Annotated in this window: 52 protein-coding genes and 1 pseudogene (1 of these 53 running past the window's edge); 25 read left to right on the plus strand and 28 right to left on the minus strand. The window is 55.0% G+C overall.

All coding sequences use genetic code 11. The features are described from left to right. The 4 genes and pseudogenes from NIG5292_RS09870 to NIG5292_RS09890 all read right to left on the minus strand — a co-directional run. A partial coding sequence (locus NIG5292_RS09870; RefSeq protein ID WP_144412755.1) for an IS3 family transposase occupies positions 1–320 on the minus strand: 320 nt, incomplete at its 3' end. A gap of 11 nt (positions 321–331) precedes the next feature. Continuing rightward, the gene (locus tag NIG5292_RS09875; RefSeq protein ID WP_048599378.1) at positions 332–619 is read right to left on the minus strand and encodes a transposase; all 288 of its coding nucleotides are present in this window, start codon (positions 617–619) and stop codon (positions 332–334) included. Between the two features lie 58 nt (positions 620–677). After that, positions 678–1,773: pseudogene (locus NIG5292_RS09880) on the minus strand (IS3 family transposase). Between the two features lie 447 nt (positions 1,774–2,220). Beyond that, complete coding sequence (locus tag NIG5292_RS09890; RefSeq protein ID WP_048599380.1) at positions 2,221–2,505, minus strand: hypothetical protein; 285 nt, start codon at positions 2,503–2,505, stop codon at positions 2,221–2,223. Positions 2,506–2,760: 255 nt separating this feature from the next. Between NIG5292_RS09890 and NIG5292_RS09895 the strand changes: the two genes are divergently transcribed. Next, positions 2,761–3,315: a recombinase family protein gene (locus tag NIG5292_RS09895; protein WP_048599381.1), complete on the plus strand. Its 555-nt coding sequence runs from the start codon at positions 2,761–2,763 to the stop codon at positions 3,313–3,315. A gap of 324 nt (positions 3,316–3,639) precedes the next feature. Here NIG5292_RS09895 and NIG5292_RS09900 read toward each other — a convergent pair whose 3' ends face one another. The 3 genes from NIG5292_RS09900 to cobU all read right to left on the minus strand — a co-directional run bounded on the left by NIG5292_RS09900 (position 3,640) and on the right by cobU (position 5,684). Continuing rightward, the gene (locus NIG5292_RS09900; protein WP_048599382.1) at positions 3,640–4,524 is read right to left on the minus strand and encodes a glutathione S-transferase; all 885 of its coding nucleotides are present in this window, start codon (positions 4,522–4,524) and stop codon (positions 3,640–3,642) included. A 78-nt stretch (positions 4,525–4,602) separates the two neighbouring features. Next, positions 4,603–5,148: a histidine phosphatase family protein gene (locus NIG5292_RS09905; protein WP_048599383.1), complete on the minus strand. Its 546-nt coding sequence runs from the start codon at positions 5,146–5,148 to the stop codon at positions 4,603–4,605. Further along, on the minus strand, positions 5,145–5,684 hold the full coding sequence (gene cobU, locus NIG5292_RS09910; protein WP_048599384.1) for a bifunctional adenosylcobinamide kinase/adenosylcobinamide-phosphate guanylyltransferase: 540 nt from the start codon (positions 5,682–5,684) through the stop codon (positions 5,145–5,147). Before cobU ends, NIG5292_RS09905 begins: the two co-directional genes overlap by 4 nt. A gap of 87 nt (positions 5,685–5,771) precedes the next feature. Here cobU and NIG5292_RS09915 point away from each other — a divergent pair, with 87 nt between their 5' ends. Next, positions 5,772–6,650, plus strand: a complete 879-nt coding sequence (locus tag NIG5292_RS09915) for an RNA polymerase factor sigma-32 (protein ID WP_048599385.1) — start codon at positions 5,772–5,774, stop codon at positions 6,648–6,650. 127 nt (positions 6,651–6,777) lie between these two features. Beyond that, entirely contained in the window at positions 6,778–7,971 is a 1,194-nt protein-coding gene (coaBC, locus tag NIG5292_RS09920; protein WP_048599386.1) for a bifunctional phosphopantothenoylcysteine decarboxylase/phosphopantothenate--cysteine ligase CoaBC, read from the plus strand. A 46-nt stretch (positions 7,972–8,017) separates the two neighbouring features. Here coaBC and NIG5292_RS09925 read toward each other — a convergent pair whose 3' ends face one another. The 7 genes from NIG5292_RS09925 to NIG5292_RS09955 form a co-directional block, all read right to left on the minus strand. Beyond that, entirely contained in the window at positions 8,018–8,944 is a 927-nt protein-coding gene (locus NIG5292_RS09925; protein ID WP_048599387.1) for a 2-hydroxyacid dehydrogenase, read from the minus strand. Continuing rightward, entirely contained in the window at positions 8,945–10,084 is a 1,140-nt protein-coding gene (gene rodA / locus NIG5292_RS09930) for a rod shape-determining protein RodA (RefSeq protein WP_048599388.1), read from the minus strand. After that, the gene (mrdA, locus tag NIG5292_RS09935) at positions 10,081–12,030 is read right to left on the minus strand and encodes a penicillin-binding protein 2 (protein ID WP_048599389.1); all 1,950 of its coding nucleotides are present in this window, start codon (positions 12,028–12,030) and stop codon (positions 10,081–10,083) included. The genes rodA and mrdA overlap by 4 nt, the downstream gene beginning before the upstream one ends. Beyond that, the gene (locus NIG5292_RS09940; protein ID WP_048599390.1) at positions 12,027–12,566 is read right to left on the minus strand and encodes a hypothetical protein; all 540 of its coding nucleotides are present in this window, start codon (positions 12,564–12,566) and stop codon (positions 12,027–12,029) included. The genes mrdA and NIG5292_RS09940 overlap by 4 nt, the downstream gene beginning before the upstream one ends. Continuing rightward, on the minus strand, positions 12,559–13,473 hold the full coding sequence (gene mreC, locus NIG5292_RS09945; RefSeq protein ID WP_048599391.1) for a rod shape-determining protein MreC: 915 nt from the start codon (positions 13,471–13,473) through the stop codon (positions 12,559–12,561). Before mreC ends, NIG5292_RS09940 begins: the two co-directional genes overlap by 8 nt. A gap of 25 nt (positions 13,474–13,498) precedes the next feature. Further along, positions 13,499–14,533 carry a rod shape-determining protein gene (locus NIG5292_RS09950; RefSeq protein ID WP_048599392.1) on the minus strand — a complete coding sequence of 345 codons (1,035 nt, stop codon included), beginning with the start codon at positions 14,531–14,533 and terminating at the stop codon, positions 13,499–13,501. Positions 14,534–14,723: 190 nt separating this feature from the next. Continuing rightward, positions 14,724–16,286: a 2-isopropylmalate synthase gene (locus tag NIG5292_RS09955; protein WP_048599393.1), complete on the minus strand. Its 1,563-nt coding sequence runs from the start codon at positions 16,284–16,286 to the stop codon at positions 14,724–14,726. Between the two features lie 238 nt (positions 16,287–16,524). Here NIG5292_RS09955 and NIG5292_RS09960 point away from each other — a divergent pair, with 238 nt between their 5' ends. Together NIG5292_RS09960 and NIG5292_RS09965 are read left to right on the plus strand one after the other, a co-directional pair. Beyond that, entirely contained in the window at positions 16,525–17,190 is a 666-nt protein-coding gene (locus NIG5292_RS09960) for an SDR family NAD(P)-dependent oxidoreductase (protein WP_048599394.1), read from the plus strand. Continuing rightward, the gene (locus tag NIG5292_RS09965; protein WP_048599395.1) at positions 17,184–18,710 is read left to right on the plus strand and encodes a cryptochrome/photolyase family protein; all 1,527 of its coding nucleotides are present in this window, start codon (positions 17,184–17,186) and stop codon (positions 18,708–18,710) included. Before NIG5292_RS09960 ends, NIG5292_RS09965 begins: the two co-directional genes overlap by 7 nt. A gap of 10 nt (positions 18,711–18,720) precedes the next feature. Here NIG5292_RS09965 and NIG5292_RS09970 read toward each other — a convergent pair whose 3' ends face one another. Next, complete coding sequence (locus NIG5292_RS09970; RefSeq protein WP_048599396.1) at positions 18,721–19,218, minus strand: SH3 domain-containing protein; 498 nt, start codon at positions 19,216–19,218, stop codon at positions 18,721–18,723. A gap of 141 nt (positions 19,219–19,359) precedes the next feature. Here NIG5292_RS09970 and NIG5292_RS09975 point away from each other — a divergent pair, with 141 nt between their 5' ends. Both NIG5292_RS09975 and NIG5292_RS09980 read left to right on the plus strand, forming a co-directional pair. Then, a complete protein-coding gene (locus NIG5292_RS09975) occupies positions 19,360–20,346 on the plus strand; it encodes a 2-hydroxyacid dehydrogenase (RefSeq protein WP_048599397.1) in 987 nt (328 codons plus the stop codon). A 139-nt stretch (positions 20,347–20,485) separates the two neighbouring features. Continuing rightward, the gene (locus NIG5292_RS09980; RefSeq protein ID WP_048599398.1) at positions 20,486–22,984 is read left to right on the plus strand and encodes a GcvT family protein; all 2,499 of its coding nucleotides are present in this window, start codon (positions 20,486–20,488) and stop codon (positions 22,982–22,984) included. A 1-nt stretch (position 22,985) separates the two neighbouring features. Here the strand turns inward: NIG5292_RS09980 and NIG5292_RS09985 are convergent, their stop codons facing one another. The 7 genes from NIG5292_RS09985 to NIG5292_RS10015 form a co-directional block, all read right to left on the minus strand. Next, positions 22,986–24,164: an MFS transporter gene (locus NIG5292_RS09985; protein WP_082136686.1), complete on the minus strand. Its 1,179-nt coding sequence runs from the start codon at positions 24,162–24,164 to the stop codon at positions 22,986–22,988. Continuing rightward, entirely contained in the window at positions 24,112–24,906 is a 795-nt protein-coding gene (locus tag NIG5292_RS09990; RefSeq protein ID WP_048599400.1) for a DUF6065 family protein, read from the minus strand. The genes NIG5292_RS09985 and NIG5292_RS09990 overlap by 53 nt, the downstream gene beginning before the upstream one ends. A gap of 8 nt (positions 24,907–24,914) precedes the next feature. Next, on the minus strand, positions 24,915–25,181 hold the full coding sequence (locus NIG5292_RS09995) for a hypothetical protein (protein ID WP_048599401.1): 267 nt from the start codon (positions 25,179–25,181) through the stop codon (positions 24,915–24,917). A 334-nt stretch (positions 25,182–25,515) separates the two neighbouring features. Continuing rightward, the gene (locus NIG5292_RS10000; RefSeq protein ID WP_048599402.1) at positions 25,516–26,598 is read right to left on the minus strand and encodes a BMP family ABC transporter substrate-binding protein; all 1,083 of its coding nucleotides are present in this window, start codon (positions 26,596–26,598) and stop codon (positions 25,516–25,518) included. A 64-nt stretch (positions 26,599–26,662) separates the two neighbouring features. Next, entirely contained in the window at positions 26,663–27,595 is a 933-nt protein-coding gene (locus NIG5292_RS10005) for an ABC transporter permease (protein WP_048599403.1), read from the minus strand. Continuing rightward, positions 27,595–28,692, minus strand: a complete 1,098-nt coding sequence (locus NIG5292_RS10010; RefSeq protein ID WP_048599404.1) for an ABC transporter permease — start codon at positions 28,690–28,692, stop codon at positions 27,595–27,597. The genes NIG5292_RS10005 and NIG5292_RS10010 overlap by 1 nt, the downstream gene beginning before the upstream one ends. Continuing rightward, complete coding sequence (locus NIG5292_RS10015) at positions 28,685–30,202, minus strand: ABC transporter ATP-binding protein (protein ID WP_048599405.1); 1,518 nt, start codon at positions 30,200–30,202, stop codon at positions 28,685–28,687. Before NIG5292_RS10015 ends, NIG5292_RS10010 begins: the two co-directional genes overlap by 8 nt. Positions 30,203–30,354: 152 nt before the next feature. Between NIG5292_RS10015 and dnaE the strand changes: the two genes are divergently transcribed. After that, on the plus strand, positions 30,355–33,861 hold the full coding sequence (gene dnaE, locus NIG5292_RS10020) for a DNA polymerase III subunit alpha (protein WP_048599406.1): 3,507 nt from the start codon (positions 30,355–30,357) through the stop codon (positions 33,859–33,861). A 32-nt stretch (positions 33,862–33,893) separates the two neighbouring features. On the opposite strand, the gene NIG5292_RS10025 is transcribed toward dnaE, so the two are convergent. Continuing rightward, positions 33,894–34,103: a SlyX family protein gene (locus NIG5292_RS10025; RefSeq protein ID WP_048599407.1), complete on the minus strand. Its 210-nt coding sequence runs from the start codon at positions 34,101–34,103 to the stop codon at positions 33,894–33,896. 107 nt (positions 34,104–34,210) lie between these two features. Here NIG5292_RS10025 and hisS point away from each other — a divergent pair, with 107 nt between their 5' ends. From hisS to hisG, 3 genes are read left to right on the plus strand one after another with little or no spacing between them, the layout of a single operon-like run. Next, positions 34,211–35,695 carry a histidine--tRNA ligase gene (gene hisS / locus NIG5292_RS10030; RefSeq protein ID WP_048599408.1) on the plus strand — a complete coding sequence of 495 codons (1,485 nt, stop codon included), beginning with the start codon at positions 34,211–34,213 and terminating at the stop codon, positions 35,693–35,695. Further along, positions 35,695–36,771 (plus strand): ATP phosphoribosyltransferase regulatory subunit, encoded by a 1,077-nt coding sequence (locus tag NIG5292_RS10035; RefSeq protein ID WP_048599409.1) that lies wholly within the window; start codon positions 35,695–35,697, stop codon positions 36,769–36,771. Before hisS ends, NIG5292_RS10035 begins: the two co-directional genes overlap by 1 nt. Then, a complete protein-coding gene (hisG, locus tag NIG5292_RS10040; RefSeq protein ID WP_048599410.1) occupies positions 36,768–37,469 on the plus strand; it encodes an ATP phosphoribosyltransferase in 702 nt (233 codons plus the stop codon). The genes NIG5292_RS10035 and hisG overlap by 4 nt, the downstream gene beginning before the upstream one ends. 20 nt (positions 37,470–37,489) lie before the next feature. Here the strand turns inward: hisG and NIG5292_RS10045 are convergent, their stop codons facing one another. Then, positions 37,490–37,921 (minus strand): DUF1489 family protein, encoded by a 432-nt coding sequence (locus NIG5292_RS10045; RefSeq protein ID WP_048599411.1) that lies wholly within the window; start codon positions 37,919–37,921, stop codon positions 37,490–37,492. 100 nt (positions 37,922–38,021) lie between these two features. Between NIG5292_RS10045 and NIG5292_RS10050 the strand changes: the two genes are divergently transcribed. The 11 genes from NIG5292_RS10050 (at position 38,022) to NIG5292_RS10100 (ending at position 49,147) form a co-directional block, all read left to right on the plus strand. Beyond that, a complete protein-coding gene (locus NIG5292_RS10050; RefSeq protein WP_048599412.1) occupies positions 38,022–40,283 on the plus strand; it encodes an adenosylcobalamin-dependent ribonucleoside-diphosphate reductase in 2,262 nt (753 codons plus the stop codon). Positions 40,284–40,434: 151 nt separating this feature from the next. Beyond that, positions 40,435–41,352: a DMT family transporter gene (locus NIG5292_RS10055; RefSeq protein ID WP_048599484.1), complete on the plus strand. Its 918-nt coding sequence runs from the start codon at positions 40,435–40,437 to the stop codon at positions 41,350–41,352. Between the two features lie 56 nt (positions 41,353–41,408). Then, positions 41,409–42,005 (plus strand): DUF2796 domain-containing protein, encoded by a 597-nt coding sequence (locus NIG5292_RS10060; protein WP_048599413.1) that lies wholly within the window; start codon positions 41,409–41,411, stop codon positions 42,003–42,005. Positions 42,006–42,019: 14 nt separating this feature from the next. Continuing rightward, the gene (locus NIG5292_RS10065; protein ID WP_370726548.1) at positions 42,020–42,757 is read left to right on the plus strand and encodes an ABC transporter ATP-binding protein; all 738 of its coding nucleotides are present in this window, start codon (positions 42,020–42,022) and stop codon (positions 42,755–42,757) included. After that, positions 42,754–44,004, plus strand: coding sequence for an ABC transporter permease (locus NIG5292_RS10070; protein ID WP_048599414.1), 1,251 nt, complete (start codon positions 42,754–42,756; stop codon positions 44,002–44,004). Before NIG5292_RS10065 ends, NIG5292_RS10070 begins: the two co-directional genes overlap by 4 nt. A 12-nt stretch (positions 44,005–44,016) precedes the next feature. Further along, positions 44,017–44,523: a DUF3299 domain-containing protein gene (locus NIG5292_RS10075; protein ID WP_048599415.1), complete on the plus strand. Its 507-nt coding sequence runs from the start codon at positions 44,017–44,019 to the stop codon at positions 44,521–44,523. Further along, a complete protein-coding gene (locus NIG5292_RS10080; RefSeq protein WP_048599416.1) occupies positions 44,517–45,026 on the plus strand; it encodes a DUF3299 domain-containing protein in 510 nt (169 codons plus the stop codon). The genes NIG5292_RS10075 and NIG5292_RS10080 overlap by 7 nt, the downstream gene beginning before the upstream one ends. Before the next feature lie 111 nt (positions 45,027–45,137). Further along, positions 45,138–46,241, plus strand: a complete 1,104-nt coding sequence (locus NIG5292_RS10085; protein ID WP_048599417.1) for a Hint domain-containing protein — start codon at positions 45,138–45,140, stop codon at positions 46,239–46,241. A gap of 168 nt (positions 46,242–46,409) precedes the next feature. After that, positions 46,410–47,030: a 30S ribosomal protein S4 gene (rpsD, locus tag NIG5292_RS10090; RefSeq protein ID WP_048599418.1), complete on the plus strand. Its 621-nt coding sequence runs from the start codon at positions 46,410–46,412 to the stop codon at positions 47,028–47,030. A 108-nt stretch (positions 47,031–47,138) separates the two neighbouring features. Beyond that, a complete protein-coding gene (gene hisC / locus NIG5292_RS10095) occupies positions 47,139–48,224 on the plus strand; it encodes a histidinol-phosphate transaminase (protein ID WP_048599419.1) in 1,086 nt (361 codons plus the stop codon). Next, positions 48,221–49,147, plus strand: a complete 927-nt coding sequence (locus tag NIG5292_RS10100) for a prephenate/arogenate dehydrogenase family protein (RefSeq protein WP_048599420.1) — start codon at positions 48,221–48,223, stop codon at positions 49,145–49,147. Before hisC ends, NIG5292_RS10100 begins: the two co-directional genes overlap by 4 nt. Positions 49,148–49,186: 39 nt before the next feature. Here NIG5292_RS10100 and NIG5292_RS10105 read toward each other — a convergent pair whose 3' ends face one another. Next, positions 49,187–50,188 carry a DUF2125 domain-containing protein gene (locus tag NIG5292_RS10105; RefSeq protein ID WP_048599421.1) on the minus strand — a complete coding sequence of 334 codons (1,002 nt, stop codon included), beginning with the start codon at positions 50,186–50,188 and terminating at the stop codon, positions 49,187–49,189. 68 nt (positions 50,189–50,256) lie between these two features. Here NIG5292_RS10105 and NIG5292_RS10110 point away from each other — a divergent pair, with 68 nt between their 5' ends. The 3 genes from NIG5292_RS10110 (at position 50,257) to NIG5292_RS10120 (ending at position 53,759) form a co-directional block, all read left to right on the plus strand. After that, a complete protein-coding gene (locus tag NIG5292_RS10110; protein WP_233488211.1) occupies positions 50,257–50,796 on the plus strand; it encodes a gamma-glutamylcyclotransferase in 540 nt (179 codons plus the stop codon). Positions 50,797–50,865: 69 nt separating this feature from the next. Further along, positions 50,866–52,041, plus strand: a complete 1,176-nt coding sequence (locus NIG5292_RS10115) for a hypothetical protein (protein ID WP_048599422.1) — start codon at positions 50,866–50,868, stop codon at positions 52,039–52,041. Positions 52,042–52,043: 2 nt separating this feature from the next. Next, positions 52,044–53,759, plus strand: a complete 1,716-nt coding sequence (locus tag NIG5292_RS10120) for a peptidoglycan -binding protein (protein WP_048599423.1) — start codon at positions 52,044–52,046, stop codon at positions 53,757–53,759. Positions 53,760–53,763: 4 nt separating this feature from the next. On the opposite strand, the gene NIG5292_RS10125 is transcribed toward NIG5292_RS10120, so the two are convergent. From NIG5292_RS10125 to gloB, 3 genes are all read right to left on the minus strand, one after another. Further along, positions 53,764–54,768 carry a M23 family metallopeptidase gene (locus NIG5292_RS10125; RefSeq protein ID WP_048599487.1) on the minus strand — a complete coding sequence of 335 codons (1,005 nt, stop codon included), beginning with the start codon at positions 54,766–54,768 and terminating at the stop codon, positions 53,764–53,766. 51 nt (positions 54,769–54,819) lie between these two features. Continuing rightward, the gene (clpA, locus tag NIG5292_RS10130; RefSeq protein ID WP_048599424.1) at positions 54,820–57,141 is read right to left on the minus strand and encodes an ATP-dependent Clp protease ATP-binding subunit ClpA; all 2,322 of its coding nucleotides are present in this window, start codon (positions 57,139–57,141) and stop codon (positions 54,820–54,822) included. A 247-nt stretch (positions 57,142–57,388) separates the two neighbouring features. Further along, a protein-coding gene (gene gloB / locus NIG5292_RS10135) for a hydroxyacylglutathione hydrolase (protein ID WP_048599488.1) crosses the window boundary here: on the minus strand, positions 57,389–57,671 show its final stretch. Its footprint extends 491 nt past the window's final position; the window shows 283 of its 774 coding nt (coding positions 492–774); its start codon lies beyond the right edge, outside the window; it ends in the stop codon at positions 57,389–57,391.

The raw sequence follows: 57,671 nt of genomic DNA on the forward strand, positions 1-57,671 counted from the left end.
CGGATGACCGAACTGTCTTTGTGATACAGCCGCCTTCGTTTCTTATGCCGCTCTGGCAGCTTCAGCCCTTCTTCGCGCCATAAACGCTCAACTTTCTTGTGATTGACGTGCCAACCTTCGATCCGCAGCAACTCAGCGATCTTTCGATATCCGTACCGACCATACTGCTTGGCAAGGCGGATCATGGCCAAGCGCAATGCGTCATCACCTTGAACCTTCGTTTTGTAATGCAAGCCAGAACGCGAGACGCCGAGAACCGCACATGTGCGCCGTTCTGACGTATCAAGTCTTTGGCGGGTATGGATTACGGCCTKACGCAACCCATCAACCGTCAGGCCTTCGGCTTTAAATAATCGAGGCTCTCTTTCAAGATCAGCTTGTCCAGTTGGAGGTCCGCAACGATTTTCTTCAGCCGCTCGTTTTCCTTCTTCAGTGCTTTCATTTCTGAGAGCTGCGGTCGCCCTAGACCACCGAACTTCTTGCGCCAATAGTAATAGGTCTTGTCCGAAATACCCGCCTTGCGACACGCGCCCACAACATCCAACCCATCATGCAAATGAACATCAATCTCGCGCAATAACTTCAGTGCATCCTCATGTGAATACCGTTTCCGTGCCATTCTCTGTCACTCCCTTAGTCAACAAATAGTGGCACAGTTTTAGGGGGCCAAGACACCGTCATGCGGCCAGTTTGTCCATCTTAATTTTCTCCACAAATTCTGATGGTGTTAAGTTTCCTATTGATGAGTGTGGCCTACAATTGTTGTAATCGTCCTGCCACTTGGTCAGTTCTTCGCGTGCGTCATGCAGGGAAGCAAACAACGTTTCGTTCAAGAATTCATCACGCAATTTGCCATTGAAGCTTTCGATAAATGCGTTTTGTGTAGGTTTACCTGGCTGGATGTAATGCCAATCTATGCCATTATTCTGCACCCATTTTAGGATCGCCATACTGGTGAATTCAGTGCCGTTGTCCGAAACAATCGTCTCTGGCATTTTGCGTTCTGCAAAAGCTTGATCCAGTTCCCGTGTTACGCGCAAACCTGATATTGATGTGTCAGGAACTAGCAAGACATTCTCTTTGGTAAAATCATCAACAACTGTCAAAATACGAAATCTGCGTCCGTCTGTGAATGCATCTGACACGAAATCCAAGCTCCAACGCTGGTTTGGCCTATCTGGTACTTCCATAGGTCGGCGTGTCCCCAAGGCACGCTTACGGCCGCCACGGCGGCGCACTTGCAGCTTCTCTTCCGCATAAATACGCCTTAGCTTCTTGTGGTTCTGTGAATGCCTTCGCGTTGCAACATGACGTTAATGCGGCGATATCCGAAACGCCTACGTTCTTTGGAAATACGCTTGATAGCTTCACGCTGTTCTGCATCATCAATCCGCTTGGAATTGTATCGAACACTTGAACGGTCAGCCTGTAACACACAGCACGCCCGACGTTGGGACACTCCGTGCGCCTCACAAAGATGCGCCACGGCTTGTCTTCTTCCATCAGGCGTCACCACTTTTTTGAGTTAACATCCCGAAGCATAGCGTTATCTAGCATCTGCTCCGCCAACAACTTCTTCAGCTTTGCATTCTCGCTCTCCAACGCCTTCAGTTTACGAACATCTGATGGTTCCATACCACCGTACTTTGCCTTGTATTTGTAGAAGGTCGCTTGGCTGATCCCATGCCGCCTGCAAACATCTGAAGTCCGTTCACCAGCCTCCTGTTCCTTCAAGATGGATATTATCTGTTCGTCTGTGAATCGCTTCTTCATTGGTCTGTCCTTTTGTTGGGCAGACTCTACATCATTTTGGAGGAGTTTTTGGGGCGCAGGTCAGTTCGACAATGCATCTCTCAACAGAAACCTCTTCTAAGTCCATCTTACCTCCTAAAGGTTACATTTGGGCAGGGTCTTTGGTGAAAACTCAATCCCACATGTATCTCTACCAATTACTGACCAGATTACTGACCAATATGCGCCTTATTATAGTGAACTGAGGTATGCTATATCCAATGATTACAGGGTATTAACTGATTGTCGTTCTATCGAAGGGATAGAGCCTGTGGTGTGACCTACTGGGTTACGAAGCATTATCAGGGGTTTAGCCATGTGCGTTGCCGTGGGTTTTAATTTCCACTGAGGGGCCTGTTTCCATTGAAGGGGGAAGTCTCTTCGCTCAATTAACTCCCCCACTTTCTAGTTTCTTTTGATTTAACCCAGTCAGGCGCTACCGATGACTTCTCCTGCATGTGCGCTTTGCATTGTCATAGGAAATTCTTGTGCAACCTGTTCTCTGATCTCTGCAATTTTTGCTTGGGCAGCTTGAGCCGTTGCTGCATCAGAATACTGTGTAACGACACACACAGTTAGTTCGCCAGTACGAACCATTTGTACTCCGCTAGCTCCCACGCTCATAATTAAGGGTATGAACTTCGTAGTAGCAGTTGAGATCATTTCATCGCTCATTTCGTCCGATGTCCAATGCGAGATGGTGGTAAATGCCATAATATTCTCCTTTCACAATTCTTAGGTGGTTAAACCTGACATTATTTATTCGTGAAGACTACTATAAATATTAGGCTAGGTTTTAATCATTAGTGAAGAAGTAGATGGCTCATGCTCCAGTGACCGTAACATCTTAGTGCACTTAAAGATGACTGATGAATGTTACTATATGATAGTAACATTATAGTTTTATTTGATTTACTTGTTACTAGAATCAGGATATACTAGATTCAAATGTTACCAAAGAGGTATGTGATGTCTTTAATCGGGTATAAGCGCGTCAGTTCTGAAGCTCAGTCAACAGATCGTCAGGATTTGGGTGAGCTTGATAAGGTCTTTGAGGAAAAGCTATCAGGTAAAAGTGCATCTGATCGGCCAGCACTATTGGCCATGATTGATTATGCTCGTGATGGTGACACGATTAAGGTTCACTCTATTGATCGACTAGCAAGAGACCTGCGTGATCTACAGTCCATCATTAGTCAGCTTAACGACAAAGGTGTTGCGATCTCGTTCTTGAGTGAGAGGCTGACATTTAACGCAGGTGCTGATGATGCCTTCGCTAAACTACAACTACAAATGATGGGTGCGTTTGCTGAGTTTGAGCGCAACATTATTCGCAAGCGTCAGGCGGAAGGCATAGCCAAAGCTAAAGCCCGTGGCGTTTATAAAGATCGAAAGCGTTCAACAGTTATTGATCGTGAAGAAGTACGCAAGCTCAAGGCTGAGGGTCTTTCCACATACAAGATAGCTGATAAGATGGGCATCTCACGGATGTCAGTCCATCGTATCCTTAATAAGGCGGCTTGATGATTTAAAAGGAAGTGCCGCCAGAGGGCTGTAGCGCTCCACTGAGGGGCAGTAAACTCTGGGTCGTGAAGACATCTTTAGTGCTTGAAGCCTAAATCATCCAAGATATAGTTCTCGAGAAAAAGGTTTACAATTATACCCTGCAATTGAGAACGACGGCATACCGGCCGTCACAGCGCATTGCACCTCAACGAGCCGCCCTTCGACACCTTCAAATGCAACCGTGTAGGTGCGCGCAACCATTTCTTTACCGTTATACTTGTTAACCAAATGCGCACCACGTACCGGCAGCGCGCTTATGTTTAGGTATGTGCGGTTAATGGTTTACGATTGGTAAATTCCCATGAACTCTGGCCACGCTTCGGGATCATACATGGTTTTGTCGCGGCACATTGCATTGCAAAATCCGTATGTATGATCACCAAGCCGCATAAAGTGTTCAACGGGCCTGCCAGAATAGGGGCAGTGCGTATTCACAGTTTGCGAACCGTCCTGTGTCGCGGTTCCGATCTGTGCGGGCACGAAAGACCAAGGCGCACGTTCAAAGTCCCTTTCACAGTCCTGAACCACTGCACCTTTTGCAAGACCCGCCGCCCGTAACCGGCGCAGGGCAGGGTCGCTCAAATGTGCACTGACATAAGCCTGTGATGTTGGGCCAAGCTCAAAACCATACGTGGTGAGCCGGGTCGCCATCGGCGCATAGATTGCATCTGCGATACTATATTCACCACACAGCCACGGGGTCTGGCTGCCCGTTGTTTGACGCGCGTGTGTCCAGATCAGGTCAAGCCGGTCCAGCTCGGCTTGGACATCCTCAGGTGCGGTTAACCCTTTGTAACTATGCCGCAGGTTCACGGGCCAGCTGCTGCGCAATGCCCCAAAGCTGGAATGCATCTCGTTTGCCAAGTAGCGCGCAATCGCGCGGGCCTTGGGGTCCTGGGGCCACATGTTGCGGTCTGGATGACGGCTGGCCAGCTCTTCTGCCATGGCCATCGAGTCCCCAAGCTGCGTTCCGCAGGGAAGTGTTAAGGTCGGCAAAGTGCGCGCAGGTGCCAGATGTGGGATGCGTGGTCTTACGTCTGCTTCATGATCGGGGTAGACAGTGATGATGTCGACCAACTCCATCAATCCCGCGTGTTCGATCATCATTACGGCCGCGATGGACCAACTAAAATACAGACGATTGCCAATGGTGAGCTGATATTTCATCCCATAAGTCTACGGGGTTTATATGGTTATGCCAGTGGCAATCGTTCCGCTCATAGACGTAATTTCAGCTGGGATAACTTAGGGACAGAAATTGATAACGGGTGCAGCTTCATCGTCGATGTGGGTCACAGACAGATTGTCTATCCTGTGCCCAAACGCCTCGTAGGCGGAGATTCCAAGGGCCCGCTGAACTTGGGTCAGGATCACCCCAAAGTGGCACACGACAATCAAATCGCCGTGCGGGCGAAGTGCGTCAATTGATGCCGTAACACGGCGGTAAACCGCGTTCCAGCTTTCACCGTTTGGTGGCGCGATGCTGCCGGGGTTTTCCCAATACTGACGGATGTGATCCTGGTCTTCTATCTCGTCAAAACGCTTCAAATCCCAATCGCCGAAGTCAATCTCGCGTAATCCTTGGTCATGGGGAAGACGTGTGCGGTTAGCTTGAATGGCATCCGCTGTTGCACTTGCGCGCACTAGGTCCGATGAAATGACGGGCACGTCTGGTAAATACTCGGACAACCGCTTGAGGGCGGCGGTATCGCTCAGATCAGCGGGAATATCCGCGTGGCCAACCATGTTTTTTGCGTGGGTGGGACCGTGCCGCACCATATAAAGGGTCATAGGGCGCCTTTCAGAATTTGCGGCAAACCTGCGATCACGTTCACCACTGTGTCTGCGCGTGCTGCGACCGCTTGGTTGAGCTTGCCTTGCGCGTTGCGAAACCGGCGGGACAGCGCGTTTTCGGGGACAATGCCTTGGCCGACTTCATTACTGACAAACACAATATGTGCAGCACAGTCAGCCAGCACCGTTTCAACTTGGGCCCAGGGTGCGCGCCAACTGTCAGGACTATCGTCGTCCATCATGATGTTGTTGAGCCACATGGTCAGGCAATCAACCAACACAACACTGCCCGCAGGTGCTGCCAGCAGCGCCTTTGCAATATCGCGCGGCTCTTCGATGGTTTGCCAATCAAGACCACGCTGAATTTTGTGTGCTTCCATTTTTGCGCGCATTTCATCATCCCAAATTAGGGATGTCGCCAGATAAATCTGGGTTAACCCACTGTTAACACATAGGGTTTCTGCAAAGATAGATTTCCCTGAAGCTGCTCCGCCTAGGACAAAAGTTATTTTTGACAAGTTTTTCTGCACCATTAGTGATCCAACCCTGAATGCCCCGCGTAATCAGTACAATAGCAGCGGATCAAGCCGCCGCACAGACTGCAAAACAGGGGTTAAGACATGGCATTTGATGGCTACGCGGATCAATCCTTTTCTCGCCGGGCGATGAAAGCAGAACTACTCGATGCTGAGACGGAATTGCGTCTGGCATATGCGTGGCGCGATCAGCGCTGCGAAAAGTCTCTTCACCGCTTGATCACTGCTTATATGCGGCTGGCCATCTCGATGGCGTCAAAGTTCAAGCGCTACGGCGCGCCGATGAATGATTTGATTCAAGAGGCGTCTCTTGGTTTGATGAAGGCTGCTGATAAATTCGATCCTGACCGCGGCGTGCGCTTTTCAACCTATGCGGTTTGGTGGATCAAAGCGTCCATTCAAGACCATGTGATGCGGAACTGGTCCATGGTGCGGACAGGTTCGACAAGCAGCCAAAAGTCACTGTTTTTCAACATGCGCCGTGTGCAAGCCCGCCTTGAGCGTGAAGCTGCTGCGGTTGGTGAAAAGCTTGAAGGGCATACATTGCGCGCCATGATCGCGACCGAAGTCGGTGTGCCGCTCCACGACGTAGAGATGATGCAGGGACGTTTGTCCGGTTCTGATTTCTCGCTCAACGCGACGCAGTCCACCGAGGATGAGGGACGCGAGTGGATTGATGCGCTTGAAGACGACAGTCCCCAGGCGGCTGAGCGGGTGGAATATGAGCACGATATGAGCTGCATGCGGACGTGGCTTATGGAAGCCATGAGCGCGCTGAACGAGCGCGAGCAGTTCATCGTGCGTGAACGCAAGTTGCGTGATGATCCGCGCACGTTGGAAAGCCTCGGCACCGAGCTGAGCCTTTCAAAAGAACGCGTACGGCAGCTTGAAGCGGCGGCATTTGGCAAGATGCGCAAGTCGCTTGAAGCAAAAAGCGGAGAGGTTGCTGCCTTTTTGATGTGATGTCAGGGTCCCGTCTTTAAGGCTAAAGCAAGAGCGCTCAGTCACGCGGTGACTGGGCGCTTTTGCTGTTTTGGGTTTGTCACTTTGCGGCGCTATGGCTACATCTGTTGCCAAAGGGAGGCCGCCTATGCTGTCTGGACGTCATATTCTGTTGATCATCGGTGGTGGGATTGCCGCTTATAAATCGCTTGAGTTGATCCGGCGTTACCAAGATGCGGGTGCGCAGGTCACGCCTATTTTGACACGCGCAGGCAGCGAATTTGTGACGCCTCTAAGCGTGTCAGCGCTTGCAGGGCGCAAAGTGCACCAAGACTTGTTTGATCTGACGGCGGAAGCCGAGATGGGTCACATTGAGTTGTCACGAGCGGCGGATTTGGTGGTGGTTGCACCGGCGACAGCTGATTTGATGGGCAAGATGGCGGCGGGATTGGCCAATGATTTGGCCTCGACTTTGTTGATGGCTACGGACAAGCCTGTGCTCCTTGCCCCTGCAATGAACGTAAAAATGTGGGATCATCCCGCGACGCAGCGCAATTTGGCGACGTTGAAAACTGACGGTATTTTGTTTGTAGGGCCCGAAGAGGGTGGCATGGCATGTGGCGAATTTGGCGCGGGCCGCATGGCAGAGGTGCCGCAGATCATTGAGGCTACGGCCAGCGCGCTTGCATCTGGACCAATGTCGGGAAAACACGTCATTGTCACGTCGGGTCCGACCCACGAGCCGATTGATCCTGTCCGCTATATTGCCAACCGTTCAAGCGGTGCACAGGGCACAGCGATTGCGCGCGCCTTGGCTGCCCTTGGCGCGGATGTGACATTTATCACGGGGCCCGCCGATGTACCGGCACCTGAAGGTGTCCGTGTGGTTGCGGTCACAACTGCACGCGAAATGGCCGATGCGGTGGATGCAGCGTTGCCAGCACAGGCAGCGGTGTTTGCCGCAGCCGTCGCGGATTGGCGGGTCACTTCCGCGAGCGACAGGAAAATTAAGAAAACTGCTGGTGGTCTTCCCGTATTGGAGTTTGCAGAGAACACAGACATTCTGGCACGTGTTTCACAGATGACTGAGGGGCGGCCAGCTCTTGTTGTGGGGTTCGCGGCGGAAACAGATGATGTGATTGCCAATGCAACGGCAAAACGGGCGCGCAAAATGTGCGACTGGATCGTCGCCAATGATGTGTCACCTGAAACGGGCATCATGGGGGGCGGTGAAAACGCTGTGACCATAATTTCTGAGAATGGTGCAGATAGCTGGCCGCGGATGGATAAGACGCAAGTCGCACAGCGTCTCGCCCAGCTAATGAGTGATGCTTTGGCTTAACACCGTGCCGTTTGGATACTTTTGAACAAGAGAAAAGCGGGCTTCGTTAGTACCCTGCTGTTCTGTCCACAAGGCCGATAGGCGTTTCGCCATTTTCGATACGAACAATATTGCGTGCGATCGCATCCGCAGCCGTGGCCGCGCGTGTGACGCTGGCAATATGGGGCGTGACAGTCACTTGGCGGTGCGCCCAATATGGGTGATCCGTTGGCAATGGTTCTGTGTTGAACACATCAAGGGTCGCATGCGCGATATTTTTGTCCAGTGCAGCAAGCAGCGCTTCGTCATCGATCAAGGGCCCGCGGCCGGGGTTCAGCAGGAAAGCACCGTCCGGCAGCAGAGCTAGTTTTTCTGCGTCCAGCAGATTGTTCGTTTCATCTGTGAGCGGCAGGAGCAGGACAAGAATATCAGCGGTGCGAAGTGCTTGATCCAGGCCCGCGTCACCTGAAAGACAATTTATACCATCGATGGTTTTTTGTGTACGGCTCCAACCGGTGACGGGAAACCCAATTGATCGTAAAGCTTGGGCACAGGCCGTTCCCAAGGCCCCCATGCCAAGGACCGTGACGCGGCGTGTCTCAGCCAAGGTCGGCCAACTTGTGTTGCGCCATGTCCCGTCTTGGCCGTGAATATGAGCATCCATTCCTACGTGATAACGCAGGCTATGGGCGCTGACCCATTCGACCATGCCTTGGGTTAGACCGTGGTCAATCATCCGCACCAGCGGTTGGGTCAGAGTTGCATTGCCAACAATCGTTTCGACACCGGCCCAAAGGTTCAGGACGGCCTTAGTTTTGGTGTAGGGCGTGAAGTCACTTAATGGTCCATTGGGTGCGAAAACGATGTAGTCTGCGTCATGGGTGTCAAGATCACGGGTGATTGACGCATTAATTTCGGCGCGTTTGAAGGCCGCAGGTAGGGTGGTTTGATAGTGGCTCCAATGGTCGTCAGTACCTGCAAAGATGATCTTCATTTATCGTGCCCTGTGTACGTGTGCGGATTGCACAATTCCGAATGCGACGAGCAGCACTAACATGGCTGATCCGCCGTAGCTTACCAACGGTAACGGGACACCGACCACTGGTGCAAGCCCCATCACCATCGCCATGTTGACGGCGAAAAACAAAAAGAACGTACCGGCAATTCCAAGGCTGACCAATTGTGCAAAACGGTCTTTTGTTTTGGCCGCTGAGATCACACAAAAAATAACAATCAGCCCGTAGAGCAATAGCAATGAAAACGCGCCTACAAAGCCGAATTCTTCGGCCAGCGTGGTGAAAATAAAGTCTGTGTGTTTCTCGGGCAAAAAGTTAAGCCGCGATTGGGTACCTTGCATAAAGCCCCGTCCGGTCCAGCCGCCAGACCCGAGAGCAATCTTGGACTGGGTGATGTGGTATCCGGTGCCAAGTGGGTTGGATGAAGGGTCAAGAAAGGTATCGATGCGGTCATATTGGTAGTTTTTCAAAAGCTGCCAATCGGTGCCGCGTGATTGGAAAACAGCAAATACGACCCCAACTGCGCTGCTGATCACAGCTGCAAAATATCCCCAGTGCACACCGGCGAACCACATCATCATACCGCCGCCCATGATCAACAAAAGCGATGTTCCGAGGTCTGGTTGTCGCAACACCAAAAAGACCGGTAGCATGATGAAAAAGAGGGGTACGACAATCCAAAATGGCCGCGAGGTTTTCTCGCGGGGTAGCCAGTCATAGTAGGCGGCAAGCAACATCACGAGGGTGATTTTGGCCAGTTCCGAGGGTTGCAGCCGCATAAAGCCAAGGTCGATCCAGCGTTGTGACCCACCACCGACGTCGCCCAAAAACTCAACGATCAAGAGCAACACTAGCGTTCCCACAAATGCCAATCCTGCGGTATTGCGCCAAAACCAAATGGGAACCATGGCGACAATGAACATCAAGGTCATGCCCAAGGCGAAGCGCTGAACTTGGGCCATTGCCCAAGGTGTCCACGACCCACCAGCCACCGAATAAAGCATCAAGAAGCCGATGCTCGCGACGGCTGTGATCATCAGAACCAAAGGCCAGTTCAGATACAGCAATTTGCGCGGACCTGTGGGGATTTGGCGCACAGAGTATTCAAGATAGCTCATGCTTTTGTCCCCTGATTGCGGTCACTATCAAGGCTGCGCAAAAGCGCCTCCATCTGACGGAACGTGTTGCGCACATCAGCGCGGGCGGCATTGGGGTAGGCGCTGAGCGGCGGTGTGTCTCCGTAAAGCGCACGCAGAGTTATATCGCGGCCAATTGGTGCGGCTGCAGTTGACCCACCACCGCCGTGTTCCACGATCACGCTGACAGCGATCCGAGGGTTATCAAAAGGCGCATAATTGACCCAAAGCGCGTGGTCACGCCGCTCCCATGGCAAGTCTTGGTTGCGCGTGACGCCCCGTGCACGTTCCGCCGCAGTGATCCGCCGGACCTGACTGGTACCGGTTTTTCCAGCCATTTTGAACGCAGCATTTACGGTTCTTGAGCGGTATCCGGTCCCACGGCGCTCGTTTGAAACAGCATACATGGACCGGCGAATTGTATCGAGGGTACTGCCCGTGATGCCAAGGTCCTGACCGCCCGAGATATCTGTCTCAACGCCGTCACGGGATTTGATCAAGCGTGGCTCAACGCTTTTTCCTGTTGCGAGGCGCGCTGTCATAACCGCCAGTTGCAGCGGGGAAGACAAGACATACCCTTGCCCGATTGAGGCGTTGACCGTGTCGCCGATGCGCCAATCTTGATCGCGCACTTCACGCTTCCACGCTTTGTCAGGCGCCAGTCCGCTGGCCACCGCAGACATCGGGATATCATGACGGACACCAACCCCAAGTTTGCGCGCCATCTCGGCGATATTGTCGATGCCCACCCGAAGAGCCAAATCGTAGTAGTAGACGTCACAGCTTTCGGTGATTGATTTGAACAAATCCACATTGCCGTGGCCCGCGCGCTTCCAGCAATGAAACCGTGTATCCGCGACTTCTTTATGCCCGACGCAGCGCACAGTTTCATTGGCATCCACAAGCCCCGCTTCAAAAGCGGCAAGCGCAGTGATCATTTTGAACGTGGACCCTGGTGGGTAAATGTCTTGCACTGCTTTCGATCTGAACGGGCGGTAGGGATCATTCAGCAGGGCATTGTAGTCGGTGGTGGAAATCCCGCGAACAAACAAGTTGGGGTCAAACGTGGGCGCAGAGCCAATTGCTAACAAATCGCCGGTCTGCACATCCATAATGACTGCGGATGCGGCCTCCCCGGCGAGGCGCGCTTGCACCCAGTTTTGAAGCTCTGTGTCGATGGTCAGCTGTATGTCTTGTCCCGCAAGCGCTTCTTCGCGGTCCAGCTCACGGATCACACGGCCCACGGCGTTAACTTCGATGCGTTTGGTGCCGGCTTTACCGCGCAGCTCACGCTCTTCTTTTAACTCAACACCCGTTTTGCCAATCTGAAAACGTGGGATCTGCAACAGCGGATCAGGGTCCTCAATGCGGTTAAGATCAAAGTCCGACACAGGACCAACGTAGCCAATCACATGGGCAAAATCGGCCCCCATAGGGTATGCGCGCGAAAGGCCCAAATCAGCGGTAACACCAGGCAAAGCAGGCGCGTTTGCGGACACCTCGGCCACATCATCCCAGCTTAGCCGGTCCAGAATTGTCACCGGCACAAACGGAGAGCGGCGCTTTAGCTCGGCTTTGGTCTCATCAATTTTCTCGGGGCTGAGCGATACGATCCGCGAAAGCCGATAGAGCACTTCGTCGATGTCGCCCGCATCTTCACGCACGATCGTGATGCGGTAGTTCGGCTCATTCACCGCGATCGGAAAGCCCGTGCGGTCGAATATCTGGCCGCGTGCGGGGGGCAGCAACCGAATATTGATGCGGTTTTCTTCGGCCAAAAGACGATATTGATCCGCCTGTTTGACCTGCAACTCGCGCATTCTCAGTCCCAAAACGCCCATAACGGCCAGTTGCGCGCCACCCATGATGACGGCCCGCCGCGTGGTGAGACCGGTATTCTCGGAGGGATCTTTACGGGGTTTCTTCATTGAGTCGCCCCCTCCATCCGCACATCGGAGGGTGATTGAAACCGCAGCTTCAGGGCAAAGTGGCAAAAAGCAGCAACGGCGGGGTAGGCCAGCAAAGTGATCACAAGTTGGGTCAGCGTAAGGCGGAGCGGATTGGTGTCGACCAAAGTGATGTTGAGCAGCACGCGCTCAAAAAGCACAGCGGCGGTTAGTGCCAGCGCAACATAAGCCCATTCAACGGTAAATGTGCCGGTGCTGATGTCTGCGGCACGACTGCGCAAAAACTCATTGGCGACCAGAAAAGCTGCCGCAAAAAGACCCGGTGGGCGTTGCAGGATCATGTCCGCGCTGAATGCGATCAAAGCGACCAAGATCGTTGGGGCATAACTTGGACGGCGCAGGGTCCACGCAAATATCAGACACGCGATTAAATCAGGCGCACCCCATGCCCGTGGCGCTGTGTTGATTGGCAAAAGGTTTAAAAACAGAATGACTGCGCACAACAGTAAAAGCAAAAACCGATAGCCCCATTTAGGATTGAGCGAGACATCAGCCATCTGTGGCCCCCGTTTGTGCATCTGCCTTTTCATCGCTCTGCTGCATTTTGGGGCCAGCCAACAGGGTACCTTGGTCCTCGATCAGTTCCCCGTCGTGGCTGCGCAAAACGCGTAGAAACTTCAGCCGTTCGTAATCTGCTGCAAGCCGCGCGCGTAAACGGCGATCGGGGCTTTGAGCAACTTGACCTACCAACAAACCGGCAGGGAAAACTTTGCCGTCGCCGCTTGTTACAACGCGATCACCAGGGCGCACCAGATCGCGATTTTCGATCAACTCAAGAGTTGGCGCCGCCTCATTATCGCCCATCAGAATGGCGCGCTGACCGGATGGCTGGATTGTCACGGGAATGCGGCTGTTGGTATCTGTCAACAAAATCACCCGCGACGTGTTTTGGCCCACGCCGCTGATCCGCCCAACAAGGCCAATGCCGTCCATCGTGGCCCAGCCGTCCATAATGCCATCGCGTGCCCCAACGTTCAGCAGCACTGATTGGCGAAACGGCGAGCCGCTATCGGCGGTGACAACACCCGTCACATGGGTCAGCTTCGCATCAATACGGACTTTGTTCAGATCAAGGAGGCGCGCGTTTTCTTGCTCAAGCTGCAACGCGGCCTCACGCCACGCTTTCATCTGCTGCAATTCACGGCGCAGGTCTTGGTTTTGCTCATAGATACGGGTGTAGCTTTGAAAATCCCGCGCAATATTGATAAGCCCCGTCACCGGTGCCATGGCCCAATCCATTGACGGTACAAAACGGTCGATCATCGCGATGCGCAGCCGTTCAACACGCGGGCTATCGATGCGCCAGAGCAAGTACATCCCAAGCAACAACACCACCAAAATCCCCACAAGCATACGCCGGAGGGGGCGGGAATAATCGTCAGCCGTGGTGCGGTCTCGTGCCAAGGGTCACCCCTTTGGTGATGAAGAATTAGCTATCGTAATCAATGACGTGGCGTAGCTTGTGCTCATATTCAAGCGCCTTACCAGTGCCAAGCGCCACGCAGTTCAGACTTTCATCGGCGACAGAAATAGCCAGTCCTGTTTGCTCGCGCAGGGCAAGATCCAGCTCACCTAAAAGGGCACCACCACCAGTCAGCATCACGCCGCGGTCGACAATGTCTGCGGCCAGATCGGGGGGTGTTGCTTCAAGGGCGGTCATGACGCTGTCGCAGATTTGTTGCACAGGTTCAGCAAGCGCTTCGGCAACTTGTGCCTGAGAAATCTCGATTTCTTTGGGCACACCGTTCAGCAAGTCGCGTCCGCGAATTGGAATCGACTGGCCGCGCCCGTCATCAGGCATCCGTGCGGTACCAATGGTTGTTTTGATGCGCTCAGCGGTTGCTTCACCGATCAGAAGGTTTTGCTGTCGGCGCAGGTAGTTGATGATTGCCTCGTCCATACGGTCACCGCCAACGCGCACAGAGCGGGCGTAAACGATGTCACCCAGCGACAGAACTGCAACCTCGGTCGTCCCACCGCCGATGTCGACAACCATGTTGCCTGTCGGGTCCGTAATGGGCATGCCTGCACCGATAGCGGCGGCGATAGGCTCGGCAATCAGACCTGCGCGGCGTGCGCCTGCAGACAAAACTGATTGGCGAATTGCGCGTTTCTCAACAGGTGTTGCGCCATGCGGAACGCAGACAATAATCTTTGGTTTGGAGAGGGTCGAGCGTTTGTGCACTTTGCGAATGAAGTGCTTAATCATTTCCTCGGCCACATCAAAATCGGCAATTACACCGTCCCGCATGGGGCGGATGGCCTCAATCGAGCCTGGCGTACGACCCAGCATCAGTTTGGCGTCTTCGCCAACCGCCAACACTTTCTTAACACCGTCTTTGACTTGGTAGGCCACAACAGAAGGCTCAGACAAGATAACACCCTTGCCTTTGACATAGACCAGCGTGTTAGCAGTGCCCAAATCGATCGCCATATCCGACGAAAACACACTTAATCCAAACATATATCGACTTCCCTTATGTCGCGGCTCGCTGCACGCGGTGCGACTCGGCCTCATAATCCACTTTTGACAGTTATATGCGCGTCCCCTCGCAGGATAAAGAGGGGAAGGCCTGCGCCGTCCCCTCTGTGTGTGCCCTGTCGTGGGTCCACTCTCAAGCGTGTGATGATGTGCCTAAGCAGGAAGCCGCCGCTTAGGATTGGTCTTTGTAGCTGACGCCCTTGGTGTCATAGCCCGGCTCGTCTTGGCCGCGTCGTGCAATCAAGCGGTTCAGTGCCATGATATAGGCTTTTGCAGAGGCTACGACGGTGTCCGTGTCTGCGGATTGGCCCGTAGCGATCCGGCCTTCTTCTTCCATCCGGACCGAGACTGTCGCCTGTGCATCAGTGCCTTCGGTCACCGCTTGGACTTGGTAAAGCTGCAAGCGCGCGCCGTGCGGGGACAGTTCTTTGACCGCGTTGAATGTTGCGTCAACTGGGCCGTCACCGGTGGCTGTTATTTCTTTGTCGGTGCCTTCAACATTCAGGACCATCGTGGCCTCTTGCGGGCCGTCTGTGCCGCAAACAACCTTGAGCGAGACCAATTCAAGCGCGTTATTTCCTGCAGTGGCGCTGGTTTGCATCAGCGCAATCAGGTCTTCATCGTAGATTTCTTTCTTGCGATCAGCGAGCGCCTTGAACCGTACGAATACGTCCTTCAGCTCGTTATCGGCCAACTCAAATCCCAAATCAGCAAGTTTGGAGCGCAGAGCAGCGCGGCCAGAGTGTTTGCCCATGACTATGTTTGTCTCGGCCAAACCCACATCAGCGGGGCGCATGATTTCGAAAGTCTCGGCGTTTTTCAGCATGCCATCTTGGTGGATGCCAGACTCATGCGCAAACGCGTTTTTGCCAACGATTGCTTTGTTAGGCTGGACCATAAAGCCCGATACCGCGGAGACGCGGCGCGACAAGTTCATGATCTTGGTGCTGTCGATCCCTGTGGTGTAGGGCATGATATCGTTGCGGACTTTCATGGCCATCACAACTTCTTCGAGGGCCGTGTTGCCCGCGCGCTCGCCCAGACCGTTGATTGTACATTCGATCTGACGCGCACCGCCTTCAACGGCTGCTAACGCGTTCGCGGTCGCCATGCCCAAATCATTATGGCAGTGGGTCGCAAAGATAACCTCGTCGGCGCCGGGCACTGTGGCGATCAAGCGCGTAATCAAATCAGCACTTTCGCGTGGCGCGGTGTAGCCGACGGTATCGGGGATGTTGATTGTTGTGGCACCCGCCTTGATTGCGATCTCAACAACGCGGCACAGGTAATCCCACTCGGTACGTGTGGCATCCATCGGCGACCATTGTACGTTATCGGTGAGATTGCGCGCGTGTGTCACGGTATCGTGGATACGCTCGGCCATTTCGTCTTTGGTCAGGTTTGGAATTGCCCTGTGCAAAGGTGAGGTGCCAATGAACGTGTGGATGCGCGGCTGTGCGGCGTGTTTCACGGCCTCATGGCAGCGGTCGATATCTTTGAAGTTGGCGCGTGCCAATCCGCAAATCACAGAGTTTTTGGAATTCTTGGCAATCTCGCTCACAGCGGCGAAATCACCCTCAGAAGCGATTGGAAAACCCGCCTCAATGATGTCGACGCCCATATCATCGAGCAAGCCTGCAATCTCGAGCTTTTCTTCATGGGTCATGGTCGCGCCAGGAGACTGTTCTCCGTCGCGCAAAGTTGTGTCAAAAATTACTACGCGGTCTTGTGCCATCGTCTTGGTCCTATTTGGTGTTTTGGAAAAGTGTCGGTGACGAACCCTGCTGAGCGGGCGCACCGACAGGCACGCTCAGAGCAGGCTAAGACGTAGTAGGTCTAGAAGGATGTTCGATCGTGTCATCATGAACTTCGTTATAAACGGGGATGCGCGATTGTGAAGTGTGTTTTGGAAAATCATCAAAATTGTCAAAAAGGCGATGGGCAGATTTTGGATTGGCCCTAGGTGATGGCTCATGAAAAAAGCATTGATCATTGGGGCGTCTGGCGGCATTGGCCGCGCGCTGACGAAACATTTTGAAGCGCAAGGCGTGCAGGTTACGGGACTGTCGCGCAGTGCTGATGGTTTGGATTTGCGTGATGAGCCAAGTGTGGCCCGCGTTTTGGGTGCTCTTGAGGGGACGTTTGATACAATCATTGTGGCAACAGGCGCGCTGAACATAGACGGCGCTGAGCCGGAAAAGCAGTTAGCGGCGATTGAGGCCTCGGCCATGGCAGATCAATTTGCGGTTAACGCCATCGGGCCCGCGCTGTGCTTGAAATACGCCAGTCACCTTCTGCCCAAAACCGGCCGGTCGGTCTTTGCGGTTCTTACCGCGCGGGTGGGCTCAATCGGTGATAACCGGATGGGCGGCTGGTACAGCTACCGCGCGGCCAAAGCGGCGGCCAACCAGATTGTGCATACGGCGGCCATCGAAATTGCACGCAAACGCAAAGACGCAATCGTCGTGGCTTTGCATCCGGGCACCGTGGCCACGCCGTTTACTGCCAAATACGCGGGCCGGCACGCAACAGTACCACCAGCCGAGGCCGCATCAAACATAGCCGCTGTCCTGAATGCGCTTAGCCCGGCACAGACAGGCGAATTTTTCGATTGGGCCGGAGAAATAGTGCCATGGTAAATCTCGTTCTTGTTCTGGCAGATCAGTTGACGCACACGCTTTCCGCCCTTGAACACGCGGACAAAGCAGATGATGTCATCGTGATGGCCGAGGTGGCTGATGAGGCGAGCTATGTGCGCCACCACCCCAAGAAAATCGCATTTCTGTTCAGTGCGATGCGCCATTTCGCCCATGAGTTGCGCGAGGCGGGTTGGACTGTTCGTTACACTGCGCTTGATGATGCTGAAAACACCGGTTCGATCGTAGGGGAGCTGCTACGTGCGGCCTCTGATACCGGAGCAAGCCGCGTTCTTAGCACTGAGTGTGGCGAGTGGCGATTGATCAGCGCTCTTGAGGACGCGCCGCTTGAAGTGACGGTTTTACCTGACACGCGGTTCATCGCATCGCACAAGCGCTTCGAGGATTGGGCCGAGGGACGCAAGCAGCTGCGAATGGAGTATTTCTACCGCGAAATGCGCCGTGAAACGGGGCTGTTGATGGAAGGTGACAAACCTGTCGGCGGCAAGTGGAATTTCGATCACGATAACCGCAAGCCAGCCCCTGATGAGGTGACGTTTGATGGGCCGTTACGGTTTGAGCCCGATGAAATCACGGCAGATGTCTTGGCGTTGGTGAAGTCGCGCTTTGATAATCATTTCGGTGACCTTGAGCCATTTTGGTTTGCGGTCACCCGTGATCAGGCATTACAGCAGCTTCATCACTTCATAGCGCTCGGTTTGCCAAAGTTCGGTGATTTTCAAGACGCGATGATGAGCGATGAGCCGTTTTTGTATCACGGGCTGATCTCTTTTTATCTAAACGCGGGCTTGCTGACCCCGCTTGAAATCTGTCGCGCGGCTGAGCAGTCATTTACCGATGGTGATGCGCCAATCAACGCGGTGGAAGGGTTCATCCGCCAGATTTTGGGGTGGCGCGAATATGTGCGCGGCATCTATTTTTTGGAAGGTCCTTCGTACACCTCGCGCAATTATCTTGAGCACTCGCGCGCTCTGCCTGAGTTTTACTGGGGCGGTGAAACCCGCATGCGGTGCGTGTCAAAAGCGGTCGAGCAAACGGGGCGGGACGCCTATGCGCACCATATTCAACGCCTTATGGTCACGGGGAATTTCGCCTTGCTCGCGGGCATCGATCCCCATCAGGTCCATGAATGGTATCTGGCCGTTTACGCCGATGCTTACGAATGGGTGGAGGCGCCCAATGTGATCGGGATGTCGCAATTTGCGGACGGCGGGATCATCGCAAGTAAGCCCTATGTTTCAAGCGGTTCCTACATCAACAAAATGAGCGATTACTGCAAAGGCTGTCATTATAAAGTCACCGCCAAAACCGGTGAGACAGCCTGTCCGTTTAACGTGCTTTACTGGGACTTTTTGATCCGTCACGAAGAACGGTTTCGCGGCAATCCGCGTATGGGCCAAATGTACCGTGTGTGGGAGCGGATGGACGAAGAGCGGCGTGACACTGTGCTATCAGATGCCGCAGAGGTATTGGCAAAGCTGGACCGCGGTGAGGTGATTTAAGCGGGATGCGTTAGTCTATGATCTCGGCGCGCTCGACACCCCAGAACGATGATTTCGGCGCCCAACCACGGTAGCCATCTGCCCGCATCGAGCACCAGTCCGCAATGCATTCATTAAGGCGTGCCACGACGCCGCGCTCAAGCATCGCGGCAACGGGGGCATCGGTCATTGGCTTGCGACGCAGTTCAACAGCGTCTTCGTCAATGATGACGGTTCTTACACCGGAAATAAGTGAGTAGTGCAGCCAACCGCCAACGCCGTCGCGGTCTTCTACACGACGCCAATGGCCATGTTCCGCGATGACACGGAGCGGCATATCGCGGCGTTTGAAAATCCAATCAATGCGATGTGTTTTGGACGGACCACGGCGCACATTTGCTTCACTCGCCTTCAGTGACACAAAGCGCGGCATTGGAAGGCCCGTGACAGGGCCCACGTCTGCACGCGCAGTTTGACCTGCCAGTTGAATGGACAAAAGAAGTGCTGTGATCAGCAAAACTGACTTCATTATCTACGGCCTGCATGGTTATCCGTTTCAGCGCGGTGATCGCCGAAAATGGATTGGTGAAATTCAAGGTCTTGTGCCTTGCTTGCTCTGACTGCACTCTAGGGTGAAAGCGGTGTCTGGGCAAAGTGGGAGATTTGGTCGATGTCACGAAAACGGTTGAGTGTTGTCGTTACGCGACGGTTGCCCGCAGCCGTGGAACATCGCATGGCAGAGTTGTTCGACGTAACAGTGCGCGACAGCGATGCACCTATGAGCCGCGATGAACTGATTGCAGCGATGCAAGAAGTTGATGTTTTGGTTCCCACGGTGAACGACCGTCTTGATGCTGCTGTTTTTGAACAGGCCGGCGAGCGTTTGAAGCTGGTGGCAAATTACGGCGCAGGGACTGATCACATTGACGTAAACGCGGCCCACGCAAACGGGATTATGGTCAGCAATACCCCTGGCGTGGGGGCGGAAGATACTGCGGATATGACGCTGGCGCTGATGTTATCTGTGACGCGCCGCATCCCCGAGGGTTTGTCAGTCATGCAAACGGGTGATTGGGATGGTTGGTCGCCGACGGCACTGTTAGGCGGCAAAATTGGCGGGCGTTCTCTTGGTATTTTGGGCATGGGCCGTATTGGGCAGGCCGTTGCGCGACGCGCCCGCGCGTTTGGGATGCAGGTGCACTATCACAACCGTAATCGCCTGCGCCCCGAGACTGAAGCCGATCTTGGCGCAAAGTATTGGAGCAGTCTCAACCAGATGTTGGCGCAGGTCGATATTTTGACCATTCACTGTCCGCACACCCCAAGCACCTACCACATTATGAATGCGCGGCGTTTGGCGTTGATGAAACCCAGTGCGGTTATTGTGAACACCTCACGCGGTGATGTGATCGACGAGAACGCCCTTACGCGGATGCTTCGGTCGGGTGAGATTGCGGGTGCGGGCCTTGATGTCTACGAGGGTGGCGCAGAGCCGAACCCACGCCTTCGCGCGCTTAAAAACGTTGTTTTGCTGCCCCATATGGCCTCTGCCACAGTGGAAGGTCGCGAGGAAATGGGCGCACGTGTCATGCTCAATATTTCCACCCATGCGGATGGGTTCCGTCCCCCGGATATGGTGATTCCGTCCAGCTTGTAGCGGTCGTTTTACGGCGTCTGATGTATCTTGCTGATGTTGGGCAGGTCGGTTTTGGCGCGTGTTCGGTCGGCTGGATTGCGCCGCGTTCGCATCAGATGGGCGAAGGTAATCCCAAGACACGTCCAAGGAGGTCGGACATATGAAAACCCACGTCAAAGCACTTGTTGTTGGAGGCGGCGCCGTTGGCACGTCTATCGCTTATCATTTGGGTAAGGCGGGGTGGGACACGCTTCTGCTTGAGCGGGACGAGCTGACATCCGGTTCAACTTGGCACGCAGCGGGCTTGTTGCCGTATTTTAATATGTCATATGCCACCACGCATATTCACGACTATTCCATCAAGTTTTACAAAACCCTCGAGGAAGAGACCGGCCTGAATGCGGGTTTCTCGGTGTGCGGTAACTTGCGGATGGCGCAATCCAAAGAGCGTATGGACGAGTATATGCTGTACGCCAGCACCGCAGAGACCTGCGGTGTGCCTTACGAATGGATGAGCCCCGATCAGATCAAAGAGCGTTTCCCTCTGGTGCGTACGGAGGACCTTGTTGGCGCGATTTATCACCCGACAGATGGTTACATTAACCCCGCGGACGTCACCATGGCGATGGCCAAAGGCGCGCGGCAACACGGCGTGACGATTGAACGGAAATGGCAGGTCGACAGCTACCACTGGAACGGTCACGAGTGGGAAGTGACCTGCACGCGCACGGCTGACAAAGGTGGCAATTTGATCTCAACCGATGAGACAATGGTCATCCACGCCGAGCACGTTGTAACGGCCACTGGCAATCATGCGCAACGCACCGCAAAGCTGTTGGGTATCAAAATTCCGGCGATCCCTGTCGAGCACCAGTTTATTGTAACCGAGCCCGATCCGATGTTGGTTGAGTGGCGCAAAAACAATCCAGAACACCCTGTTCTGCGCGACGCAGACGCCAAATGGTATGTGCGCGAAGAGCGTGGCGGCTGGATTTTGGGGCCATATGAGCGCAACGCACCCGCACGTTTCGAGTTTGGCGTACCTGATAGCTTCCGCGCCGATCTGTTCCCGCTTGATCTTGAGCGGATTGAAGAAGAATACATGAGCTTCATCCACCGTATTCCGTCCAGCGAAGAAGTCGGCCTAAAGGATGATTTCAACGGCCCGATTTGCTATACACCAGATGGCAACCCGCTGGTTGGTCCTGCTCCGGGGCTGCGTAATATGTGGCTGGCTGAAGGGTTCAGCTTTGGCATTACTGCTGCTGGTGGCACGGGTCATTACATGGCGCAGATGATGGTTGAGGGTGAGGCCGAGATCGACATGGCCTCACTTGATCCCAAGCGCTACGGCAGCTGGATGACCACAGAATATGCGGCGCGCAAGAATGAAGAAAGCTACGAGCACGTCTACATTCTGCACCACCCGGACGAAGAACGCGAAGTGGCCCGCCCGCTACGTACCGCTCCGTGTTATGACCGGATGGCGGCGCGCGGCGCACAGTTTGGCGTTGTGAATGGTTTTGAGCGTCCGAACTACTTTGGCCCCACACCTGATGAAGGCGGCTTTGACGATCACGCATCGCGCAGCTTCCGTCGTGGCGGTTGGTGGAAATACGCCGTTGAAGAAGCGAATGCCGTGCGCAATGGCGTAGGCCTTTTGGATGCGTCGGCGTTTACCAAGCACGAAGTTAAGGGCCCTGGTGCGACTGCTTTCCTTGATTGGTTCACTTGTAACAAGCTGCCGCGTGTTGGTCGGATCAATCTGACCTATGCTTTGACAAGTCATGGAACGACGCGGACTGAATACACCATCGTTCGTATGGCCGAGGATCACTACTATTTGGTTAGTGCGGGTGCCTGGACAGATTACGACAGCGATTATTTGCGCAAAGCCGCCGAGGATAAAATCCCAGAGGTTGGTTATGTGGCGATTAATGATGTCACCACGAAATACGGTGTTTTCGCTTTGGCAGGCCCGAAGTCCCGTGATCTTTTGAAAGAGATCATCAAGGATGCTGACCCTGAAACAGCACTGTGCAACAAGCGCTTTCCGTGGCTTAGCATGAAGCATATTGAGCTTGGCATGGTGCCGGTGATGGCAATCCGTGTGGCCTATACAGGTGAGTTGGGTTGGGAATTGCACCACCCGATTGAAATGCAAAACCACCTGTTTGATCTGCTTGAGAAAGCCGGCGAAAAGCACGGCCTCAAGATGGTTGGTGGACGCGCCCAAAACTGGCTTCGTCAGGAGAAATCATACCGCGCTTTTGGTAACGAACTGGGCCGCGATGCGACCCCGCTTGAGGCTGACTTGCCGCGTTTCATTGACCTTGAGAAAGATTTCTTTGGCAAAGAGGCTTTGGTCAAAACCGGTGTGCGCAGCAAGTGTGTTACCTTCCTTATCGATGGGCCGGACGACGCTGACCCGTGGGGCCGCGAGGCGCTTTATGCCGGTGATCTGCGGGTCGGGCGTTTGACCTCGGGCGGATATTCCGTTCACTTTGGCAAGTCGATCGGCATGGGCTACGTCAAGCCAGAGCACGCTGAGGTTGGTACTGTTCTGAAGGTGAAAATGTTCGATCAGCTATGGGACGCAACCATCGTTGAAGACAGTCCCTATGATCCGAAAAACGCAACTATTCGGGTGGACGGTTAAGTCACCAGGCTGCGGTGGGCGCTGAAGAAACAGCGGCCGTCGCATACGCAACCGTAACAAACGAGACAAGGGCGGCTGCCAACACAAAAGGTGCTGCCTGCCACAGCGAAAGCGGCAGGATCATGATCGCTATTGCCCCACCAAGACGTGCCGCAATAATATCGGCGCTTGCAATTGTGCCATGGGCGGTTTTGGGGGTCAGGCGGAAAGCTAGATCTGTGGTAGGTGCGTTGCACAGTGCCATCGACAACCCAACAGCCACGCATGAAATCACTAGCGGGGCGTCGCTTTGGCCAAACCAAAAAAGTGCCATCACCCCGTTTAATACAACGGATGCGTAGAGCAGAAGTTGGGGTGGGAGGCGTTTGTTCAGCTTTGCTACACCGAAATTTCCGACTGCAAAAACGGCCCAGATGATAAACATATAAAAACCCACGGTTGTGGTAGGGGCGGCGATCTTGTCAGACAGCGCAATCGTCACGATGAACCATGTGGAGATGCCGTAGCTGATGAGGATGAAACCTAGCACGGACAGCACCGGTAAAGTTAATATGCGGCGGATCGAAGGTGCGCTGGCTTTGGTTTTAAGATGCGCGCGACCTCGGGGTTTTGGCGGGCGCAGTATCGCGGTTGCAGTCACAATAGGGACGATCATCCAGCCATATCGCCAGCTGAATGTGTCCGTCAAAAACGCCGCCCCAAATGGATAAAGGGCTGCGACGGCCCCGGTAATCATCCCCCAATAGCTTAGCGCCGTGAGCGTGTTGCGCGGGCGGTTCGCGGCCAAAAGTGCGGGGATCATGGGTGAAAAAAGTCCGGCACCTACACCTTGGAATAGTCTTAGAATAATCATCTGCTCGCCGGTTCTGGCGAAAAGTAGTAGAACCGAAGCTGTCCAAAAGAGAAACGCGCCTGAGGTAAAGACGCGTTCTTTGCCAATTTTGTCACCCGCTGCGCCGCTCACAAATAGGGCGATGATGAGTGTGATTTTGTATCCTGATATCAGCCAAAGCGCTTGGTCTGTGCCCAATGCCAAGTCGATGCTTAGGGCTTTGACGATGATCGGGAATGTTGAAATTTCAATGATATAGGCAATACTGGCCGCATAAATCGCAAACGTGTTTGCATTACGAAGGTGCACGATCGTCACTTTTCCTACGTTTGCGCGACTGAGTTGCATACTCACCAATAACACGCTTTTCACCAACGCGCTCTACGATTGTGGCGCGGTACTCTGCCCAATCATCGTCGGTCATATCAGCCATTGCCGCAACCTTAATTGTCGATTTTTGGACTTGTGGGCTAAGCATGGCGCGATGGATTGGTTGGATCGTGAACATGGGGTGGTCGCGCTTAAACTCCACAGGGCAATCGGTTTTAGTGATCCGAATATTGGTAAATAGGGGACCAAACCAGCGGTCCGTTTCGATCACGCCTTCATAGCTTTCCATGTGCTGCGTGCGCGGCAGATTGGCAGGTTCGCGGACCAGAACACACCAATCCGCGGCGGTCTTTGCAATAAGTCCCGACCAGATTTGTACGACACCCGGTTGCAAAACGGAGGCGAGAAAAGGGGGAGAGTACCCCTTCACATCATCTGGCGCATCCGCATCAAATTGTGCCGCGTAGTTTGGGAATTGAGCGGCATCCAGTGGCATCCAATCCGGTGCGTCCGGATAGCGCCAAAGCACACGCGTGCCGTCCCACATCAGAGAAAAATCCATGGGTGCGAACACGTACCACCCCAATTGCGAGGCGACGCGGATCGGCTCGCAATATCTATAGGCGCGCAGGGGCAGGGTACCGCCCGCTGCGGCATCGGCGGGGACTGGCAGGCTGACCTCGGGGATCATTCGGTAGAACTTCGCCAACGCACCAAGGGCGGATGCGTCGGCTTGAAGTGGGGATTGGAAATCAAGCATCTGCCGACCTACGCGACAGCCGTTTTGAACGCTGGCGATTTGTTGGCGATGTGCACAGTTCCGGTGTCGGCAACGTCTGTTGCAAAGGCAGGTGACTTATTTGCGATCGGTACATTTCCGGCATCACACGTATCAGCAAAATCTGTTTTGAAGGACGGTGATTTGTTGGCGATGTGAACGCGGCCTGCGTCGGTTACGTGGTCGAAATCTGGTGCAAATGCAGGTGCTTTGTTTGCGAAGTGAACGAGGCCATTGTCTGTTGTGGAACGTGTCATGTGGGTAACTCCTGAACTGGTTGATGACTGTGACCTGACGCTTGCTGAACAATCTATACGTGTCAAAAGCTAAAAGTGAGGAGGTAGCATATTTACTACATGTGGTGTGCGCAGGGAAATTAACACATCATATGCTGTGGATAATCGCGTCACATTCAAAGGTATGAGTTCATGTATGGTTTACACATTTGACAAATTACAAAAAGTATAATTCCCGTTTAAGTTGTGTTCATGAAAATGATTCGAAAGAAGATGCCGCTTTGGGTTGGGCAAACTGGCCATAAAAAAACCCGGCTCAAAGGCCGGGTTTCTTCGTCTTGAAAGAACGTGCCGCTTATTGCGGGATGTCGCCTGTCAGACCTTCAATGTAGAAGCTCATGCCAGCCAATGTGCCGTCATCCGCTACTTCGCCGTCAGCCAACCAAGGTGTTCCGTCTTGCTTGTTGATGGGGCCTGTGAACGGGTGGTAGGCACCTGTGCGCATCGCTTCGATCATCGCTTCGGCTTCTGCTTTGATGTCGGCTGGTACGCGGTCGGTGATCTCACCGATTTCAACCATACCTGTGTCGATGCCGTCCCAAGTTTGGACAGTTTCCCATGTGCCGTCCATGACTGCCTTCACGCGGTCGATATAGTAGGGCGCCCAGTTGTCGATGATGGACGAAACACGCGGTCCGTCTTTGAACTGAGCCATGTCTGAGGCTTGGCCGAATCCGATGACGCCTTCGTTTTCAGCAGCAACTGTCAAAGGTGCAGTCGTGTCTGTGTGTTGCAAAATCACGTCCGCGCCTTGCTCGATCAGTGTTTTTGCAGCGTCTGCTTCTTTCGCAGGGTCTTCCCATGTGAAAGCCCAGATGATGTTGAATTCTACATCGGGGTTAACGCGCTTGGCGTGCAGGTAGGCGGAGTTGATGCCACGGATAACTTCTGGAATTGGGAAAGATGCGATGTACCCAATTTTGTTGGTTTTGGTCATCTTGCCTGCGATGTGACCTTGGACGGCGCGGCCTTCGTAGAAACGCGCAGAGTAGGTCGACACGTTATCGGCTGTTTTGTAGCCAGTTGCGTGCTCAAATTTCACGTCAGGGAACTTGGCCGCAACGTTGATGGTTGGGTCCATGTAACCAAAAGAGGTTGTGAAGATAAGCTTGGCACCGGAAAGCGCCATCTGTGTCATCACGCGCTCGGCGTCCGCGCCTTCTGGAACGCTTTCTTGGTAAATGGTTTCAACTTTGTCGCCGAATGCTTCGTCAACGGCGAGGCGGCTTTGGTTGTGCTCATATGTCCAGCCACCGTCACCGATGGAGCCCACGTAAACAAAGCCCACTTTGAGCTTTTCATGGCCGTCGGCGAATGCGCCTGAGGTGAGTGCTAGTGCAGTGGCAGCTGCTGCCAGGAGTGTGCGTCGTAGGATCATGATGGTCCCCCCATTGGTTAACGCGTGAAGGCCCCCACGGCTGTGAAGGCGGGTGAAGCTGCCTCTAATTAGAGGCGTGAAACGAACGGCCGAGCATGGCAGGTGCCTGTGCACGGCTGATGCCGTATTTGTGGAGCGCCGATAGCAAAACCAGCACAAAGATGGTGATCACATACGGCGACATAGACAAGTATTCCACCGGAATTGTACTGCCCGCCGCCTGTAGGTTGAGTTGTAAAATGGCAATGCCGCCGAAAATATAGGCACCCAGAATAATCAACAGCGGGCGCCAGCTTGCAAAAACCACAAGCGCCAGTGCGATCCAACCGGCACCCGTGGTCATGCCTTCGGTCCACTGCGGTACGCGTACCAGGGATAGATACGCCCCACCAAGACCCGCACATGCGCCACCAAACACGATGGCACCAAAGCGGATCCACATCACTTTATAACCCAATGCATGTGCAGCGTTATGATCTTCGCCGACCGCGCGTAAAATCAGGCCCAATCGGCTAAAACGTAAAACCGCCCATACAGCCACGGGGATCGCCAGTCCGATGTAAAGCATCGCGTCATGGCCCAGAACGATACGCTCAAACGCATTCAGATCAGCGCCGCTCATCAGTTGTGGCATCTTTGGCGGGACGATTCCCACGTAGCTTTGCCCGACCATGGCGGATGCGCCTAAGCCGAATAGGGTAAGCGCAAGGCCCGTGGGCACTTGGCTGGTCAAAAAGAACTGGGTCAGAACAGCAAAGACCACGGACAGGGCTGCACCACCAAGCGCGCCACCGACAAACCCCAATGAGGGCGATCCGGTTTCAACTGCTGTGATGAACCCACAGACTGCGCCAATGATCATCATGCCTTCGACGCCAAGGTTCAAAACGCCAGTTTTCTCAACGACCAACTCACCGATTGCTGCAAGCAAAAGCGGGGTCGCAGCAACCATGACAGAGGCCACATAAAATGCAGGGTTAATCGCTGACCAATCCATTATACGGCTTCCTTTACGGTGCGCGGTGCGGCGCGGCGAATGCGGTAATTGACCAGCAGTTCACCTGCCAGCAAGAAAAAGAGCAACATCCCTTGGAACGCTGAGATTGCCGAAGCGGGCAGGCCAATTATGAATTGCGCCAGCTCACCGCCAATGTAGGTCAGCGACATTAACAAGCCTGCGGCCAAAATGCCCCACGGGTTCAGACGGCCCAAGAAAGCGACGATGATCGCGGTGAACCCGTAGCCTGATGCGAAATCAATGCTGACTTGTCCTGCGGGGCCTGCGACCTCGAACATGCCGGCCATGCCCGCCAACGCGCCGGAAATACCAAGGCAAACCGCGGTGATTACGTGGGGGTTCACACCTGCAAACCGCGCAGCTTTGGGCGCAGCACCCGCCAGCTTGATCTGAAAGCCCAGGCGGTGCTTGGACATCAGCACATAAGCCAGAACAACCGCGCTGAACGCTGCGACAACGCCCCAGTGGACAGAACTACCTTGCCAAATTTCTGCGTTATGAGCGGAAGCATATTGTTGCAGGTTGCGCGATCCCGGAAAGCCATTGCCATCGGGGTTGCGGAGTACGCCAACGGACATCGAAGACAGCAGTTCAAGCGCAACATAGACCAGCATCAGCGAGACCAGAATTTCATTGGTGCCCAGCTTGATTTTTAGAATGGCGGGGATCATGGCCCAGATAAATCCGCCAACTGCCCCAGCAGTGACCATAGCGGGGAAAATCCACCATGCCTCAAGCGGATAAGCGGCCAGTGCTACCGCCGCACCACACAACGCGCCAATGACATATTGCCCTTCTGCGCCAATGTTCCAAACGCCTGCCTTAAAGCCGATGGACAGACCAATCGCGATCAAGATCAGGGGCGCTGCTTTCACCAACAACTGCGGGCGTGAGTAGGCCGCGAATTGCTCGTTAAAGAGCGGGTCCCAGAAGATCGTACGGATCGCATCAACGGGGGGCTTGCCTAGCATCCAAAACATAATGCCACCGGCAATCATGGTGGCAATAAGTGCTAGAAACGGCGTGAGATAAGCCCAAAGGTTCGAAGGGTTCGGGCGCTTTTCAAGCTTATACATTGGCCGTCTCCAGATCATGCGCGCCACCCAACATCAGGCCAATTTTCTCTACGCTCAATTCGGTCGTGGGCACTGACGCGGACAGACGTCCTTCGTTCAGCGCGCAAAAGCGGTCGGTAATTTCAAGAAGCTCATCAAGGTCTTGGCTGATCACAACAACCGCTTTGCCCGCATCGGCCATATCCAAAAGCGCCTGGCGGATGGCGGCGGCTGCACTTGCATCAACGCCCCACGTGGGCTGGTTGACCACCAACACATCGGGGTCTTGTAGAATTTCGCGGCCCACTACGAATTTTTGCAGGTTGCCGCCAGATAACGCACGCGCGGCCACTTGGTTGTTCGGAGTGCGCACATCGAAACGGGCAATGATCTCATCTGCATAGCCACGGGTCTTGCCCCAATTGGCGAAGCCAAGCGAGGTCAGTGCCTTGCGTGTGGCGGCGGACAGAAACGCATTTTCCATCAGCGACATATCTGGCGCAGCGGCGTGGCCCAAACGTTCCTCGGGGGCGGAAAGGGTACCAAGAGCGCGCCGTGAGGTCGGCGGTAGATGCCCGACATCGCGACCATCAAGGCTGATCATCCCGCGCTTTGTGCGAATTTCACCAGATAGCGCGGCCAACAGCTCGTCCTGACCGTTGCCTGCGACACCGCCGATACCCAGAATTTCACCTTTGCAAACGCTCAGTGAGACATCTTTGAGGCTAGTGCCGAACGCACTATGCGACGCGGCACTTAGGTTTTTGACGTCTAACACGGTGGCGCCTTTGGGCCGGTCGCGCCGTTCTGGGTCATGCAGGCGGGTGCCGACCATCAGCTCTGCCATATCGCGCGCAGAGGTATCGCGCGGCACACATGTGCCCACGTTATTGCCGCGGCGTAGGACAGTTGCTGTATCGCAAAGCGCGCGGATTTCTTCGAGTTTGTGGGAAATATAAAGAATAGAGGTCCCTGCATCACGCAGCTTGCGAAGGGTCTCAAATAGAATATCGACCTCTTGCGGCGTTAGAACCGATGTCGGCTCATCCATGATAAGCAGCTTAGGGTCCTGCAAAAGACACCGGATGATCTCAACGCGCTGGCGCTCACCGGCGGACAGATCCCCAACAATTCGGGATGGATCAAGCGGCAGGCCAAATTGATCGGACACCTTGCTGATCTGCTGGGCAAGCGCGCGCATTTTTGGCGGATTTTCCATGCCAAGTGCGATATTTTCCGCAACGCTTAGGGCGCCAAAAAGACTAAAGTGCTGAAACACCATCGCGATGCCAGCGGTGCGTGCTGCGCTTGGTTTGTCTGGCGAAAACGCCTTGCCGTTCAACACCATTTGGCCCGCATCCGGTGTAACAAGGCCGTAGATCATTTTGACCAGCGTGGATTTCCCCGCCCCATTTTCACCGAGCAGCGCATGCACTTCGCCGTGGGCGATTGTCAGGCTCACGTCTTCGTTGGCGACCACGCCGGGATAGGATTTGGTTAACCCGGTGAGTGTCAGCAAAGGGGGTGTCATAAGGGCAATAATGTCTCGGTGAGGGAATCGCGGTTATGGCGCGACACAATGGCGATTAAGCGCTGAAAGGCAATGGCCGGGCGTGGTTTTTGCATGGAATTCTAGCATATTTGCCCCTTTATCCGCCTCGCGCCCCCACATATGCTGTCCCAATGAGTACACAGCCCCGATTCATCCACCTTCGCACCCACACCGAGTACTCTCTTTTGGAGGGGGCTTTGGCGACCAAGAAACTGCCGCAGATGTGCGCAGATCTTGGGATGCCTGCAGTGGCGGTGACCGATACCAACAACATGTTTAACGCGCTGGAGTTTTCCGAAGGTGCGATCAAGGCAGGGGTGCAGCCCATCATCGGCTGTCAGGTTGATCTGGAATTTGATCCCGCTCCCTTGGGCGAGCGGCCGCGCCCTCCTGCGCCGTTGGTGTTGTTGGCGCAAACCGAGCGTGGCTATGAAAATTTGATGCGTCTCAATACGTGCCTTTACATTGCACATTCGGATCAGGTCCCACACGTCACGCTGGATGAATTGGAGCAAAACAGCGCCGATGTGATTTGTCTCACAGGCGGGCCTGACGGGCCGGTTGGGCGTTTGTTGCGCGCAGGTCAGCAGCCCAAAGCGCAGGCGTTGATTGAGCGCTTAAACGCCATTTTCGCCGATCGTCTTTATGTGGAATTGCAGCGCCATCCAGAAGATGGCGGTTTGCCCGAGGCTGAGCGGCAGACGGAACGCGGCTTGATCGAAATGGCCTATGGGATGGATATTCCGCTGGTGGCCACGAACGACTGCTACTTTCCCAAGGCGTCAATGTATGAAGCCCATGACGCGCTTTTGTGTATCGCTGATGGTGCTTATGTGGATCAGCAAGAGCCTCGCCGCCGTTTGACCCCCGAGCATTATTTCAAGTCCCAAGCCGAGATGGCAACCCTGTTTGCCGACCTGCCAGAAGCACTTGAGAACACCGTTGAGATCGCCCGCCGCTGCGCGTTTCGCGCCTACAAGCGCGATCCGATTTTGCCGAAGTTTGCGGATGACGAGATTGAAGAATTGCGCCGTCAATCCAACGAAGGTTTGCAGCAGCGTCTAAAAGTGATTGAGCATGCAGACACCGTTGAGGCTTATCAAGAACGTCTCGATTTTGAGCTGGGCATTATTGAGGGCATGGGTTTCCCCGGCTATTTCTTGATTGTTGCGGATTTCATCAAATGGGCGAAAGATCACAATATTCCCGTGGGGCCGGGGCGTGGTTCTGGTGCGGGCAGTCTGGTGGCCTATGCGCTCACCATCACGGACCTTGATCCGCTGCGCTACAGCTTGCTGTTTGAGCGGTTCCTGAACCCCGAACGTGTCAGCATGCCTGACTTTGATATCGACTTTTGCATGGACCGCCGCGAGGAAGTCATCCGTTACGTCCAAGAGAAATATGGCCGCGACAAAGTAGGCCAGATCATCACGTTTGGTGCGCTTTTGTCCAAGGCCGCGGTGCGCGATATCGGTCGTGTTTTGCAGATGCCGTACGGGCAGGTGGACCGGCTGTCCAAGATGATCCCCGTTGAAGGCGTGAAACCCGTCAGCATCGAAAAAGCACTGGCGGATGAGCCGCGTTTGCGGGAAGAGGCCAAGAACGAAGAGGTCGTTGACCGTCTTTTGACCTATGGCCAACAGGTCGAAGGTTTGCTGCGTAACGCGTCCACCCACGCGGCGGGTGTAGTTATTGGAGACAGGCCTCTTGATGCGCTTGTCCCGCTCTATCAAGATCCGCGATCGGACATGCCGGCCACTCAGTTCAATATGAAATGGGTAGAGCAGGCGGGCTTGGTCAAGTTTGACTTTTTGGGGCTGAAAACCCTGACCGTTGTGCAAAACGCCGTGGACCTGATTTTGAAATCAGGACGTGACTTGCACATCGCGGCAGACGGCACACAGCTGTATGAACCTGCTGAAGGCACGCTGAACGATATCAACGCGATCCCGCTTGATGATCCGGCAAGCTATGATCTGTATGCCGCTGCTAAAACTGTAGCTGTGTTTCAGGTGGAAAGCTCGGGCATGATGGACGCGCTCAAGCGCATGAAGCCCACGTGTATTGAAGATATTGTTGCGCTTGTGGCGCTGTACCGTCCTGGCCCGATGGAAAATATCCCGCAGTATTGTGACGTGAAAAACGGCCGTGCTGAGCGTGAGAAGCTGCACCCCACGATTGACCACATTCTCGATGAGACCCAAGGCATTATCGTTTACCAAGAGCAGGTTATGCAGATCGCCCAAGAGATGGCGAACTATTCGCTTGGTGGTGCGGATTTGCTGCGCCGTGCGATGGGTAAGAAAATTCAAGAAGCGATGGATGCAGAGCGCCCGAAATTCCTTGAGGGTTCAAAGAAAAACGGTGTCGACGAAAAGAAGGCTACAGAGGTTTGGAACCTTCTGGATAAATTTGCCAACTACGGTTTCAACAAATCCCACGCGGCAGCCTACGCGGTGGTGAGTTACCAAACCGCATGGCTGAAGGCGAACCATCCGGTTGAGTTTATGGCCGGTGTTATGAACTGCGATATCCATTTGACGGATAAGCTGGCGGTGTATTTCGAGGAGGTCAAAAAGGGCCTTAAGCTGGATTATGTTCCGCCTTGCATCAACCGCTCTTTGGCGACGTTCGATGTTCAGGATCAGGCGTTGGTCTATGCGCTTGGCGGGCTGAAGAATGTGGGCGTTGAGGCGATGCGTCTGATTGAGCAGGGTCGCAAAGTAGACGGGGTTGATAAGCCGTTTGTGACAGTCTTTGATTTTGCCCGCCGCGTTGATCTGAAGCGGATCGGTAAGCGCCCGATGGAGATGCTGGCCCGTGCTGGTGCGTTTGATCAATTGGATGCCAACCGTCGCAAAATGTTCGACAGCCTTGATGCGCTTGTGGGCTACTCCGCCGCCATTCACGAGCAGCGCGCATCTAATCAGGTTAGCTTGTTCGGGGAGGCTGGAGACGATTTGCCAGAACCGCGCCTTAGTCCCGTGTCTGATTGGTTGCCAGCCGAAAAGCTGGATGAAGAAGCTAAGGCGATTGGCTTTTATTTGTCTGGTCACCCGCTTGAAGATTATGCCGCTGCCCTTAAACGCAAAGGCGTTCTGACCCTTGATGAGGTGACCGAGAAGGCATCATCAGGGGCGTGTATCGCCAAACTTGCAGGCCGGATCAGTGGCGTTCAGGAGCGTAAGTCAGCCAAGGGCAACCGCTTTGCTTTTGTGCAGCTGTCTGACCCAACGGGTGCTTATGAGACTACAATGTTCAGTGACACGCTTGATAAATGCCGTGATCAGCTATCAACTGGCGCCAAAGTTGTTGTCACCGTTGAGGCCACAATGGAAAGCGAACAGCTAAAGCTTTTGGCCCGCTCGGTCGCGCCCATTGATAGCGTGGTGGCGGATGTTGGGGGAGCAGGCCTTAAGGTATTTGTTGAGGACCAGTCTGCCATTCCGACTGTTGCAACGGTGCTGAGAGACGCGCCGAAAGCGGGTGCTGGCAAAGGACCGATTGTGTTTTGTTTGATGGCAGAGGGCTTGCCTGGCGAGGTCGAGATTGATCTGAACCGCGATTTCCCTGTGTCACCCCAAATCAAAGGGGCAATTAAGTCGCTACCGGGTGTTTTGACGGTTGAAGATTTCTAGGGGTCAACGCCCAACCATTTACCAACTCAAATTTACCAGTGAGGTGGGCGTTGATCCGCAAGGGGGACTGAGCCGCCTTGATCAAATTCACGGGCTGCTTCGCGTTCCATCAGCATCTGCGCGCGCCGCTGCAACACATCAATGTCGCGTGATTGCTTGGCCACAATATCCGAAAGCTCATCGACGGTTTTCGTCAAATGCGCGATCTTTTCTTCAAGCTGGGTCAGGGTTGGTTGGGTCATAGGGGTGACATACGCCACTCATTCGGGAATTGCTACTGCGCGCATGGTTGCCCACGGCAATGCATCGGGGTAAGTGGGCCGTGCATTTCTTTTGGAGGCCCGCTGTCATGGCCAAAGTGAAAAAACAACCCAAACCAAAGGCGCTCCCGCCCAAAGGTTTCCGCGATTACTTCGGCGCTGAGGTCACGGACCGCGCACATATGTTGGAGCAAATCGCTGGGGTGTATCATCGCTATGGCTTTGATGCGTTGGAAAGCTCTGCCGTGGAAACTGTTGAAGCCCTTGGAAAGTTTTTGCCAGACGTGGACCGCCCCAACGAAGGTGTGTTTGCTTGGCAAGAAGATGAGGACGCCAATTGGCTGGCGCTGCGCTATGATCTGACGGCACCGCTTGCACGGGTTTACGCCCAACACCGCAACGATTTGCCTACGCCTTACCGCCGCTATGCGATGGGACCTGTGTGGCGCAATGAAAAGCCGGGCCCTGGCCGCTACCGTCAGTTTTATCAATGTGATGCGGACACAGTTGGAACGGCGTCAATGGCCGCTGACGCAGAGATTTGCGCGCTTTTGTCAGATACGCTTGAGGCCGTGGGTATCCCGCGCGGCGACTACATCGTGCGCGTGAACAACCGCAAAGTTTTGAACGGTGTGATGGAAGTTGCTGGTCTTGCAGGTGACGACAAAACTTCTGAACGCGGCATTGTTTTGCGCGCCATCGATAAATTGGACCGCCTTGGCGTTGAAGGCGTGCGCGCTTTGCTTGGGGCCGGGCGCGAAGATGCGTCAGGTGATTTTACCAAAGGTGCGGGGCTTGATGACGCCGCGGCCGATGTGGTGATGGGCTTCATGGATGCCAAACGTTCCACTGGCCGCGAGACAACTGCGCGGTTGCGCGAGTTGGTTGCGGGCTCTGAGGTGGGGCTACAAGGCGTGGACGAGCTTGAGACGATTGCGGATCTGCTCGAAGCGGGCGGGTACGGTGCTGACCGCATTGAACTTGATCCGGCGGTTGTGCGTGGTCTGGGCTATTACACCGGCCCTGTTTTTGAAGCTGAGCTGACATTTGAAATTCTGGACGAAAAGGGCCGTCCCCGCCAATTTGGCTCTGTGGCAGGTGGTGGTCGGTACGACGATCTGGTCAAGCGCTTTACAGGCCAAGAAGTGCCGGCTGTGGGTGTTTCAATTGGCGTTGACCGTCTGTTGGCGGCGCTGCGCGAAAAGGGCCGCATGACAGCAACGCACGCGGGTCCGGTTGTTGTGACTGTGATGGACCGCGACCGTCTTGCGGACTACCAATCTATGGTGACTGAACTGCGCAATGCTGGCATTCGCGCCGAGATGTTCATGGGCAACCCCAAGAACTTTGGCAACCAGCTGAAATACGCAGACAAGCGCGCCAGCCCATGTGCGGTGATCCAAGGCAGTGACGAGGCGGACAACGGCATCGTTCAAATCAAGGACCTGATCCTTGGGGCCAAGCTTGCTGAAAATGCGACGTTGGATGAATGGCGTGACCGTCCGCAACAATTCGAAGTGCCGCGCGATCAGTTGGTCGCCAAAGTGCGCGAGATCATCGAAAGCTATTCATAATGGTTGAAAAAGCAGCTTCACGCGCGCTGGCTCAGGGGCTTTTGGCCCAATTTGAAGGGGCGGGCGCACAGCTTGTCGAAGCCGATATTTTGCAACCTGCGGATTTGTTGTTGGACCTTTATGGCGAAGATATTCGCGCGCGTGCTTACACCACATCGGACCCGCTGCGCGGCGAGCAAATGCTGCGTCCCGATTTCACTGTTCCTGTTGTCCAGATGCACATGGACGGCGGGGCAGAGCCTGCGCGTTATGCCTACATGGGTGAAGTTTTCCGCCGCCAAGACACGGATGCGGAACGTGCCTGTGAGTATATGCAAGTGGGCTACGAGGCTTTTGACCGCGACGCCGCTGCAGCCGATGCTGAGGTTTTCGGCCTATTCAGCCGCGTGCTTGCCCCTTACGGGTTGGCGGCAGTAACAGGCGATATTGGTCTGGTGACGGCAGCGGTGCAGTCCCTTAACACAAGCGCACGTCGCAAAGCGGCGTTGATGCGTCACGTCTGGCGGCCACGCCGTTTTAGGCAGCTTCTTGAACGCTATAGTGGCGCGCTTCCTGTAAGCGATGCGCGCGCGAAACTACTTGGCTCTGACCAGCCGTTCAAAAATGCAGGGCCGTTAATCGGCAAACGTTCGGCTGCACAGATCGAGGCGCGCCTTGATGTGCTGCGCCAAGATGCGGCCACGGCGCCCATTGGTGCTGGCGAGGTTGAGTTGCTTAACGCGTTGCTTAATTTGCGTGAGACATGCCCTAATGCGCTTTCCGCGCTGCGTGATTTTGCCGTTGATTTCCCGCTTCTTGCACCGGCTGTTCAGCAATTTGATGCCCGTCTTGATGCTTTGTCTACCGCAGGCGTCGGTGTCGATGACTTACCGTTCGAGGCAAGTTTCGGGCGTACATCGATGGAATACTATGATGGTTTTGTCTTCGGGTTCCGTTCAACGTCACGTCCTGATTTGCCACCTATAGCTACAGGTGGTCGCTATGATGCACTGACGGAACGCTTGGGCAACGGACGAACTATTCCTGCAGTCGGCGGTGTCATCCGTCCGGGGCTTTTGTTGGAGGTGGCGCAATGATCAAGTTGGGTGTGCCGTCCAAAGGGCGCTTGATGGAAAAGACGTTTGATTGGTTTGGACAGCGGGGCGTGACGCTGTCGCGCTCTGGCGCTGAGCGGGAGTACGCGGGCCAGGTTGAGGGCGTTGAGGGACTTGAGTTGGTTCTTTTGTCCGCGGGTGAAATCCCCCGTGAACTGGCTGCTGGCCGCATCAACCTTGGGGTTACGGGCAGTGATCTGGTGCGCGAAAAGCTGGCGAATTGGGACACACACGTCAGCGAGTTAGCTCTGCTTGGTTTTGGCCACGCCGATCTGATTATTGCGGTGCCAGACGTGTGGGTCGATGTTGAAACGCTTGATGATCTGGATGCTGTCGCGGCGCAATTTCGGGCTGATCACGGCCATCGTTTGCGGATTGCGACCAAATACCACCGGCTTGTGCGCGAACACCTTCGCGACACCGGTGTTGCGGACTACCAGCTTGTAGATAGCCAAGGCGCCACAGAAGGTACGGTCAAGAACGAGACGGCCGAGGCTGTTGCCGACATTACTTCAACGGGTGAAACACTTCGGGCCAACCACTTGCGGGTGTTGTCGGGTGAGCCGGTGCACCGGTCTCAGGCCACGCTCTTTAGATCCCTAAGTGCACCGATGACCAAAGAAGACCGCACAAATCTTGCTCAGCTTATGGATGTGCTGGGGCTGCAGGACGCGCGCTAGGCAGCGCATTTAGTTGCGAGTCAACGCACGCCAATGTCGGCCAATGCAGCGCTTAGGTCCGCGGGCAGTGCTTCTTCATTTGCGCGGGCATCCGACAGGTCAGCCGGACTATCTTCTGGTTTAAGGTATCTCCAGCCTTGAAATGGCCGCTTGAGGGCGGTTTCCGTCCGGTGCATTTCAGGATCGACAACAATGGCGCAGCGGCGAATGCCGTCACCGGCGATGTATTCATCAAGGCGCAAAATACGTTGCCGGCACTGGATAACGCCTTTGATCACCCAAAAGATTGAGCCGCCGTTCAGGATTTCCTCCTCACGTTTCGGCCACATACGGGTAATGTGCTGCGGTTTATTATCGCGGGTGCGCGCGCGGGGCAGGGCCTGCCAAGCCAGTAATTGTTCAACGTTTTCAGTTCCAACTGATAGTTTGATTAAATTAATTATCTTTTCCACAGGCCGACCCTCAAAATTATCAATCAATGGTAGTAGAAATCAGTGCACCATCAAGCTATTGTGTGGGTCTGCCATTGAACATCGAAATAGGAAACCCGCTATGAGCCGATTCACTGCCCCCATTGCTGAGCAAATCTGGGACATGAAATACCGTTTCAAGGAAGCTGATGGAACACCCATCGATACCACTGTCGAGGACACGTGGCGCCGGATTGCGCGCTCGCTTGCGTCGGTAGAAAAGGACCCCGCCCATTGGGAGGAGCGGTTCTATAGCGCGCTTGAGGATTTCAAATATCTGCCAGCGGGCCGTATTACTGCGGGTGCCGGAACCGAGCGGTCTGTTACGTTGTTTAACTGTTTTGTTATGGGCACGATCCCTGACAGCATGGGCGGCATTTTTGAGATGCTCAAAGAGGCCGCGCTGACGATGCAGCAAGGCGGTGGCATCGGGTACGACTTTTCCACTATTCGCCCCAAAGGTGCTGGTGTGAAGGGTGTGGCGGCAGATGCCTCAGGCCCTCTGTCGTTCATGGATGTGTGGGATGCGATGTGCCGCACAATTATGTCCGCAGGCTCGCGCCGTGGTGCGATGATGGCGACAATGCGCTGTGACCACCCCGATATCGAAGACTTCATTACGGCAAAATCTGACGCGGCGCGTTTGCGGATGTTTAACGTTTCCGTTTTGATCACTGACCCCTTCATGGAGGCAGTAAAAGCGGGATCAACTTGGGATCTGAAGTTCGATGGCGTGACGCATAAAACGGTTAACGCCCGCGAGTTGTGGGACCAGATCATGCAGTCCACGTATGATTACGCAGAGCCCGGTGTTATCTTTATCGATCGCATCAATGCGATGAATAACCTCAACTATTGTGAAAGCATCGCAGCCACCAACCCATGTGGTGAGCAGCCACTGCCACCCTATGGCGCGTGTTTGCTTGGCTCGATCAACATGGCCAAATTGGTTGAGAACGCTTTTGAAGAGGGCGCGCATCTTGATGTTGCCAAAATGACAGAGCTGGTCGCGACCGCTGTGCGCATGATGGACAACGTCGTGGACGCATCACGCTTTCCGCTTGAAGCACAGGCGCAAGAGGCCCAAGCTAAGCGCCGCATCGGCCTTGGTGTCACGGGTCTTGCGGACGCGCTGTTGATGGTTGGTCTGCGCTACGGCTCCGTTGAGGCGGCTGAGCAAACAGACGCATGGATGAAAGCCATCGCAAACGCGTCCTATATGGCATCTGTCGATCTGGCCAAAGAGAAGGGTGCGTTCCCGCTCTTTGACGCTGACAAATACTTGGCCAGCGGTGCAATGGCGACCATGGATAAAGAAGTCACAGATGCCATTCGCAAGCATGGCATTCGTAACGCGCTTCTGACATCCATCGCGCCAACAGGCACCATCAGCCTTTACGCAGGTAACGTGTCATCAGGCATTGAGCCGGTGTTTGCTTATGCCTACAAACGTAAGGTTTTGCAAAAGGACGGCAGCCGTACCGAAGAAGAAGTTGTGGATTACGCAGTACAGATGTGGCGCGAAAAGTTCGGCGATGCTGAGCTGCCCGACTATTTCGTCAACGCACAAACACTTGCGCCGCTTGATCACGTTCGGATGCAATCTGCGGCTCAAAAGTGGATTGACAGCTCCATTTCCAAAACCATCAACTGCCCAGAAGACATCAGCTTTGAGGCATTCAAAGAAGTCTACATGGAAGCGTGGGACACGGGCTGTAAGGGCTGCACAACCTACCGTCCAAATGATGTGACGGGTTCTGTGCTGTCTGTTTCGGAAAGCAGCGAAAGCGCGCCTGAGGCGGATACTGGTGCGGACGTTGTGTACCTGTCAGAGCCGCTTGACCGTCCGCAAGAGCTTGAAGGCACAACTTATAAGTTGAAATGGCCCGACAGCGAGCACGCGATTTACATCACCGTCAATGATGTGATGGTTGGCCAACAACGCCGTCCGTTTGAAGTGTTTATCAACTCTAAAAACATGGAGCACTTTGCTTGGACAGTCGCACTTACACGCATGATCTCGGCGGTCTTCCGTCGTGGCGGAGATGTGTCGTTCGTTGTTGAAGAGCTGAAAGCAGTCTTTGATCCGCGCGGTGGTGCATGGATTCAAGGCCGTTATGTTCCTTCAATTTTGGCGGCGATCGGTCAAGTGATCGAAAAGCACATGATCTCTATCGGCATGATCGAAGGTGAAGGCATGGGCCTCAAAAGCGATCCGCAGCAACAAGTTGTGAAACTGCACGAAAGCCGCGGAAAAGCCTGCCCAAGCTGTGGTCAATATAGCCTACAAATGCGCGAAGGCTGCATGACCTGCTCGGACTGCGGTCACTCAAAGTGTGGCTAGCCTAGGCTAAAGGTGCATTTTTTTATTTTGGCACCGGATTTGCTGTTGAAGGTAGACGTTTGACAATCACCCACATCCCGCAAGAACTGGGTCGCCTTCTGCTGCCCCGTGCAGTTAGATAGCCTTCTGAATACCAATAATGGACGCTTTGATGGGCAAACCGACTTCTCCCGTTGTGGACTTGAACGCCGCACTGTTACTGCTTTTGTTGGCAGCCGTTTGGGGTGGGTCTTTCTTCTTTGCTGAGGTGGCTTTGCGTGAGTTGCCGCCGCTTGTCATCACGTTGTTCAGGGTATCGCTGGCGGTTCCGGTTTTGCTTGCGGTTGTGGTTTTGCGCGGTGTCCCCATCACGCGCAGCTTGCGGGTTTGGCGCGCTTATTTGTTGATGGGCGCGCTCAACAACGCGATACCGTTTTCGCTCATATTCTGGGGCCAGACCCAAATCGAGAGCGGGCTTGCCTCAATCTTGAACGGGACGACAGCGATGTTTGGCGCGCTGGTTGCTGGGCTTTTGCTGCCCGATGAGCCGCTGCGCGCCAACAAATTGATCGGCGCGGCCTTGGGTCTTGCGGGGGTTGCTTTCATCATGGGGCCTGACGCGTTGCAGGATTTCAACCTCACCAATTTGGCCCAACTGGCCATTCTGGGCGCGACGCTATCGTATGCCTTTGCGAGTGTGTGGGGTAAAACCACGCTTGCCGGTCAGCCACCTTTGATGAACGCGCTTGGTATGGTGGTGTGCAGCAGCGCGTTAATGCTGCCCATCGTGTGGCTTACCCACGGTGTCCCGTCACTCGCCTTTCAGCCTGCAACATGGGGCGCGCTTTTGGGGTTGGCGGTGCTGTCAACGGCGCTTGCCTATTTGCTCTACTTTGCGATTTTGGCGCGCGCAGGGGCTGCCAACTTGATGTTGGTCACGTTGTTGATCCCGCCGTTTGCCATCACGCTTGGGGCGTTTTTCTTGTCTGAACGGATCGGCATTCAGGCCTTTGCGGGCTTTGGTGTGATCGCCATTGGTTTTGCGGTCACTGATGGGCGGCTCTTTGCCCGTTTGCGTCAACGCCGTTGACAAAATGGCGTGTAAATTGAACCGTTACACTAAGGTAGTTTTGATTGGATCAGCTTATGAGATTTTTGAGTTTTGCCGCTTTCACTTTGGCATGCACTACGGCTCTTCATGCCTCTGACACCCGCCAGCTTGGCGCGCACGAACACGGGGTCGGGCAGTTGAACATTGCCGTCGATGGTGGGCAGGTTGCAATGGAATTTCATGCCCCGGGTGCTGATATTGTGGGCTTTGAGTATGTGGCAAGCAGTGATGCGGATCGTGCGGCCATTGCTGATGGGGTCGCAGCGCTTGCGCGTCCGCTAGATTTGTTCGTGCTGTCTGCGGAGGCTGGCTGCAATGTCGTGCGCGCCGCGGCAGAGCTTGAAGCAGATGATGCGCACGATCACGGTCATGATGCGCATGATCACGATGAACACGAACATGATGAGCATGCCCATGACGCGCACGCGGACGGGGACAGTCACGCAGAGTTCCACGCAGAGTATCTGCTGGAGTGCGCATCGCCTGACGCGCTCAGCACTGTTGAGTTTGCTTATTTTGACCAGTTCGAAAATGCCCGCGAAGTCGATGTGCAGATCCTAAGCGATGCAGGTGCGATCCGCTTCAAAGTCACCCGCAGCGAGCCTGTTCTCGACTTGCGCGGCATCTTCTGAGAAAGCCGCAGCCCGTGACGCGCCCAGATCAGGTTTTGTCCATGACGGATGTGTCGTACCGTTGGGGGCGTGCGGGCTTTGGCCTTGCGGTGCCACAGCTACAGGTCGCGGCAGGCGAGACTGTGCTGTTGTTAGGGCGAAGCGGGTCAGGTAAATCCACTTTGCTGTCGCTGATCTGCGGCACGGTTATGCCAGATCAGGGGCGCATCGATGTCGGGGGGGCTGATCTTTGCACCCTATCTGCGGCGCGGCGTGATCGACACAGGGCCGAATACATTGGCCTCATTTTTCAACAATTCAATTTGCTGCCCTACGCAAGTGTCACGGACAACATTTTGCTACCATTGCGGTTTGCGCCCAAGCGGCGTGGCCGCGTTTCGGGGCCGTTGCATGAGGCCGCACGGCTGTGTGCAGCGCTTGGAATTGATGAGGCGCTACTGGCTGCGCGGGCGGGAAGTCTGAGTGTGGGCCAGCAACAGCGCGTCGCCGCTGCCCGTGCGCTTATCGGGTTCCCGCAGCTAATCATCGCAGATGAGCCGACCTCTGCGCTTGATGCCGCTAGCCAAGAGACTTTTCTTAGCCTGTTGTTCGATCAGGCCCGCACGCATAATTCTGCCGTGATGATGGTTAGCCATGACGCGCGGCTTGCGCCGATGTTTGATCGGGTTCTGCAGATGGACGACATTGCTCAAACTTTGCCCCCGCCACCGCAAAAAATGCGGTCTGCAACTAAACCGGAGCACAACGCATGATTATCCGGCTGGCCCTGGGATCATTGCGCGCCCGTGCGGTCACGGTGGTTATGACTGTCTTAGCCATCGCGCTGTCGGTCATGTTGTTTCTGGGTGTTGAGAAAGTGCGCACCGGCGCCAAGACCAGCTTTGCCGAGACCATATCGGGGACGGATTTGATCGTGGGTGCACGTTCTGGATCGGTTCAGCTTTTGCTTTATTCGGTTTTTCGGATTGGCAACGCCACCAACAATATGACGTGGCAAAGCTACCAAGACATTCTGGCCCGACCCGAAGTTGATTGGATCGTGCCCATCTCTTTGGGCGACAGTCACAGGCAGTTTCGTGTGATGGGCACCACGGACGCGTTTTTTCAGCGCTATAAATACCGCTCGGGCAGGGGGCTTGAGTTGGCAAAAGGCACGCTAATGGGGGACCTGTTTGATACGGTTCTTGGCGCGGATGTGGCAGATGCGTTGGGCTATGACATAGGCGATCCGATTGTCGTGTCACACGGGCTGGCATCGTTTAGCGACCATGATGATCTGCCGTTTCGTGTGTCGGGCATTTTGCAGAAAACAGGCACCCCTGTTGACCGGACTGTCATCGTTGGGCTGCGCGCGATTGAGGCCATTCATGTTGACTGGCAAAGCGGCGCGCGTATGTCTTCGGCCACCACGCCCGAGGCAGTGATCCGCCAGATGGAACTGGAACCCAAGGCAATTACCGCGGCACTTATCGGCATCAACAGCCGTCTTCAGGTATTTGGCCTGCAGCGCGCCATCAATGAATACCCCCAAGAACCGCTTCTGGCGATTTTGCCGGGCGTGGCGCTTCAGGAACTTTGGCAAATCGTGGGCATCGCGGAAACGGCGCTACTGGCAGTTTCAGCGATGGTCATTGTCACCGCGTTGATCGGGATGATGGCAACGCTTTTTTCAAGCCTGTCAGAAAGGCGACGCGAAATGGCAATTTTCCGAGCAATGGGCGCGCGGCCACGGGTCATCGTGGGGTTATTGGTGTTGGAAGCTTCGTTGATGTCAGCCGTGGGCGCGGCGCTTGGGGTTGTGATGCTGTACGGCGGGCTTGTTGTGGCGCAACCGATGATTGACGCGGCCTTTGGCCTTTGGTTGGCAATTGCACCGCCCACATTTCGTGAGGGTATTGTGGTGCTGTGTGTCGTAATCGCTGGCGCAATTGTGAGCGCCGTTCCCGCGATCAGGGCCTATCGCGCGTCTGTTGCGGACGGTATGATGGTGAAGATTTAGGAGTACTGTTTGATGAAAACCCCGTCTCGCCGTCAGATGTTAGGCATGGTCGCCGCCAGTGCGGTGATGCCAAGCGCGGTGCGTGCGGCGGCGGCCCGTGAAATCATGTGGGAAGAACTAATCCCGCCCGGGGTGCCTTATTCGGAGATCATCGGGGAAGGCGATATTGATCCGGTAAACGACACGTGGCAGCCGGTTTTTGATGACAATGCAACCAAGCTAAACCCCACCCTTGATGGCGCGTATATCCGTATGCCCGGCTATATTATACCGTTGGAATTTGGCACCGGTGGGGTGCGCGAATTTGTCCTCGTGCCCTATGTGGGCGCGTGCATCCACGTGCCGCCGCCGCCGCCCAACCAGTTGGTGTTTGTAACAGCGCAGGACCCTTGGCCCAACGATGATTTGTGGGAGGCCGTGTGGGTCACCGGCGAGATCAGCCACGCCATTCAACAGACCGAAGTGGCGCAAACGGGCTACGCGCTATTGGCCGATGCGATGGAGGTGTACCAATGGTAAATGACCTCACGAACCGGCGCACCGTGATCGCAGCACTTGCCAGTTTGCCACTTGGTGCGCGCGCGGCTCTGGCGGCCGAGTATATCGATCTGGAATGGCGCGATCTGTTGCCCAAAGGCCAAACGGCCATTCCGCCAGTGGTGCAAAACCTGATCGATCATGACGAGATGGGCACAAGCGCCATGCAACCAAAATCCAGCGGTGTGCGCACGGATTGGAACGGCCAGATCGTGCGCATTCCGGGCTTCATTGTGCCGATTGAATATTCTGGCAGTGGGGTGTCTGCATTTATTCTGGTGCCTTTCGTGGGCGCTTGCATCCATGTGCCGCCGCCCCCTGCCAATCAACTGGTTTTTGTCACCACGCCTGAACCTTACGAAAGCTCGGGGCTTTATGAGGCAGTCAACGTGATTGGTATGTTTGGAACCGCTTCTATGTCGACCCAACTGGCCGATATTGCCTATGCGCTGTCAGCAGAAAAAATTGTGCCTTTTTCCATCTAGGACAGCTTTGATTGTCAGGTGTCTTTGGTATCTGATTTATCTTCCGTGCCTGCGCGGCTTGTGGTAATCTTAACGAATAATAAAAAACGAGTTGAGGCAGAGTAACGAGTTATGGGAACGAGCTTTCGAGGCGCGTTCGTAATCTCTTGGGCTCAGACAGAAGTAGATGGATTGCCGGACGCACCTGCGGCCGAATTGCATGTGGGGTCCGCATGGGCGTGGTCTGGCGAGGCAGTGCGCGTGGACGGCCCCCGTGATGTCCTACTTTTGAACGAGGCCGAAGGGCAGGCGGATCTACACGCGCGTGCGTCCAAAATGGCGCGCAAACTAGTCGGTGCTGCGTTAGGGTCTTCTACGATCAGCAGCAATGCGCGGCCCCCTTTGAGTGGGGTCAATGACAGGGCGCGGGATGCTCATTTTATCCTGACCAATGGCACACACAGATACACGGCCATTGAAATCCCCACCGGTCACAAAGATGACGGCACGCCGCGTGCGCCATTGCTACTGTTTGTGAATGAACTGCCCCCTCCGCGTGCAGAACTTTGGGTAGTCGCACGTCATACCCCGTCGCGTAGTTTCAACCGCGTGAGTGAAACAGCCGATGGGGCCATTTGCTTTACCAACGGCACATTGATCGACACGCCAACTGGTCCCGTACCGGTTGAACATCTGGGCGAGGGGGATTTGGTGCAGACCAAGGACAACGGCCCGCAACCTATTGTGTGGCGTGGGGGACGGCGCATTTCAGGGGCGCGGATGTTTGCCATGCCCTATCTGCGGCCTGTCAGGATACGCGCGCATGCTATGTTCGATGATGTTCCGGATTGCGATTTGCTTGTCTCCCCAGATCATCAACTGATTTTGCGCGGTGCCGCCGCGCGCCGTCTTTTCAACACGTCCGAGGTGCTGGTGCCTGCCAAAGAACTGCTCAACGGGCGCAAGATTTTCATAGATCATACCGTGCGCGAGGTTTTTTATAGTCACCTGATGTTTGAGCAGCATCAGATCATTTGGGCAAACGGGCTCGAGGTGGAAAGCTTTCATCCTGCGCAAACAGACCTCAACCAGATCGCGCAAGACCAGCGCGACGTGCTTTTTGACCGCTTTGCTGAGTTGCGTGATACCCCCGAAAATTATGGTCCATCAGCGCGCCGTTGTTTAAGCCGCTCTGACGTTGCGGTGTTGAGCCATGACATCGCCAAACGCGCTTAACAGACAGGCCCGCGCGAAGGTGTTGACAGCTCCGTTCACTGCCGTATAAGCGCGGCTTCATTGGTGTTGGTGGCCCTCGCAAGGGGATGCCTGTCGGGAAGCCCAAATGGGTGACCAAAGGACAACGCCCTTCACGCGCGCAAGCGCTACAACCGAAGGAGAACAGCCGTGACCAAACGCACGTCTGCCAAGTACAAAATCGATCGCCGCATGGGCGAAAACATCTGGGGCCGCGCAAAATCCCCCGTTAACCGTCGTGAATATGGCCCCGGCCAGCACGGTCAACGCCGCAAGGGTAAACTGTCTGACTTCGGTCTTCAGTTGCGCGCCAAGCAAAAGCTGAAAGGTTACTACGGCGACCTGACAGAAAAGCAATTCAAACGCATCTACGTTGAAGCTGCACGTGTAAAAGGCGACACAGGCGAAAACCTGATCGGCCTTCTTGAGCGCCGCTTGGATGCTGTTGTGTATCGCGCGAAATTCGTAGCGACTGTCTTTGCTGCACGCCAGTTCGTGAACCACGGCCACGTTCGTGTGAACGGCAAAAAAGTGAACATCCCTTCCTACCGCGTTAAAGAAGGTGACGTGATCGAGGTGCGTGATCGTTCCAAGCAAATGGTTGCCTTGCTCGAAGCTGTTGCTTTGACCGAGCGTGATGTTCCTGACTACATGGACGTTGATCATACAAAAATGACTGCAACATTCGTGCGCACACCTGGCCTGTCTGACGTGCCATATCCAGTGCAAATGGAACCAAACCTCGTTATCGAATACTACGCACAGAACTAATTCTGACGCATAATCATTCGAAAGGCCGCGGGGGACATCCTCCGCGGCCTTTTTGTTTTTGCACAGTCGACTTAGCCCCGCTATCACTGCCTCGAAGGAGACACGGCCATGACAGATTTGACGCCACAACAAGGGATTATGGACATCGCTTTGTATCAAGGCGGCGCTTCACATGTTGAAGGGCTTAGCAATGTGGTAAAGCTGTCATCAAACGAAAATCCCTTTGGCCCGCCCGACAGCGCCCGCGAGGCATTGGTCCGCGAGGCAGGCAACCTGCACCGCTACCCGTCCACGGATCACGCCAGCCTGCGCAGCGCCATCGCCGAAGTGCACCAGCTTGAGGCAGAGCAGATCATTTGTGGTGTGGGCAGTGACGAGATTATCAGCTTTTTGTGCAACGCCTACGCCGGTCCCGGCGACGAGGTGCTGTATACAGAGCACGGCTTTTCCATGTACCGCATTAGCGCGCTTGCCGCCGGTGCGACCCCCGTGGAAGTGCGCGAGCGTGAGCGCGTCACAGATGTGGATGCGCTTTTGGCGGGGATCACCCCGCGCACGCGGCTTGTATTTATCGCAAATCCAAACAACCCGACCGGCACAATGATTTCTGAGGCCGAAGTCCGCCGGCTTGCAGATGGCATCCCGTCAAATTGTTTGCTGGTGCTTGACGGTGCCTATGCCGAATATGTTGAGGGCTATGACGGGGGTGCGGCGCTTGCGGCGACGCGGACAAATGTCTTCATGACCCGCACTTTTTCAAAGCTTTACGGACTGGGTGGATTGCGCGTGGGTTGGGGGTACGGCCCGAAAGAAATTATTGATGTGCTGAACCGTGTGCGGGGCCCTTTCAATTTGTCTAACCCTGCGCTTGCCGCCGCCGAGGCTGCTGTGCGCGATGTGGAATATGTTGAGAAATGCCGCACCGAAAATACCAAGTGGCGCGCGTGGTTGGCCGAAGGTTTGGCCGAGTTGGGCGTGCCCTCTGATACTTCAACTGCGAACTTCGTGCTGGCGCGCTTTGCTTCCGAGGCCGAGGCGAATGCGTGTGATGATTATCTGAAATCCCAAGGTTTGTTGGTGCGTCGCGTAGCAGGGTACAAGCTGCCCAACTGTCTGCGCATTACCGTTGGTGATGAGGCTTCGTGCCGCCGCGTTGTCCATGCGGTGCGCGCGTTCAAGGACGCTTCCCAATGAGCGGCCCCGTCTACAACCGTGTGGCGCTGATCGGGTTGGGCCTGATCGCATCGTCAATGTTTTGGGCGATGAAACGCAGTGGACTTGCCGGTGAGGTGACGGGCTACGCGCGCTCTGCCGAGACCCGTGATACGGCCCGCGAGATTGGTCTGTGTGACCACGTGTGCGACAGCGCTGCCGAGGCCGTTAAGGACGCGGATCTGATTGTTTTATGCGTGCCGGTCGGCGCGATGGAGCAGGTGACCAAAGACATCGCCCCCCATTTGATGGCTGGCGCAACAGTCAGTGACGTGGGTTCAGTCAAGCGCGCGGTTATTGATGCAGTTGGTCCACATTTGCCAAGCAATGTCCACTTTGTGCCCGCCCACCCGTTGGCTGGAACGGAGCGGTCTGGACCTACATCAGGGTTTGCCGAACTTTTTGACAACCGTTGGTGTTTGATTGTGCCCGCGGATGAAAACACCGATGCAGATGCGGTGGCAAAGCTGTCTGAGCTTTGGGAAAAGATGGGCAGTAAAGTCGACACGATGGATGCAGATCACCATGATTTGGTTCTCTGCGTCACGTCCCATGCGCCGCACTTGATTGCTTACACGATGGTCGGCGTGGCCGATGATTTGCAACGCGTGTCCGAACAGGAAGTGATCAATTACTCAGCCACGGGTTTTCGGGATTTCACGCGGATCGCTGCCTCTGATCCGACCATGTGGCGGGACGTTTTTTTGAACAACAAAGAAGCCACGCTTGAGATTTTGGGCCGCTTTACCGAAGAGCTTTTCGCCCTTCAGCGCGCAATTCGTACGGGTGACGGCGATCATTTGCACGATTATTTCACACGTACGCGTGCGATCCGCCGTGGTATTTTGGAAGCGGGTCAAGACGTTGATGTCCCGAACTTTGGACGCAACGCGACCAAGGATTAAGCCGCGCTGCGTGTGTTTTGCACCCGTTTCAGTGACGCTCTAGCGCAGCCTGATGCGCGGGGCAGGCCCGATGGGAAAGGGGCCGATGGCCATATTTCCATTGCGGAATGTCACAGGCACATCGAGCGTTGCGGTATTACCTGACAGCCCCGCAAGCATCTCAAGACCCCGCTCGATAAACGGCAACACACCTTGTGGCACCATGTCAGAGTTCTCGGCCACTTTCAGCATTTCGCGCCAATTGGTCGCCTTTAGCTGTATCTCACCGGTCGGAACGCCGTTACCATCAAGGGTCACATCACCCGCCGCCCGCAGATCAAGCCCGCCCCAACTTGCCGCCAACAGGTTCAGATCAATTGAGGTCGGCTGTGGACGCGCTTGTTCAATGGCAAAGCGGTTCCATTCGGCGTCAAAACTGGCGGTCACATCGATGGTTAGACCTTCGATGATTTGCGGCAAAACATCCGCAGGATCCAATTGTGCCCGCAGGGCATCAGGCAGGGTGACGTCCTTGAGTTGCGCATAAAAATCACGGGTAAGCTCCGCGTTCGCCGCGCGCCGCACGGATACGGTGCCGTTGGTGATCTGCGTTACGGCACCGCCGTTGCCCGTTGCTTCAAGTCCTTCAAAGGTGAAAGTCGCACTGTCGAGCGTAAGCGCTGTATCAGGCAAAAAGACGGCACTTGCGCGCATGTCCTCGGCGGTGATGTTTGCGCGCGCCAGCGGCGTTGCGATGGTCTGCTCGTTTGGCCAAACAGCGATGATGTGGTTAGGCTTGTAGGACAGGGCGAACACCTGAAAGAACGGCGCGCTCCATGCCCAGCCGGTGCGTGGATCAGCTAATTCAAGTGCATTGATCGTTGTGTCAAAGCGAGACGGAAACCCTCGGGTTTCGATGCTGTCATAGTCGGCCACCCAACCTTGGGCGCTGCGATCTGCGAACCACGCTTTGGCGCCGCGTTCAGCCGCGGTTGATCCAACAAACCAATAGCCTGCCCACAATACGGCCGCTGCAAGGCAGGCCCCAATAATCCAACGCATCTTATGTTCCCTTCGTTGCATCTTGTGCTGTGCCAGTGTTTACAGAGCCAACACGAAAAGGGCTAGGCATGATGAACGACGACGCGCTTTGGGTTTTTGCATACGGGTCACTGGTGTGGAACCCTGGTTTTAACGTGGCTGAACAACACATCGGACAGGTGGCGGGGTTTGCGCGGTCGTTTTGCATGTCGTCAATTCATCACCGTGGCACCGTTGAACAGCCAGGTCTTGTCTTGGCACTTGATGCAAAGGACGGGGCAAGCTGCGAAGGCGTTGCGCTGCGCTCGGCGGACCCAAGTGATGTGGTTTTGGACATGCTGCGCGAACGCGAGTTGGTCAGTTCTGCCTATTATGAGGACTGGATCGAAGTCACGCTGCGGGACGGGCGCATGGTCAGGGCGGTTAGCTACATCATCGATCCGACCCACGTACAATATTGCGCCGATCTAAGCCTTGAGACCCAAGCGCAGATCATCGCCCGCAGCACCGGCGGTCGCGGCCCAAATTGTGAATATTTGCATAACACCTACAGCCATCTCGAAAGCCTTGGTTTGCGTGATGAGGATCTGAAATGGCTTTCTGCACGTGTCGGCGAGATTAAGGGTTAACACTTTGCTTTACCCTTTTGGCAGGTCTATGATCAGGCTCAAGAGCCGCAAATGGTCAGGGACAGGCACATGGATATCTCAACCCGCCAAGTAACGCCGTATTTCAGCCAGCCGTTCCGGCAGGTCATGATGATGCTGATTGCACTGGGTCTGGTGGGCGTTGGTCTTTATCTGGCACTACCGCGCATTTTGCCGGTGTTCTTATCTAACCTCTACCTTAACGGCTTCATTCTGTTGGTCTTCGTTGTGGGTGTGTTTGCCTGTTTTTATCAAGTCTACCAACTGGCCGCCTCCGTGCGGTTTATCGAAGGGTTTGCGCAGAACCGCACCGGCGCAAACATCGCCAAGCCGCCTTTGCTGATGGCCCCTTTGGCGGCTCTGTTGGGCTCGCGCAAAGCGGAAACGAGCATTTCAACCACGTCTGCGCGATCTATTTTGGATTCCGTCGAAAGCCGCATTGGCGAAGAGCGGGAGATGACCCGCTACATCACCAACACATTGATCTTCCTTGGTCTTTTGGGAACGTTTTACGGTCTTGCGACCACTGTACCTGCGTTGGTTGAGACAATTCGCGGTCTGCAACCCACCGAGGGCGAGGCAGGCGTTGATATGTTCAACCGCTTGATGTCAGGCCTTGATAGCCAATTGTCCGGCATGGGTGTGGCGTTTGCGTCTTCGCTTTTGGGCCTTGGTGGATCTCTGATTGTGGGCTTGCTGGAGCTCTTTGCCAGCCACGGTCAGAACCGCTTTTACCGCGAGCTTGAGGAATGGCTGTCATCCATCACACGTCTGTCGTTTTCCGCCGCAGACGGCGACAGCAGTGCCGAGCAAAACTTCATGGCCGGCGTGCTTGAACACATGTCTGATCAGATGGACGGTCTGCGCGAGTTGATGGCAGGCTCTGAGGCCAGCCGCAAAACGCTTGAGGGACAGATCGGCGATCTGGCTACAACAATGACGAACCTCGCCACCCGCATGGAAACCGGCGATGACACCCGCGATGCCCTTTTGCGCGTGGCGGATGGCCAAGATCGCCTTCTGGCGCAACTTGCCCAAGGGGGCGGCGGTGGTGAAGGCCTTGATGCTGAGGCACGGATGCGCTTGCGCTCGATTGATGTACAACTGTTGCGGTTGGTTGAAGAAATTGCCGCGGGTCGTCTTGAAACAACGGCTGAAATTCGCGGTGATCTGGCGCGTTTGACCAACACTATCGCGCGTGCCATCGCTGCTGAGGACGGCGCGTAAATATGGCGCTGGCGCAACGCAGAAACGGCATCCAAGCCTCGATCTGGCCGGGGTTCGTTGATGCGATGACGGCGCTGCTGCTTGTCTTGATGTTCGTGCTAACCATTTTCATGGTGGTCCAAGCGGTCCTGCGCGAAACGATTACAGGCCAAGAAAACGAACTCAATGAATTGGGTGCAGAAGTTGGCGCGCTGTCGGCGGCTTTGGGTCTGGCGACCAGTCAGCGCGATGATCTGCGTGTTGAGTTGGGTAGTTTACGCGCTACGCTTTCCCAAGCCGAAGATGACATCGACGCCCGCGATGCGCGCATCCGTGATTTTGAGGCCCAAGTTGCCGCCCTTTTGGTGCAGCAGTCCCAGACACAGGCCCAAATTACCGCACTTCAGGGCGAAAACGCGCAAATTCTGTCAGACAAAGAGGCGCTTGATCTGGCATTGGCTGCGGCGCGTGACGAAATCAGCGCAGGTGAGCAGGCCGCCCGTTTGGCCGCTGCGCGCCGTGAAGCTCTCGAAGCTTTGATCGCCGATTTGCGCGCTGAAAACACCGAAACGACAGCTTTACTCAGCCAGACCGAACAGGCCCTTACGGATGCACAGCAAGAACTAAGCGATGCTGAAATCGCTCGTATCGCAGATGCGCAGGCGGCAGCCGCGCTGCGTGCACGGCTTGAAGCGGCACAAGACGAGTTAACTGCAACCACATTAGCCCTTGAGGCTAAGCGCCAAGAGGCCGAAGACACCCTGACAGTACTGGCCGCGACCCAAGAGACCCGCGACGATCTGAACGCGCGCTTGGCCCAAGCTTTGCTTGATCTGGAACAAACGGACGCAGAACTGGGTGCGCTGCAGGACCGTGTGGATGCGGATGCGGCGTCTGTGCAAGCAGAGCTAAGCGCACTTTTGGCGGCCAAACTTGCGGCTGAAAACGAAGCAGCCCTTCGTCTAACGGAGGCACAACAACGTGCCGCTCTTTTAGCTGAAGCCAACGAGGAGCTTTCAGTTTTTGAGGCGCAGTCTGCTGAAGACCAGCGCAAAATTACGCTACTCAACCAGCAAATTGGTGAGCTGCGCAGTCAGCTTTCTTCGTTGCAGGGTATTCTTGATGCGGCCGCTGAAGCCGATGCGCAGGCCGATATTCAGATTCAAACGTTGGGCCAAAACCTGAACGCAGCACTCGCCCGCGCCGCCACAGAGGAGCGCAAGCGCCGCCGTCTTGAAGAGGCTGAACGCAAGCGTCTTGAGGCCGAGGCCGTTGATCTTGCCAAATACCGGTCGGACTTTTTTGCGCAGCTTCGCGACCTTCTTGACGGTCAGGATGGCGTGCGCATCGAAGGGGACCGTTTTGTGTTTTCGTCCGAGGTTCTGTTTGCCCAAGGCCAAGCGGATTTGTCAGCGGACGGCGAGGCAGAGATCGCCAAAGTTGCGCGCATCCTTCGCGACATTGCAGGCGACATCCCTGATGGGATTGATTGGGTGATCCGCGTCGACGGGCACACAGATGACATCCCGCTTTCTGGGCTGGGTGAATTCCGCAACAACTGGGAACTCAGTCAAGCGCGCGCCTTGTCCGTGGTGCTTTATATGGTGAACTTTCTGGGCCTGCCGCCGGACCGCTTGGCGGCCAATGGCTTTGGACAATACCAGCCCGTGAACCCCGCTGACACAGATGCGGCGCGCGCGCAGAACCGCCGGATTGAACTGAAGCTCACTGAAAAATAACCGTTTATTCGACGCGCATTTGCGTAACGGTTTTCTGAATGACGCGGCCAGCGCGGGTAAGGGTCACGGTCCCTTCATAGCTGCCACGTGGCCAGCCAACACCGCGCAGCGGTTTGCCCGCCGCGCGCATCGCTTGGGCTTGGGCGCGTTTGAACAGCGTGGTGTGGTCCAAGATTTCACCTGCGGGGCCCGTGATGTTCAGGGCCATCACATCGCCGCGCTTAACCCCAAAAGCAACCCCCCAAAGCACGATAGCCTCTTGGGTGATGCTGAAGTCTGTTTGTGCGGCATTTCCCGCTTTGACGGCGTCATAGTCGGGTAACCGGCCCAGAAAGCCCGCGTTGATCAAACCGGCGGGTTCATAGGTAGGGGCGTCGCGCCACAGGGTTTTGGTGGGTGTCTGTGTGCATGCCGTGTCGAGTGTGTCTGCAGTTTGTGCATCAAACGGATCAATAACTTCCCCGTCTTTGCGAACCGAGAAATGCAGGTGTGGAAATTGCGTGTTGCCGCTTAGCCCGACTTGCCCAAGGACGGTACCTGCATCAACGGCGTCGCCTTCGCGCGCGGCAAGTGAGCCACGTTTGAGGTGACAATACTGTGTGCTCCACCCGTTTTGATGCTCAATAACCACGCCGTTGCCGCATTCACGGTCCGCAAACGCGGCGCTGTTTTCTGCCGTGGCAATCTGATCTGGCATCCCGTCACGCACACCTTGGACACGGCCCTGTGCAGCGGCCAAAACATCTACGCCGTCTGCCATATCGCGCAATGTGGGCAGTGCGAAATCCGTACCTTTGTGTGTGTCATAACTCAGGCTGCCACAGGTGAAATCCATGACTTCGTCGCTTGGGTCGCGGTCAACGAATTGTTGGATATAACAGTCCTCACCCAAGGTGCAGGCGATCGGTAAATCGATCATGAACTCACCTGCAGGGTCGCTTGCTAACGCAAGTGATGCGGCGCAAACGAAAGGGGCCGCGTGGGCAGCCCCTTTCAGGTAACGTATCATAGATGGCGTCATGTGGCCCTCAATCTGGTCGTGTGCGCAAATGTGGCGCGCTTAGTCTGCGGTCAGAAGAGGCGGCTTTTTACTGCCAATCTGCGCTTTCGCGGGCTCTTCGATGCGAATGTCCAACTCGCCTTTCTTGACGCCAACTTTCACGACGCCGCCTTTCAGCAGCTTGCCAAACAGCAACTCCTCGGCGAGGGGCTTTTTGATGTGCTCTTGGATCACACGGCCAAGCGGACGCGCGCCCATCTTTTCATCATAGCCCTTGTCGCCCAACCATTCAGCCGCCGCGGAGGTCAACTCAATCGTCACGTTGCGGTCCATCAGCTGTGCCTCAAGTTGCAGCACAAACTTCTCAACCACTTGGCTAATCACTTCTTTGCCAAGCGGCGCGAAGGCCACTACCGCGTCAAGGCGGTTGCGGAATTCAGGCGTAAACATCCGTTCAATTGCTGCGGTGTCCTCACCCTCGCGGCGATCACGACCAAAGCCCATAGGCGCGCGCGCCTGATCTGACGCACCCGCGTTGGATGTCATGATCAAGATCACGTTGCGGAAGTCTGTTGCGCGGCCGTTATGGTCAGTCAATTTGCCGTGATCCATGACCTGTAGCAAAATGTTGAACACATCGGGGTGCGCTTTTTCGATCTCATCAAGCAGCAACACGCAGTGCGGGTTCTGATCCACGCCATCTGTCAGCATGCCGCCCTGATCGAAGCCCACGTATCCTGGAGGCGCGCCGATAAGGCGGGAAATCGCGTGTTTCTCCATGTACTCAGACATGTCAAAGCGCAGCATCTCAACACCTAGGGTATCTGCCAATTGGCGTGCAACTTCGGTTTTACCAACGCCCGTTGGACCCGCAAAGAGATAGTTACCAATGGGCTTTTCAGGCTCGCGCAGACCCGCACGGGCCAGTTTAATTGCCGACGAAAGCGCCTCGATCGCGGGATCTTGGCCGAAGACAACGCGTTTCAGCGATGTCTCGAGATCTTTCAGCACTTCTGCGTCGTCCTTGCTGACGTTCTTTGGCGGGATGCGCGCGATCTTGGCCACAACGGCCTCAATCTCTTTGGCGCCAATGGTTTTGCGCTTTTTGCTTTCCGCCAACAAGTGCTGTGCCGCACCCGCTTCATCAATCACATCAATCGCCTTATCGGGCAGTTTGCGGTCATTAATATAGCGCGCAGACAGCTCCACGGCTGATTTGATCGCCTCGGATGTGTATTTGATGGCGTGGTGATCCTCGAAGTATGGCTTGATGCCCTTCAGGATTTTGATCGCATCTTCCACGCTCGGCTCGTTCACATCGATTTTCTGGAACCGGCGCGACAAAGCGCGGTCCTTTTCAAAGTGCTGACGGAATTCTTTATAGGTCGTTGATCCCATGCAGCGCAATTTGCCGCCTGCAAGCGCAGGTTTCAGCAAGTTTGACGCATCCATCGCACCGCCCGAGGTCGCGCCCGCACCGATAATTGTGTGGATCTCATCGATAAACAGCACTGCGTCATCGTGATCTTCCAGCTCGCTCATCACGGCTTTCAGACGCTCTTCAAAGTCGCCACGGTAGCGTGTGCCCGCAAGCAGCGCGCCCATATCAAGTGAATAGATAATCGTGTTCGACAACACATCTGGTGTCTCACCGCTGACAATCTTATAGGCCAAGCCCTCTGCAATGGCCGTTTTACCAACGCCCGGGTCACCCACCAACAGCGGGTTGTTCTTGCGGCGACGGCACAACACCTGAATGCAGCGCTCGACTTCGTGGGCGCGTCCGATCAGCGGATCAACATCGCCTTTGCGCGACTTCACGTTTAAATCCACGCAGTATTTATCAAGCGCACTTTCTTTGGTGTCGCCATCTGTGACGCCTTGGGCTTCTTCTTCCAAATCGGTCGAGCCTTTGGGACCGCGGTCCTCGCCGTAGGCGGGGTCTTTTGCAACACCGTGTGCGATGAAGTTCACCGCGTCGTAGCGTGTCATGTCCTGGGCCTGCAGGAAGTAGGCTGCGTTGCTTTCGCGTTCTGCAAAAATCGCCACCAAAACATTGGCGCCTGTCACTTCGGTGCGGCCCGATGATTGCACATGGATCGCCGCGCGCTGGATCACCCGCTGAAACGCGGCTGTCGGCACGGCCTCGGACCCTTCAACGTCTGTGACAAGGGTCGACAGGTCGTCGTCAATAAAATCGGTGAGCGTTTTGCTCAGCGCTTCGAGGTCCACACTGCACGCTTTCATGACCTTCGCGGCGTCCGGCTCGTCCACAAGTGCCAACAACAAGTGCTCAAGGGTGGCCAACTCGTGGTTGTTCGCGTTGGCCGTGGCCAGCGCCTGATGGATTGCTTGCTCAAGAGAGGTCGAAAATGATGGCACGTTAGTGTCCTTTCGGTCTTCTAGGGCCAGACTGGATACGTCGGGAATACGCGCACCCACATCTTGCCGTGGCCTAATACTGTTAAAGTTCGCTTGATTTTACGAACCTTCAAGGAGTTTCTTTCACTTTTTGCTTAGATTTCACGAAATTTACTGAAATCGGCACGATTTGGGGGCAATTCGTCAGCCGGGCACAGCCCAAAGCAGTGCTCCGCGAAAAACCAAGTGGGTTAACGGGGTGGGGTGGTTAAAAGTTATCTTTGCGTTGGCGCACTTCTGCAAAGACGTCCGCCGCTGCTGCTCCACTCATATTTATGGCGCGGGCCAAGACTTGCAAGTCTGCGCGCAGATATGGGTTGGTCTCTTTTTCCTCACTTAAACGTGATGGCACGGTGGGCAGTCCCTTTGCACGCTTTGCACCTACCCGTTCGGCAAGGGCGTGAAGCGCTTCGTTTTCGGGCTCAATGGTCAGGGCAAAAGCCAGATTGGCTTGCGTATATTCATGGCCCGAACAAACCCATGTGTGATCT

This window comes from Nereida ignava (assembly GCF_001049735.1).
In the GTDB taxonomy this organism is placed as follows: Bacteria; Pseudomonadota; Alphaproteobacteria; order Rhodobacterales; family Rhodobacteraceae; genus Nereida; species Nereida ignava.

Coding starts and splice junctions, on each gene's coding strand:
- NIG5292_RS10015 (WP_048599405.1), bottom strand. CDS start 30,202: ATGACACCCCCTTTGCTGACACTCACCGGGTTAACCAAATCCTATCCC.
- NIG5292_RS09940 (WP_048599390.1), bottom strand. CDS start 12,566: ATGGCTGATGTCTCGCTCAATCCTAAATGGGGCTATCGGTTTTTGCTT.
- hisC (WP_048599419.1), top strand. CDS start 47,139: ATGACAGATTTGACGCCACAACAAGGGATTATGGACATCGCTTTGTAT.
- NIG5292_RS10000 (WP_048599402.1), bottom strand. CDS start 26,598: ATGATCCTACGACGCACACTCCTGGCAGCAGCTGCCACTGCACTAGCA.
- NIG5292_RS10080 (WP_048599416.1), top strand. CDS start 44,517: ATGGTAAATGACCTCACGAACCGGCGCACCGTGATCGCAGCACTTGCC.
- NIG5292_RS09990 (WP_048599400.1), bottom strand. CDS start 24,906: ATGCTTGATTTCCAATCCCCACTTCAAGCCGACGCATCCGCCCTTGGT.
- NIG5292_RS09970 (WP_048599396.1), bottom strand. CDS start 19,218: ATGAAGTCAGTTTTGCTGATCACAGCACTTCTTTTGTCCATTCAACTG.
- NIG5292_RS09965 (WP_048599395.1), top strand. CDS start 17,184: ATGGTAAATCTCGTTCTTGTTCTGGCAGATCAGTTGACGCACACGCTT.
- NIG5292_RS10035 (WP_048599409.1), top strand. CDS start 35,695: ATGGTTGAAAAAGCAGCTTCACGCGCGCTGGCTCAGGGGCTTTTGGCC.
- NIG5292_RS10050 (WP_048599412.1), top strand. CDS start 38,022: ATGAGCCGATTCACTGCCCCCATTGCTGAGCAAATCTGGGACATGAAA.
- NIG5292_RS09985 (WP_082136686.1), bottom strand. CDS start 24,164: ATGCAACTCAGTCGCGCAAACGTAGGAAAAGTGACGATCGTGCACCTT.
- dnaE (WP_048599406.1), top strand. CDS start 30,355: ATGAGTACACAGCCCCGATTCATCCACCTTCGCACCCACACCGAGTAC.
- NIG5292_RS09900 (WP_048599382.1), bottom strand. CDS start 4,524: ATGAAATATCAGCTCACCATTGGCAATCGTCTGTATTTTAGTTGGTCC.
- hisS (WP_048599408.1), top strand. CDS start 34,211: ATGGCCAAAGTGAAAAAACAACCCAAACCAAAGGCGCTCCCGCCCAAA.
- NIG5292_RS09955 (WP_048599393.1), bottom strand. CDS start 16,286: ATGGCACAAGACCGCGTAGTAATTTTTGACACAACTTTGCGCGACGGA.
- mrdA (WP_048599389.1), bottom strand. CDS start 12,030: ATGAAGAAACCCCGTAAAGATCCCTCCGAGAATACCGGTCTCACCACG.
- rodA (WP_048599388.1), bottom strand. CDS start 10,084: ATGAGCTATCTTGAATACTCTGTGCGCCAAATCCCCACAGGTCCGCGC.
- NIG5292_RS10060 (WP_048599413.1), top strand. CDS start 41,409: ATGAGATTTTTGAGTTTTGCCGCTTTCACTTTGGCATGCACTACGGCT.
- NIG5292_RS09915 (WP_048599385.1), top strand. CDS start 5,772: ATGGCATTTGATGGCTACGCGGATCAATCCTTTTCTCGCCGGGCGATG.
- cobU (WP_048599384.1), bottom strand. CDS start 5,684: ATGGTGCAGAAAAACTTGTCAAAAATAACTTTTGTCCTAGGCGGAGCA.
- NIG5292_RS10120 (WP_048599423.1), top strand. CDS start 52,044: ATGGCGCTGGCGCAACGCAGAAACGGCATCCAAGCCTCGATCTGGCCG.
- NIG5292_RS09975 (WP_048599397.1), top strand. CDS start 19,360: ATGTCACGAAAACGGTTGAGTGTTGTCGTTACGCGACGGTTGCCCGCA.
- hisG (WP_048599410.1), top strand. CDS start 36,768: ATGATCAAGTTGGGTGTGCCGTCCAAAGGGCGCTTGATGGAAAAGACG.
- NIG5292_RS09890 (WP_048599380.1), bottom strand. CDS start 2,505: ATGGCATTTACCACCATCTCGCATTGGACATCGGACGAAATGAGCGAT.
- NIG5292_RS10010 (WP_048599404.1), bottom strand. CDS start 28,692: ATGTATAAGCTTGAAAAGCGCCCGAACCCTTCGAACCTTTGGGCTTAT.
- NIG5292_RS09925 (WP_048599387.1), bottom strand. CDS start 8,944: ATGAAGATCATCTTTGCAGGTACTGACGACCATTGGAGCCACTATCAA.
- coaBC (WP_048599386.1), top strand. CDS start 6,778: ATGCTGTCTGGACGTCATATTCTGTTGATCATCGGTGGTGGGATTGCC.
- NIG5292_RS10110 (WP_233488211.1), top strand. CDS start 50,257: ATGATGAACGACGACGCGCTTTGGGTTTTTGCATACGGGTCACTGGTG.
- NIG5292_RS10005 (WP_048599403.1), bottom strand. CDS start 27,595: ATGGATTGGTCAGCGATTAACCCTGCATTTTATGTGGCCTCTGTCATG.
- NIG5292_RS10105 (WP_048599421.1), bottom strand. CDS start 50,188: ATGCGTTGGATTATTGGGGCCTGCCTTGCAGCGGCCGTATTGTGGGCA.
- NIG5292_RS09950 (WP_048599392.1), bottom strand. CDS start 14,533: ATGTTTGGATTAAGTGTGTTTTCGTCGGATATGGCGATCGATTTGGGC.
- NIG5292_RS09960 (WP_048599394.1), top strand. CDS start 16,525: ATGAAAAAAGCATTGATCATTGGGGCGTCTGGCGGCATTGGCCGCGCG.
- NIG5292_RS10125 (WP_048599487.1), bottom strand. CDS start 54,768: ATGATACGTTACCTGAAAGGGGCTGCCCACGCGGCCCCTTTCGTTTGC.
- NIG5292_RS09875 (WP_048599378.1), bottom strand. CDS start 619: ATGGCACGGAAACGGTATTCACATGAGGATGCACTGAAGTTATTGCGC.
- NIG5292_RS10100 (WP_048599420.1), top strand. CDS start 48,221: ATGAGCGGCCCCGTCTACAACCGTGTGGCGCTGATCGGGTTGGGCCTG.
- NIG5292_RS10115 (WP_048599422.1), top strand. CDS start 50,866: ATGGATATCTCAACCCGCCAAGTAACGCCGTATTTCAGCCAGCCGTTC.
- NIG5292_RS09980 (WP_048599398.1), top strand. CDS start 20,486: ATGAAAACCCACGTCAAAGCACTTGTTGTTGGAGGCGGCGCCGTTGGC.
- NIG5292_RS09905 (WP_048599383.1), bottom strand. CDS start 5,148: ATGACCCTTTATATGGTGCGGCACGGTCCCACCCACGCAAAAAACATG.
- NIG5292_RS09995 (WP_048599401.1), bottom strand. CDS start 25,181: ATGACACGTTCCACAACAGACAATGGCCTCGTTCACTTCGCAAACAAA.
- NIG5292_RS10025 (WP_048599407.1), bottom strand. CDS start 34,103: ATGACCCAACCAACCCTGACCCAGCTTGAAGAAAAGATCGCGCATTTG.
- NIG5292_RS10085 (WP_048599417.1), top strand. CDS start 45,138: ATGGGAACGAGCTTTCGAGGCGCGTTCGTAATCTCTTGGGCTCAGACA.
- NIG5292_RS10055 (WP_048599484.1), top strand. CDS start 40,435: ATGGGCAAACCGACTTCTCCCGTTGTGGACTTGAACGCCGCACTGTTA.
- NIG5292_RS10075 (WP_048599415.1), top strand. CDS start 44,017: ATGAAAACCCCGTCTCGCCGTCAGATGTTAGGCATGGTCGCCGCCAGT.
- NIG5292_RS09895 (WP_048599381.1), top strand. CDS start 2,761: ATGTCTTTAATCGGGTATAAGCGCGTCAGTTCTGAAGCTCAGTCAACA.
- NIG5292_RS10070 (WP_048599414.1), top strand. CDS start 42,754: ATGATTATCCGGCTGGCCCTGGGATCATTGCGCGCCCGTGCGGTCACG.